Source organism: Actinoplanes sp. NPDC051388, from assembly GCF_055586225.1.
This window is the reverse complement of record NZ_JBVJIP010000006.1, coordinates 112,976-155,189: the sequence shown is the minus strand read 5'-3', so window position 1 is coordinate 155,189 and position 42,214 is coordinate 112,976. Positions and strand designations below refer to the sequence as shown.

Below are 42,214 nucleotides of genomic sequence, written 5' to 3'. Positions count from 1 at the left end.
GGGGAGAGAAAGGAAGCAAGGGGACAAACCTCTACCAGAAGACGGGTGGCTTTGTTGTTTTTGTTTCTCTTCCCCGTGGGCGGGCTGGCGTTCGCCCCCCCCGCACCGGCCGCCGCCGCACCGAACCCACTGGCCGCGCCGGGCGACAACGGCGACGACGGCGAGGGTGGCTCGAAGTCACTGATCGAGCAGCTGGAGGCGGCGTCCAAGGGCTTCGTCGAGGCCAAGGAGGCGCTGGACGCCTCCAAGAAGCGCCAGCTGCAGCTGACCAAGCTGCTCAAGCAGATCGAGGGCGAGCTCGGGCCGCGGCAGGCCGCGCTCGACGACATCGCCGGGCAGACCTATCGCACCGGCCGGCTCGGACCGATGACGGCGCTGCTCAACGCGTCGTCCACCGGCAGCATGCTGGACCGCGCGGAGACCCTGCAGACCGTCGCGATCAAGCAGGACACCGCGCTGCGTGAGCTCAAGGACTCGCGGGATCGGCAGCTGCGTGCCAAGGCGGCGGTCGACAACGAGATCCGCGACCAGCAGAAACAGCTGACCGTGATGGCCAAGCGCAAGGCCCAGGCGGAAAACGCGCTGAAGGCGGCCAACCAGGGCCGGGACACCGGTTCCCCGGGCGGCGGAGGCAGCGGCTCCAGCCAGAAGGCCAGTCCCGGCGGCAACCTGAGCGGCGGCTGCTCGGTCAACGACCCGACCAGCGGCGGCTGCATCACGCCGCGGCTCCTGCATGCGATGAAGGAAGCCCAGCAGGCGGGCTTCAAGCGTTACGTGCACTGCTTCCGCCAGCAGAACAGCGGTGAGCATCCCAAGGGGCGGGCGTGCGACTTCGCCGCCGACAAGAGCGGCTTCGGCGGCGCCGCCACCGGCAGCAGCAGGACCTACGGCAACAACCTGGCGAATTACTTCATCAACAACTCGGGGACGCTGGGCGTTCTCTACGTGATCTGGTTCCGCCGGATCTGGCTGCCCAGCAGTGGCTGGAAGTCGTATTCGGGAGCGGGCGGCGACCCGTCCAGCGATCACACGAACCACGTGCACCTGTCGGTGAAGTGACCTGACGAGGCAGTGCGGGGCCTACTTACGCATGTAGGTCTCGTACTGCTTCATCACATCCTCGGTCGGACCGTCCGCGCGGATCACGCCCGACTCCAGCCAGATGCTGCGCTCGCAGGTGTCCTTGATGGTCTGCTCGCTGTGGCTGACCAGGAACACCGTGCCGGCGTCCGCCCGCAGGTCGCGGATCCGCTGCTCGCTGCGCCGGCGGAACTTGGCGTCACCGGTGGCCAGCGCCTCGTCGATCAGCAGCACGTCGTGCTTCTTCGCCGCCGAGATCGAGAACCGCAGCCGGGCCGCCATGCCGGACGAATAGGTGCGCATCGGCAGCGAGCTGAAGTCGCCGCGCTCGTTGATGCCGGAGAACTCGATGATCTCCGGCGTCTTGGCCCGCACCTCGGCCGGCGACATGCCCATCGCGAGGCAGCCGAGCATCACGTTGCGCTCGCCGGGCAGGTCGTTCATCAGCGCCGCGTTCACGCCCAGCAGCGACGGCTGGCCGGCCGCATAGATCGCGCCGCGCTCGGCCGGCATCAGCCCGGCGATCGCCCGCAGCAAAGTGGACTTGCCCGACCCGTTGCTGCCCACCACGCCGATCGCCTCGCCGCGGTAGGCGACGAAGGTGACGCCCTTGATCGCGTGCACCTCGCGGATCTGGGCCGCCTTGGTGCGGGTGACGAGCCGCTTGAAGCTGGCCACCGGGCTGCCGCTGCCCGGGCTGGCCGAACCGTGCACCCGGTAGACGATGTGCGCGTCGTCCACGATGACCGTGGGCACCCGCTCGTCGGTGAGGTCAACCACGGCCGTAGCCCTTCTCTCCGCGCCAGAAGTAGACGAAGCCGATGCCGAACATGACCACGGCCCAGGCGATCGCCTCGAGCCACAGCACCCAGACGTCGTTGGCCAGCGGGATGTCCTCCATCAGCGCGTGCCGCATCAGCTCGATGTAGACCAGCAGCGGGTTCGCCTCGACGATGGCGAGCAGGGTGGGGTGGTCCTTCAGCGCGGTGGTGAAGTGGGTCACCGGGTAGAGCACCGCGGATCCGTACATCCAGAAGCGCATGAAGAACGGCACGATCTGCCGGATGTCGGTGAGCTTGGAGCCGAGCCGGCCGCCGAGCATCGCCAAGCCGAGATTGAAGATCGCCTGAACCAGCAGGACCAGCGGCACCAGCAGCCATTCCACGGTGATCGGCTCGCCGGTGATCAGCACGATCAGGATCAGCACGCCCATCGAGGCCGTCATGTTGCGCAACTCGGTCAGCACGATCGAGATGGGCAACGCGGCCCGCGGGAAGTGCAGTGCGCGGATCAGCCCCAGGTTGCCGGTGATCGAGCCCACGCCGGCCTGGGTCACCGTCTGGGTGAAGCCGAAGAGGAACACCCCGGCGCACAGATAGACGATGAAGTTGTCGATGTCGCGCTTGGTGTTGAGCAGCACGCCGAAGATCACGTAGTACACCGCGGCGTTGAGTATCGGCGTCAGGACCTGCCACAGCATGCCCAGCCGCGTGGTGCCGAGCGACGACGTGATCTTCGCGTTCGCGTACGCCGTGATGAAGTGCCGGTAGGCCCAGATCTCCCGGACATACGCCGGAAGGCTCGGCAGGGCGGAGGCCGCGTGCAGGCCGTTCCGCTCGGCCAGCTCCTTGAGGGAGACGCTGGTGCCGGAATCGGCGACCGCCGTCTGGGGCATGGGAGGGCGCTCCGATCTGGTCGGTCCCTGGGATCGAGGGGACCTGGGAGACTTGCGCGACAACACACTAACCAGTATCCACCGACGAAACGCAAGCGTATCGACGTCCGAATGACGGTATCCGACCTAACGGCGGAACGCAACCGTTACGTCGTAGCGCTATAGTCACCGGGTGGCGACAAGCAAGCGTGCACCGGCCGGAGCCGCCGTCCTCCGCGGGGACATCACGGTGGCGATCCGCAACGCGGTGATGAACGAGCTGGCCGAGGTTGGTTACGGCCGGCTGTCCATCGAGGCGGTGGCTCGTCGCGCCGGTGTGGGCAAGACCGCAATCTACCGCCGCTGGTCCAACAAACTCGAGATGGTCCTCGAGATCGTGTCCGATGTCGCCGGCCGCTCGGTGCCGTTGCCCGACACCGGCACGTTCGCCGGCGATCTGCAGCTGCTCATGATGATCGTGAGCAAGGCGCTGCAGCACCGGATCGCGTCCCAGATCATCCCCGACCTGATGGCCGAGGCCTCCCGCAACCCGCAGATCGCCGAGACGCTGCATCAAGCGCTGCGCACCCACCAGCACTCGGTGGGGGACAAGCTGGTCGGCCAGGCGGTGGCCCGGGGCGAGCTGCCGCCGACCGCCGACCCGGAGCTGGCCGTCGACCTGATCCTCGGGCCGCTCTACTGGCGGCTCGCGGTGGCCCGCATCCCGATCGGCGACGACTACCTGGAAAAGCTGACCGAGGCGGTCACCGCGGCACTGAAAGCCGGTCCGCCCGCAGTGCGGTGAGCTCGCCGGCCGGCATCGGCCGGGCGAAGTGATAGCCCAGCGCCCGGGGATAACCCACGGCGGTCAGGTGCGCGGCCTGCTCGGCGGTCTCCACACCCTCCGCCACCGCCTCCATGCCGAAGGCCGCCACCGACGGCGGTCGACTCGGTGATCTCCAGCGTCAGGCGCCGGGCCGGCAGGCCGCTGTCGGCGAGCGCGTCGGCCACCTCCGCGGCGAAGTGCGGGTCGCGAAGCTGGCGGGCGGACACGTTCACCGAGACCGAGATCTGGTCGTCGTCGTCCCAGAGCAGCGCGTCGCCGACCGCGTGACCGAGGGTGTCGTTGACCGTCTTGAAGTCGTCCAGGTCGACCAGCACGATGCTGAACCGGGCCCGCCGGTCGGTGTGCCCGACCGCCGCCGACAGCCGGTCGGCGAAGAGCACACGGTTGGCCAGGCCGGTCAGCGAGTCGTGGGTGGCCTCGTGACTGAGCCGCTCCTGGATCAGCGGGGTCTCGGTGATGTCCCGTGAGTTGCTGACGATCCCGTTGCTGCCGGGCTCGTCATTGAGGTGCTCAGGGTGTGGCGTTGAGCAGGTCGAGAACGCTGTGCTGGCAGCTGTGGTTGGTGGCGACGAACGGGCCGGCCCAGTGGCTGCCGTACTCGTCGAGCGTGTTCCGGTTGTTCGCGGAGTTGCTGTCCGCCTGCCGCCGCAGATAGGTCGTGTACGCGCCACCCGCCGCCGAGTTCAGCACGCCCAGCCCTCGGATCGCGGCGCCCTTGAAGGAGGCGCCGTCACCGCCGCACCCGACCTCGTTCGGCTCCCGCAGGATCCCGCCCGGGCTCAGATAGGAGCTCGTGGTCATCGCGTCGCCCACCCGGCGCGCGGTGGCCAGCGCGTTCGCGTCCCCGGTCAGCCGGTTGAGCTGCACCAGCGCGTTCATCAGCACGCCCTGGTTGTAGGTCCAGGTCACGTCGCCGTTGTTGCGGCAGGTGCTGAGATTGATGCCGTCGTTCACCAGGTTCGAGCCGTTGATCATGCCGGTGCTCTGGAACCAGGACCAGCCGGCCTGGGCCCGCTGGCGATAGACGCTGTCGCCCGCGATCCGCTGGGACAGCTGAGCGTTGAGCTGGATGTAGAGGCTGTTGGAAATGGCGTTCTTGTAGGTGCGGGCGGTGCTCCACCAGACGCCGCCGCCACATCGGGTGTCCCAGTAGGCGTGCATGTGGTCGGCGTCCGCGCGGGCGGTGTTCAGATAGCGGCTGTCGCCGGTCAGGTCGTAGGCCGCCACCCAGGCCAGGCCCCACCAGCCGGTGTCGTCCAGATATTCGTTGCGGAACTGGCCCTGACGCGAGTTGATGTTGCGGTTGTAGGTCTCCGCGATCGCGTACTCGTAGCTGTGCATCCCGCTCACCCGGATGCTCTCGATCAGCGCGGACATCCCGTTCGCGCCGGTCCACCAGCCGTTGCCGTCGAAGAGGCCGGTGCCGCGGTCCCAGCGCATCATCAGCGCGGTGGCGGCGGCGGTGCGCCGGTCCCAGGCGTTCCAGGTGGTTCTGGCCCAGGCCGTGCACGAGATCTCCGGCCGATCGCCGGCCTTGCCGCAGGTGCGGATGGCGCCCACGCCGCGCGCGGCCCAGTCGTCGACGTTGAACTGCCCGGTGCGCCAGCCGGTCGAACCGGCCGGGACGACGGTGTTGCCGAGGCGGCCGTTGTCCGGCCAGGAGCGGCCGCCGTCGAAGGACCGGTCCAGCCAGACCTCGTCGCCCGCCCGGCCGCCGTCGACCGTGCCCCACGCCATCGCGTCGGTGTCGTTGACGTGCAGCCGGAACGTGCGGCCGTAGAGCGAGCTGCTCACCGGCACGCGGTCGGCGGGTGCGAGCCCCGCGTCCCGGCCGTCGCAATATCTGTTACAGACGACCTGGGCGGCCTGTGCGGGGGAAGCGGCGAGGGGGGCGGCGACCAGGGTCGCAGCGGTGGTGACGATCGCGAAACCGGCAAGCCTACGCATCGACATACTTGTAACAAACCGTAAAGATAGCCAGGCGTCAATGCCTGCTGATAAGAAAAGCAACCGGCGTTCCCCTTCATCCGAGCCCGGTGCGACCGAAGGATGCACCATGCGCGACACCACCATCCTCGGCTCGGCCTCCCTGCTCGCCCTCGCGATGAGCGGCGAGGGCGCCGCGCTCGCGCCGGCCCCGGTCCGGATCGACCCCGCGATCCCGGCCGTGGCTGGGGTCTGGTGCAGCGCCGACGGCTTCGTGCGGCTCACCCTCACCGCCGATTTCCGGTACGAGGTGAGCGTCCGTGGCCGCGCCCGGCCGGCACACGGCTCCTACTTGCTGGACCGCACCGGACTCCGGCTGCGCGACGACAGTGGACTGTGGACACCCGCGCGGTTCCGCGGCGAGCTGATCGAGATGGCCGGGCACGAGCTGCACCCCGCCTGAAAACTTTCAATGCGATGCTGGCCCGGTGATCGACTGGCTGAACAGCACCGCACTCACCGCCCTCGGCGCCGGCACCAGCTGGGCGGAGGTGCTCGGCTTCGCCACCGGCCTGATCAACGTCTGGCTGCTGGTGGTGCGGCACATCGCCAACTGGCCGGTGGGCATCCTCAACGTCCTGCTGCTGATGCTGGTCTTCTGGTCGGTCGGGCTCTATGCCGACGCGGGCCTGCAGATCGTCTATGTGGTGCTGGGCTTCTACGGCTGGTGGGCATGGCTCTACGGCGGCGCCCAGCACACCTCTCTGCGGGTGCGGAACACGACGGCGCCCGAATGGCGCGGGCTGGCGGTGGCGGGCGTGCTGCTGACCGGCGGGCTGTATTTCTTCCTCGACCGGTTCACGGGTTCCACGGTGCCGCTGGCCGACGCGTCGACCACCGCGCTGTCGTTGCTGGCCACCTATGGCCAGACCCGCAAGCTGGTGCAGAGCTGGTGGCTGTGGATCGCCGCCGACCTGATCTACATCCCTCTCTACGGTTACAAGGGCCTGTGGCTGACCGCCCTGCTCTACATCGCGTTCCTCACCCTGTGCGTCTTCGGCCTGCGCTCCTGGCGGGCCGCGGTGCCGGTCAAGGCGGCCGCGTGAAGAGGTTCGGGCTCGGCTTGGTGGTCGGCAAGTTCTATCCGCCGCACGCCGGGCACCACCTGCTCATCGACGCCGCGGCGGCGGCCTGCGACAAGGTGATCGTGGTGGTGGCGCCGTCGTCCGCCGAGTCGGTGCCGCTCGAGCTGCGCCTGCGATGGCTGCGGGAAGCGCATCCGGCGCACGTCGAGGTGGTCGGCCGGCACGACGACTTCCCGGTCGACTACGACGACCCGCTGGCCTGGGAACGGCACGTCGGCGTGTTCCGGGGCGCGGCCGGCACCGACCGGGTCGACGCGGTGTTCTCCTCCGAGCCCTACGGCGCCGAACTCGCCGAGCGGTTCGGGGCCGAGGCGGTGACCGTCGATCTCGGCCGGCAGCGGGTGCCGGTGTCCGGGACGGCGATCCGGGCCGACCCGATCGCGCACTGGGATCTGATCGGGCCCGGCGTGCGCGGCTGGCTCGCCCGCCGGGTGATCGTGGTCGGGGCCGAGTCGACCGGCACCACCACGATGGCCCGGGCGCTGGCGCGGCACTTCCGGCTGCGCGGCGGGGTGTGGCGGGCGACGCGGTGGGTGCCCGAGTTCGGGCGGGAGCTGACCGCCCGCAAGCTCGAGGCCCTGCGCAGGGTGCGGCCGTCGGCGGTGGTCGAGGACGTGACCTGGGATCGCGCCGATTTCGTCGCGGTGGCGACGGAACAGAACGCCGCCGAGGACCGGGCCGCGCGGGACGGGTCGCCGGTGCTGTTCGGCGACACCGACGCCCTGGCCACCACGATCTGGGAGGAACGCTATCTGGGCAGTGCCTCGGTCCAGGTTGCTTCTCTGGTACGCCGGCCCGACCTGTATCTGCTCACCGACCACGTGGGGGTGCCGTTCGAGGACGACGGGTTGCGGGACGGGGAGGCGATCCGGGGCTGGATGACCGGGCGGTTCCGGGGCGAGTTGGGTGCGGTGGGCGTACCCCACGTGGTGTTGAGCGGAAGCTTCGCCGACCGACTCCGCGCCGCGGTGCGCGCGACCGACGACCTGATCGCGCGGGGGTGGTCTTTCGTCGACCCGCTAAGCGCCGGGGGATCCGCGCCGATTGGAAAGTGACTTCGACGGGGAGGCCGCATGCGGCGGAAGACTGCTCTGAGCGTGGTGGCGCTGGTGGTGCCGCTGATGCTGGCGGGGTGTGGAGCGCTCGGACTGGACAGCACGATGGTGCCGGCCCCGTCCGAGTCGGCCGCGCCCGGTCCGGTCAGCGACGCCGGCTGGATCGTCAGCGCGACCGGCAGTCCGACGCCGAGCCCGTCCGCGTCGCGCGGCAGCGGAACCACCGCTCCGGCCCTGCCCCCGGTGAGTTTCCTGCCGGTCGACCCGGACTGCGCGAAGAGCTGGACGGTCGACCCGGTGCTGATCCCGATGACGGTCGAGCCGGCCGCCGGCTCGCTCAAGGTGACCTGGCCGCGGCAGCACAACTCGGACTACCGCATCACCGCGGTCCCGCAGCCGCTGATCTCCGGCAACCAGCCGGCCTACACCTGGCAGGACGTCGCCGCGGGCAGCGGTTGCACGGTCACCGGCACGATCACCGGCCTCGAGAAGGGCCAGCCCTACGTCGTCTGGCTGGACGCCCCCAACACCGGCTACGAACGAGACGGCACCCGCCACCCGTACAGCGGCAAGTCCGGCGTCGTCTACCCCCTCTGACCCGGCCGGGTCAGGCGGCTATGGCGTTTCGGCCGCTCCACTTTGCGGCGTAGAGGCGCTCGTCGACCGCTCGGAAGAGGGCCTCTCCCGTTACGCCCTCGGTCAGCTCGGCCAGGCCTACGCTCACCGTCAGGCGGACGCCCGGGAGCAGGTCGAGCCGGGCCACCTCCTGGCGGATCCGCTCGGCCAGGTCTCGGGCCGCGGTCGTGTCGCCGCGCAGGAACAGCACGAACTCGTCGCCGGCGTAGCGGACCGCCTCGTCGCCCGGCCGGCAGTGGCCGCGCAGCAACGCGGCCACCTCGCGCAACACCCGGTCGCCGGTGGTGTGGGAGAAGGCGTCGTTGACCGCCTTGAAGTGGTCCAGGTCGACCAGCAGCAGGGTGAGCGGCCGGCCCAGCGCGCCCTCGTCCACCTTCTCCATCAGCTGGTCGAAGTGGCGCCGGTTGCCCAGGCCGGTGAGCGCGTCGCGGCGGCTCTCCTGCTCGGCTTGCGCTCGCGCCGCCTCCAGCTCCTCGCGCTGGCGGGCCTGGCGCAGCATGCCGACCCGCTGCAGGCGCAGCAGCCACAGCTCGCGCACCTGATTTTCCACCGCGGCGAACAGGTCCCGGCTGGGCTGGCCGCCGTCCAGGGCGAGCGCGGTCAGGCCCATCTCGTAACGGATGATCGGACGCTCGTCCGGATGCGCGGTGAAGCTGCACAGCTGGTGTGCGGCGAGCAGTTCGCGGCGGGACTCGGCGAGCTCGCCCGCCTCGCGCAGGCTGATCCCCAGGGCCAGGTGGGCCATCCGGGCGAACTCCCAGCTCGCGTTGGCCCGCAGCGGCATCACCGCGGTGCTCGCCAGCTTCTCCGCGGTCGCGGTGTCGCCGAGCTTGGCCAGCGCCAGCGCCTGGACCGCGGTCATGCACGGGTCGCCGGGGTGCTGGTCGAGCCAGCGCCGGGTGATCGCGGCGCTGCGGCGCAGCCGGGTGGCCGACTCGTCGGCGCGGCCCACGTGTGCCAGGCGCACGCCCCAATAGAGCAGCGTGCGCGAGTAGATCAGGTCGAACGACGTGGTCCGGCCGGGGCGCTCGTCCAGCAGCACCAGCCCCTCGTATGCCTCGGCGGCCGTCTCGTACATCTGCGCCACCGCGGCCGCCTGGGCGAACGAGCACGTCGCCGAGCGGTGCCGGTCGGTGCGCGGACTCGCGTCCAGCAGCATCCCGGCCCGCGCCAGATAGCGCATGCCGTCCACGTATCGCGTCTGCAGCACCCGCATCTGGGCCAGGTCGCACAGCACCTTCGCCTCGGCGAGCACGTTGCCGGTCCGGCGGTGGGTGCGGAGCAGCTCCTCGCCGATCGCGGTCGCCTCGTCGATCCGGCCCATGTCCAGATATGCGTACATCCGGCCTTGATGCAGGAAGTTGACCGATTTCTCGTCACCGAGCATCTGCGCGATGACCAGGAAGGCGTTCGCGGCCTCGAGCGCCTCGGGAGCACGGCCGGTGGTGGCGAGTTGATGCACTTTAAACGCAAATAGCTGGAGATTCCCGTAAGCGGTTACAGGCACGGGCAAGCGCCGGTCGCCCTCGATCCACTCCGCCATGCCCTCAGTATCGAGGCTTTGCTGCCCATGCCAAGACCGGAGACTGATACGACGGAGTTTTTCCCTTTTGCGTTTTTCTCCAAAGCTGATCCTCGCCGTCGCTCAAGGTAACACTGAGCGACGGCGAGGGGGCCGTCGGTTACTCAGGACGCCGTCCAACCGCCTCGGCTCCGAGCCGGTGACGCCGGCAAGCTCCTGACCTCATTGCCGGACGAGTTCCCGCCGCGGTTCGGCGGCCGGGGCCGGGCGGCCCTCGACGTTCGGCAGCAGGCGGTCCAGCCAGCCCGGCAGCCACCAGTTGGCCCGGCCGATCAGCGCCATCGTGGCCGGCACCAGCACCATCCGGACGATGGTCGCGTCGATCAGCACGGCGACCGCCATGCCGACGCCGAGCGTCTTCACGGTGACGTCCGGGTCGAGCGCGAAACCGGCGAACACCGCGATCATGATCGCCGCCGCGCCGGTGATGACCCGTCCGGTGGCGGCCAGCCCGCGCACCACGCTGCCGTTCGCGTCCCCGGTGGCCAGATAGTCCTCGCGCACCCGGGAGAGCAGGAACACCTCGTAGTCCATGGAGAGTCCGAACAGGACGGTGAACATCAGGATCGGCACCCAGCTGGACACCGGGTTCCCGTGCGGCAGACCGATCAGGCGCGCGCCGGTGTCGGTCTGGAACAGCGCGGTGACCACGCCGAACGCGGCCGCCACCGAGAGCAGGTTCATCGCCGCCGCCTTGAGCGCGACCACCGGCGCGCGCAGCAGCACGGTCAGCAACAGCACGGAGAGCGCCACCACGAAGCCGATCACCACCCAGAGCCGGCTCGCCAGCCGATCGGAGATGTCCGCATAGGTGGCCACCGCGCCGGTCACGTGCACGCCGTCCGGCACCGCCGCGCGCACCCGCCGCACCAGCTCCGCGGTGTCCTCGTCGGACGGTGCGGTGGCCGGCTCGACCACCAGCACGCCGGGCGCGGCCGCGCTGACCAGCGCCACTCCGGGCAGAGCCCGCAGGGTCGCGGTGACCGCGCCGGCGTCGGCATCGCCCACCGCCACGATCATCGTGCCGTTCGCGCCCGGGCCGTACTCGGCGGCCACCAGGTCATAGGCCCGCCGGACCGTGTTCGACTCGGGCTGGGTGCCCGCGTCCTGCGGCCAGGTGCGCATGCCGAGCAGCGGCGCGGCCAGCGCGGCGAGAGCGATCAGGGACAGCACGGCGGCCAGCACCGGCCGGGCCGCCACCCGGCGCGCCCAGTTCGCGATGGCGCCGGGTCCGGTCGCGACGCGGCCACGGCGGGCCCGGCGCGGCATCACCCGGCGGCCGGCCAGCGCGCAGAGCGCCGGGACCAGCGTCAGCGCGGCGACCATCACCGCGCCGACCGTGGCGAAGGTGGCGTACCCGAAGGACGAGTAGACCGGCAGCGTCGACAGCTTCAGGCCGAAGAGCGACACGAGCACGGTGAGCCCGGCGATCACCACGGACCGGCCGGCCGTCGCGGTCGACTCGGCCGCGGCGTCGCGCGGGCTCAGGCCGTCGCGCAGGCCGTCGAGGTGCCGGGCGACCAGCAGCAGCGCGTAGTCGATGCCGACGCCGAGGCCGACCATCACGGCCACGGTCGGGGCCGTGCCGCTGATGTCGGTGACCGCCGAGAGCAGGCCGATCACCGCCATGCCCACGCCCAGCCCGAACATCGCGACCAGCAGCGGCAGCCCGGCGGCCACCACCGAGCCGAGCGCGAACAGCAGGATCAGCAGCGCCGCCACGATGCCGATGCCCTCGGCGACGCCGTTCGGCGCCGAGAAGTTCTCCGGCACCGATCCGCCGAGCTCGACCTGCAGGCCGGCGTCGCGGGCCGGGTTCACCGCCGAGTCCAGCGCGTCCACGCCCTCGGTGCCGCGGAAGTCGGTCACCGGCACGTCGTAGCTCACCGCGAGCAGGGCGGTGTCACCGTCGGCGGACATCCGCGGCGGCGCCACGGCGGCGACCCCGGGCAGACCGGTCAGTCTGGTGCTGACCTCGGTGAGCAGGGCGGGGTCCACCGAGTGGCCGGCGGTCGTGCACGATCACCCGGGCGTCGGCCCCGGCCGCGGCGGGCACGGTCGCCCGCAGGAACTCCGTGCCGGCCTGCGACGGCGTGCCGGGAATGTTGTAGTTGTCGCGCGGCTCGCCGCCGAAGAACGAGTTGAGCAGCGTGGCCGCGACCACGATCAAGAGCCAGGCACTGAGCGTACGCACGGGATGTGCGGCCGTGGCACCGCCGATGCGGCGCAGAAGGGCAGACACGGTGGGTCCTCCGATACGGGATTCGTCGTCCCGTGCACTCTCGGACCCGGCACTTGGCGCGCACTTGAGCGTGACTAAAGAGCCCTGCGTGCGGCCTCGGCCCAGTGCGGCGCATCCCAGTGCAGGGCGACCCTCTCGGCCTGCCGGAAGTATTCGCGCGCCTCGTCCTCGCACCCGGCCAGCCGGCACAGCTCGCCCAGCGTCTGCGCGACCGGCTGCAGGGCGAGCGTGCAGCTCAGCGCGCCGGGAATCTGGTCCGCGACCGGCCGCAGCAGCTCGATCAGCCCAGGGGCCCGGTCCCGCTCGCCCAGCGCGACCACGGCCAGCGCCCGCAACGTCGCGAAGATGGTGAAGAAGAAGTCCGGCCGGACCGGGCCGAGGTCGACGTGGATCGCCCGGGCCTCCTCCGTCCGGCCCTGCGCGATCATCGCCAGCACGAGCGGATCCAGGGCGTCGCGGTAGTGCTTCGCCGTCTCCCGCATGGCCGGCTCCATCTCGGCCATCCGGCCCTGGCTCAGCCGCAGCGTGGTCACCGCCATGACACCGAAGCCGGCGGCGTGCACCGACCCGGCCCGGCCGAGCCGGTCGGCCGCCGCCAGGTAGACCTGTTCGGACTCCTCGAAGCGCCCGGCCACGTGCAGCAGCCGGGCCTCGCTGAAGCGGTGGATCGCCTCCGCCTCGGTCATCCGGAAGCGGCGGGCGAGCTCGTCCGCCTGGGTGAGTCGGCGGCGCAGCTCGGCCCGGTCGCCACCGAGGCCGGCCGCCGCGGCGAGGGCGTAGACCGCGTACCAGTGGAAGGCCGGCAGGCCAAGGCTCTCGGCGAGGCCCTCGAGCTCGGCGGCCAGCTCGCGCCGCCGGTCGGTGTGGTGGTCCATCTGGGTCGCCTTGATTCCGGTGGCCAGCGCGAAGGCCAGGATCTGCTTCTCGCCGGTCTGCCGGGCCAGCGCGATCGCCTCCTCGCCGGCGGCGAGCACTCGCGGGTCGTCTTCGCCGGCCAGCTCGCTGACCAGGGTGTCGAGCAGTCGGATCCGGGTTTCCGGATCGAGGTCCGCCCGGTCGAGCAGGGCCGCCACGGTGTCCACCACCGGCCGGTCCACCACGCCGTACTGCCGGGCCTGCCACGGGATCGGCTCGGACCACGCGGTGAAGGCGGCGATCAGCAGGTCGTCGCGGCCGGCCGCGCGGGCCGCGTCGAGCGCTCGCTGCCGGGTCTGCCGGGCGGCCGTCAGCGCGCCGGCCCGCAGCTGCGCGCGGAGCAGCCGGCCGAGCAGGTCGCTGCGCCGATCCTCGTCACGGGGCAGCCGATCGAGCGCGACCAGCGCCCGGTCGAGCAGGCGGACCGCGGCGTCGTGGGCATAGCGCAGCTCGGCCTCCTCGGCGGCCCGCACGCCGTAGTCGACGGCCAGATCGTCGGCGCCGGCGGTGTGCGCGTAGTGGTGGGCCAGCGCGGCCAGGTCGTCCGGATGCAGGTCACGGATCACCGCGGCGACCCGGCCGTGCATCCGGGAGCGGCGCAGGTGGGTCAGGTCGGCATAGAGCGTGTCGCGGACCAGCGCGTGGGCGAACCGGACCCGGCCCGGCGCCGGCTCACCGAGCAGTCCGGCCACCACGCCGGTCTCCAGTGCGTCGTAGACCGTGTCCTCGTCCGTCTCGGCGGCGGCGACCAGCACGTCCACTTCGGACTCCCGGCCGAGGACGGCGGCCAGGCGCAGCACCGACACCGCCGCCTGGGGCAGGCGGGCGAGGCGGCGGCGGAGCACGTCGCGTACCCCCTCGGGGACCTCCGCCAGCGCGACCAGCGCGCCCTCGCTGCGCAACAACCGGGCGCTTTCCCTGACGTAGAAGGGGTTTCCGCCGGTGCGCTCGGCCAGTGCCCGCACGGTGTCGCCGTCCACCGGGTGCCCGTGCACGGCGGCGACCAACGAACCCACCTCGACCGGGGCCAGGCCGGTCAGCGCCACCCGTTCCGGCTCGCGCCGGGCCAGCTGCGCGAGCGCCTCCTCCAGCCGTTCGCCGCCCTCGGCCGGCCGATAGGCGACCAGCAACAGCACCCGCACCCCGGCCAGCTCACGGGCCGCCGCCTCCAGCAGGGCGAGGGTTTCGCCGTCGGCGCGATGCAGGTCGTCCAGCAGCACCGCCAGTGGCTCGCGCGCGGCGGCCAGCCGCAGCCAGTCGAGCACCGCCCGATGCAGCCGGAACCGCCCGGCCGACGCGTCGTCCGCCATCGGGGCGGACGCCTTCGTCAGCGCCGCGACCGCCGCCGCGTCGGGCGGCGGATGCCGCTCGGCCAGTTGTCCCAGCGCCTCCACCCAGGCCCAGGCCGAGGGTGCGCCGTCGGTCTCCGGGCAGCGACCGACCGCGACCGTCCAGCCGTCCGCCAGCAGCCGGCCGCGGATCCGGACGAGCAGGCTCGACTTGCCCAGCCCGGCCTCCCCGGTGATCAGGCCGACGCCGCCCGCCGCGCGGGCCCGCCCGGTCAGCGCCCACAGCCGGTCCAGTTCCGGGACGCGGCCGACGAAGACGCCGTCCACCTGCTCCTCGACGGCCACGGCGGTCCGGGCCGGCGCGACCGTTTCGATGATCTCGGTGCGCTGGTGCAGGATCGCGTCCTCCAGGGCGGCGAGCGCCGGACCCGGGTCCAGGCCCAGCTCCTCGCTGAGCGTGCGCCGGGCGGTCCGCAGTGCGGCCAGCGCGTCCGCCTGGCGCCCGGTCGCCCACAGCGCGAGCGCCAGCAACCGCCAGGCCTCCTCGCGCAGCGGGTGCTCGCGGGCCAGCAGCTCGGCGGTCGGCACCGCCTCGGCGGCGCGGCCCAGCCGTACCGTCAGATCCACCGCCAGCTCGCGCCCGGCCAGCCGCAGCTCGCCCAGGCGGGCCGCCTCCGCGGCGGCCCATTCCTCGTCCGCCACCTCGGCATAGGCCGGGCCCTGCCAGAGCGCCAGGCCCTCGCCGATCAGGTCCAGCGCGCGGGCGGGCGCGTCGGCCGCCTGCCGCTGCGCCTCGCGCAGCAGGTCCTCGAACCGCCAGGCGTCCACCGCGTCGGCCGGCAGTCGCAGCGCATAGCCCGGCGCGCGACTGACCAGCAGCGTTGCCGCAGTGCGCTGGGCCCGGCCGGGCTCCAGCAGTTTGCGCAGGTTGGACACATAGGCCTGCAGGGACGCGATGGCCCGCGGCGGCGGCTCGCCGCGCCACAGCTGCTCGATCATCCGGTCCACCGAGACCACCTCGCCGCGGCCCACCAGCAGCAGCGCGAGGACGGCACGCTGACGCGGGCCGCCCGGGTCGACCGGACGGCCGCCGACTTCGGCCTCGATCGGGCCGAGCACGCGCAGGCGCACCACGAGTGTTGAGGATACGGCGCTCCAAGCGCACGCCAAGTGAGCTGCAAAGCAGGTGACAGAAGGTTTGTGCCATGACCGACCAGACCGTTCGGGACCGCCCGGACACCCATGACATGCACGTCGTCCACCGCGTCTTCCGCCGGGAGAGCGCCCTGATGCCGCGGCTGGTCCGCAACGTCCGGGCCGGGGACATCGACCGCGCCCGGTACGTCGCCGCGCACTACCGCGACTACGCCCTCGGCCTGCACCACCATCACACCGCCGAGGACGACCTGATCTGGCCGTTGCTGCTGGCCCGGGTCGACCTCGAGGCCGAGCTGGTGCTGCGGATGGAGAAGCAGCACGAGGGGGTGGCGGCCGGCCTGGAGGCGGTGGCCGCGTTGCTGCCGCAGTGGGAGCGGACCGCGTCGCCGGCCGACGGTGAGCTCATCGCGGTGGCGCTGGAGCAGCACACCGCGGCCCTGCACGAGCACCTCGCCGACGAGGAGAACCACCTGCTCGCGCTGATCGAGGAGCACCTGACCGTCGCCGAGTACGCCGCCCTGAACGAGCGCTTCGCGGCCGAGACGCCCAAGGACAAGCTGCTGTTCTTCCTGGGCGCGCTGCTCGAGGAGGCCACCCCGGCCGAGGCCGCGGATCTGATGCGCAACCTGCCGGTGCCCGCCAAGGTCATCTGGCGGCTGGTCGGGAAGCGCCGATACGCCAAGCGCATCCGGCGGCTCCGCGCGCCACTCAACCGCGGTGCTTGGTGAGCCCGTCGATCAACATGTCCAGCCCGAACTCGAACCGTGCCTCGCCGTCGCCGCCGACCAGCGAGCGCGCGTGCTGCCGCAGAAGGGGGAAGCGGTCGGCGGGCAGCGCCTCGTAGTACGTCACGAGCTGCTCGCCGAACCCCTCCCAGTACTCCCGCACGTCCTGCTCCGAGGCGAGGGAGTGGCGGGAGCCGAGGATCGCGCCCTCGTAGGCGTCCGCGGTGATGTAGAGGAAGAGCCGGTCCAGCGCCCACCCCGCCGTCTCGGGGGTGAGGCCGCCGGCCACCATCATGGCGAGCATCGCCTCGGAGATCCGCAACGCGTTCGGGCCCACCGGGATGGTGCCGAGCGCGGCGCGGGCGATGTCGCCGTGCCGGACCATCGCGTGGTAGCCGTCCCGCGCGAGCTGCTTGATCTGCTCCTGCCAGCGCGCCGGATCGATCTCCGGCACCGGCACCTCGGCGCACATCTCGTCGAACATCAGCTGCAGCAGCTCGTCCTTGTTCGCCACGTGCGCATAGAGGCTGGACGGGCCGGTGTCGAACTCGGCCGCCAGCCTGCGCATGCTCACCGCGTCGACGCCCTCGGCGGTGACGATCTTCAGGGCGGTGCGGACGATCTGATCACGGGTCAGCGGCGCGCGGTCGGCGCGGTGGGGACGCGCGGCGACGGTCTTGCGCCACGGCGGCGGGGGGAGGTCTGTAGCGGCCATCACGAACAATGTACTTGACGCGAACGGTGTTCGTCCGTAGAACGGTGTTCGTACACAACGAACACTGTTCTGAAGACGGGGTGGTCGCATGCAAGCGTTGGTCGAGGAGACCCGGACGCCGTACCGGTGGCGCTGGGTCGGGCTCTTCGTGATCCTGGCCGTCGAGGTGATGGATCTGCTGGACTCGCTGGTCACCACGATCGCCGGGCCGGTGATCCGGGCGGAGATCGGCGGGTCCTACAGCCTGATCCAGTGGCTCGGCGCGGCGTATACGCTGGCCATGGCGATCGGCCTGCTGACCGGCGGGCGGCTCGGCGACATCTTCGGGCGCCGCCGGATGTTCCTGCTGGGCGCGGCCGGGTTCACCCTGGCGTCGCTGCTCTGCGCGGTGTCCTGGAGTCCCGGGGTGCTGATCGGCGCCCGCGCGGTGCAGGGCCTGTTCGGTGCCATCATGCTGCCCCAGGGTCTCGGCATGATCCGGCAGATGTTCTCCCAGGAGGAGCAGGCCAAGGCGTTCGGCGCGTTCGGCCCGGTGATGGGCCTGGGCGCGGTGGGCGGGCCGATCCTGGCCGGCTGGCTGGTCGACGCGGACTACTTCGGGCTCGGCTGGCGGATGATCTTCTTCGTCAACCTGCCGCTCGGCGTCTTCGCGATCATCGGCGCGCTGCGCTTCCTGCCCGAGTTCAAGTCCGAGCGCCGGGTGCGCCTCGACCTGGCCGGCGTGCTGCTCGCCGGGGTCGCCGCGTTCCTGCTGCTCTATCCGCTGGTGCAGGGCCGCGAGCTGGGCTGGCCGGTCTGGATCTTCGTGATGCTGGCGGCCGGCGTGGTGGCGTTCGGCCTGTTCGGGGTCTTCGAGGGCCGCCGTCAGCGGGCCGGCCTCGACCCGCTGGTCACGCCCAGCCTGTTCCGCAAGCGGGCGTTCACCGGCGGGCTGACGCTCGGCCTGGTGTTCTTCGCCGCGCTGATCGGCATCGGCCTGGTCTGCACGCTCTATCTGCAGGTGGGGCTCGGCTATTCGCCGCTCAAGGCGGGTCTGACCACGCTCCCGCAGGCGATCGGCACTGTCGTCGGCTTCATCGCGGCCGGTTCCGGGCTGACCGAGAAGTTCGGGCGCAAGCTGCTGATGCTGGGCACGCTCATCATGATCGTGGCGACCGCCGGGCTGGCGCTGACGGTGGCGTCGGCCGGCTCGGACATCACGCCGTGGCTGCTGATTCCGGCGCTCTTCCCGCTGGGCGCCGGGATGGGCCTGGCGATGGCGCCGTTCTTCAGCATCGTGCTGGCCGGGGTGGACGACGAGGAGACCGGCTCGGCGTCCGGCGCGCTGACCTCGGTGCAGCAGCTGGGCGGCGCGTTCGGCATCGCGGTGCTGGGCACGATGTTCTTCGGGCTGCTGCCCGGCGCGGTCACCCAGCACGTCGACTCGTCCGTCGCGGAACTGCGGCCGGCCCTCACCGCCGCGGGCGTGCCGGCCGGTCGGCAGCCCCAGGTGATCGCCGGGATCCGCGCCTGCCTGCACGACCGGGTGGCCGAGGACGACCCCGACGTGCAGCCGGCTTCCTGCGAAGGGTCCGGCTCTGATCAAACCATCTCGGCGTACGCCCGGAGCGTCGTGCGCGACGGCTTCCGGGACGCCACCGTCTCCGCGCTAGGCGTGGCTTTCCTGATGCTGCTGCTGTCCTTCGCGGCCGCGTTCCTGCTGCCGCGACAGGGCCGGCCCGACGCGCATTAGCCGCCCGGCGGGCCGGTCCGACTCCTTCGGTGGGGCGGTCCGGTCCGCTGTGGACCTGCGCAGCCGCCGGTTGGAGCGGCGGGTCAGACGCCACGCCATCAGGCCGGCCGCGATCACGCCGAGTCCACAGTGCACGAGCAGCACGCCGGCGAGACTCGGGCCGCCCCAGTCGTTCTGATAGGTGGCCGGGTCGTTCAGGTCGATCACGAACGGTTCGACGACGGCCCGGGCCACGAAGTAGATCCCGGCAAACCAGAGGAGGAAAACACCGATTCGCTTCATAGGTCTGACGCTAGGGAGGCGCACACCGCGCCGAAGTGGTGTTAGCACCACCAACCCACCCAAGTGTTTCCCCTTAGTGATCTCCGGGTTGAATGAGCCCGGATTCGTAGATAGGCCGACAGGTCCAGGGTGGCGGGCAGGTCCACCGGCTCCCCGACCACGGTCAGGCGCACGTCCAGCCCGGCGCCGCGCACCTGCGCCGCCAGGTCGTCCAGCCGCTTGAGCGACGGCGGCGGACCGAGCCCGTCGGCGTCGTCCGGGCGCAGCAACTCGACCACCCGCCGGATCTCCTCGACGCTGCGCCGGCCAGCTCCTCGACCTGAGCCAGCGCGTCCCGCTCGGCTGGCGATTGGACCCGACGGTGGTCGGCTCGGGTGGTGGTTGGTTCAGATGGTGGGCAGGCCGGCCGCTTGCCAGGCGGCGAAGCCGCCGGCCAGGTCGGTGGCCCGGGAGAGCCCGAGGTCCTGCAGCGCCGCCGCGGCCAGCGAGCTGGTGTAGCCCTCCTGGCAGGTGACGATGATCTCCAGGTCGTAGCGGGTGGCGAAGCTCAGCCGGGCGTCGCTGCGCGGGTCGAGCCGCCACTCCAGCACGTTGCGTTCGATGATCAGCGCCCCGGGGATCTCGCCGTGCTCGGCGCGCTGGGCGGCCGGGCGGATGTCCACCAGGATCGCGCCGCGCTCGACCGCCGCGAAGGTCTCCTCGGCGGACAGCCGGCGCAGCCGGGTCCGGGCCATCGTGAGCAGGTCGTCGATCCCGGTGGAGCCGGGCGGCGGCGCGGTGAAGGCGGGTGCGGTGCGCAGCGCGGGGGCGGTCACCACTGCACCCCGGCCTTCTCCACCGTGACCACGTCGAGGGCGCCGTCGGTGATCCGGTAGCGGGTCATCGTGGTCAGCGCCGGGCCGTAGACGTGGATGCTGATGGCCGGCCGGGACGACCGGTTGACGATGCGGTGGATGTGCCGGGTGCCGAATCGCCGGCTCGCGCTCTCGCCCAGGTCTCGCGCCACGATCCGGGCCGGCGCCTCGCTGGTCACGGAGTCCTCGGTCAGCGTGCCCGCATAGACGTGGAACGCGCCCGCCGAGCCGCCGTGGTCGTGCAGGTCGGTGCCCTGGCCGGGGAGCCAGGTGAGCAGCCACACCTCGTGGTCTGGCTCGGACGCCAGCCGGTGATACCACCGTTCGCGTGGATTGAAGCGTGGCGCGACCGGCCACTGCTCGGGCTCGGTCGCGTACCGCTCGGCCAGCGCGAGGTGATCGAGCCGCCCGGCGTCGGCGCGTTCGACACGGCTGCCGGGCGCGGCGAGCGGAACGGCGCAACCGTCGGGGGTGGCGAGCAGGGCGGGGCGGATGTCGACCGCGGTCACGGGAGCTCCTCGCTTTGCATATATTGCCTATCAGTTCTATAGGTTTACCGCTAGATGGCGGTCAAGCGCACGCAGACGCGCGCGAACGCGGCCGGAAATCCGGCGGATGCGGGAATCAGGAATGCAAGAAGCGCTGGTCAGCGCGGACAGCGCGCGCTGGCGCACCGCGCCAGGTCGATCGCCAGGCGGGCGGTGAGGAGGACACTCTGCCGCTGCATGGGCCCATCGTCGTCGGGACGGAGAGTCATGGTCAATTCGGTACCACGATGTGAGATCAGCTCAAACTGGCGATCATCAGGCCCAGCAGCGGCTCGTCCGTCCCGATCCAGCGCAGCGCGTACGCGCGATCCGGCGCCATCCGCAACAGCACCCGCCGCTCCTGCCGTGGCGGCCCGGAGGCCGGCTGCCAGGTGTACTCCCAGTCGGCCCCGCCGAGCTTGAGGTCCAGTGCGGCCATGCTGATCAACTGATACCCGGGCAGCGTGCCGGCGGCGAGCGCGGCGCTCTCCTCGGCACGCCACACGGTGATCGGATCGGCGGTCACCGGGCCGTCCGTGCGTACCCGTAAGGATCTGTTGCTCCCGGGGTCGCGGAAGCAGGTCGCCGTGCCGTCGGTCGCGCTGGTCCAGCCCATCGGCACGGCCATCGCGAAGCCGAGCGGATCGGTGTGCCGGACCCAGCCGGGCGGCAGGTAGCCGCGGACGGCGCCGGTGGCGACCACCACATCGCCCGCGGTCAGCTGGTCGTCGCAGATGGCCGGCTCGGGCGGCGCGACCGCGGAGGCCATCGCCGCGGGCCGGTCCGACACCGCGTCCCGGGCCAGTGCCGTGCCGGTGGTGGCGGCCAGCAGCAGCGCCGCCACCGCGACGGTGATCCGGGTGCTGCGGGTCAGCCGGCGCCGGCCGTCCATGATCGGCACCGGGAAGATGCCCATCGTGCGGTCGGCCACCCGGCGCAGCAGCGGCTCGGTCTCCGCGGCGGTCAGCCGCTCGGCGGGCTCCTTGGCCAGCAGGCGCTCGATGATCGGGGTGAGCGGACCGCGCCTGGCCGGCTCGTCCGGTGGCCCGGTGAGCACCGCGTGCATCGAGCCGAGCGCGGTGTCCCGGGCGAACGGCGACCTGCCTTCGACCGCCGCGTGCAGCGTCACGCCCAGCGACCACAGGTCGGCGGCCGGCCCGGACTCCTCGCCACGGATCCGCTCCGGCGCCAGGTATTGCGGCGAGCCGAGCGTCGGGTCCGGCCCGGCACTGTCCACGGTCGCCAGCCCGAAGTCGGTGAGCATCACCCGGCCGTCGTCGGCGAGCAGCACGTTGTGCGGCTTCACGTCGCGGTGCAGCACCCCGGCCGCGTGTGCCGCCCGCAGCGCTTCGAGGATGCCGAGGCCGATCCGGGCGGCTTCGCGATGGCTGACCGGCGGGGCCTGGTGCAGCGAGCGGGACGGCACGTACTCCATCACGATCCAGCAGCTCGCGGCCTGCCAGATGACGTCGTAGACGCGGACCACGCCGGGGTGGTCGAGGCGGGCCGCGGCCCGGGCCTCGGTCATCGCGCCCGGCGAGCCGGCGAGGGTGATCTCCTTGATCGCCACCTGCCGGTGCAGCAGCTCGTCGTCGGCCAGGAAGACACGACCCATGCCGCCCACGCCGATGAGTTCCAGCAGGCGGTAGCGATCGTTGACGAGGTCGTCCACATGACGTGGTTCGTCGCGGGCACCGAGGTAGATGGGTCCGGCCTTCCGATTATCTGATCGAGTTCGATGTAGTGGACATGTCCGGAAGGCCCGCGTTCCGCGTCGTGGAATATCAAAAATTGCTGATGTGGGCAATTGTGGACGCGCGGCACTTGTTCCGTTGTAGACATTCGCGAACTGCAAGTGGATGACATTTAAGAACGTTAGTAAGTGCACTCTGGAACGTTCGCCCAGATCACCACATCATCGCGCAAAAGGAGCATCTCGCCACTGTTGATCTAGTTCGGCTCGGCGCCGCCCACGCTCAGCCGAGAACATGCACGCCGGGCACGGTTGCCACGCTAGACACGAAAGAGTCACTTGGCAGTTTGCCTCTTTCTGAACACCCGCCGAAATCGGCGCACCGCAACCATGTGACCACGCTCCGTCCATCACAATGGTCCTGCCATCACCAGATCGGTCCACAGCCTCAACCGTTAAGGCGGAAAAGGAGTTCAGACCGCGACTGCGCAATCGAGAGCGCTATATGGTGAGCGTCGCCGCCGAGAGCCGGTGCCGGAGGTTTCCCTCGCCCATAACCTCCGATCCCCCGATGAACTAGGACGGACACGTGTCGATTCCCCGCCGCGGCTTATTAGCCGCCGGCTTAGCCACCGCCTTAGCCGGTTCCCTGGGTGTCTTCTCGACCTTGAACGCCGGCGCCGACGAGGTGCCGGAACCGCCCGCTGCTGTCGCCGAAGTCGCCGCCGCCGGCATCGAACCGCCGCCCGAGGTTCTCCCCTGGGGCGAGGAACCCGAACAGGTGAAGTCCGGCGCTCCCGGCGCCACGAGCGCCGCCCTCGCCGCCACCGGCGCGGACATCGCACCCGCCACCAAGGCCGCCTCGGACATCCCCGTGCCCGAGTTCGGTCCGAAGGGTTACACCTCCCGGTCGCGCACGCTGCGCCACAGCAAGACCACGATCGCGCCCCAGCCGCCGTTGACCGGCGTGCTGACGGAGCCGGTCCCCGGCATTTCCCGCGAGGTCAAATACCACTACGCGTCCGGCTTCCAGTACGCGAAGACCGAGGGCAGCTACGCGAACATCGTGATCGGCAAGCCCTTCCTCGACCGATCCGACTACCACACCCTTGCCGAGATCGCAGTGCAGTCCGCGGACGGCAAGCAGATCGTGGAGGTGGGCTGGACGGTCGACCGCAACGTGAACGGTGACGAGGACCCGCACCTGTTCGTCTATCACTGGGTGGACGGCAAGGAGTCCTGCTACAACGCCTGTGGCTGGGTGCAATACAGCAAGACCGTGATCGCCGGCGACACCCTGCCGACCGGCGTCGCGAAGCGCTTCGGCATCCAATACTCGGGCGGCGCCTGGTGGATCGCGTACGACTCGGAGTGGATCGGCTACTTCCCGGACCGGCTCTGGGGCGGCACGTTCACCTCGTCCGGCCTGATCCAGTGGTTCGGTGAGGTGGCCTCGACCACCCTCAAGCCCTGCTCCGACATGGGCACCGGATCCGACGCCAACACCGACTCGGCGGCCCGGTTCGGCACGATCTCGCTGATCAACGGCCCCGAACCGGTGGTCACCGTCAAAGCGACCAGCCCGGAGACCGACACGCCGGTCTTCGCGGTGAACCGGCTCTCCGATCGCACGTTCCGATACGGCGGCGACGGCTACAACTGCAAGACGTAGAGCTCGCGGCTGAAGGCGGTGCCCGGTCCCCGGCGAGGGGGGACCGGGCATCTTTTCGTGCGCTTCCGAGCGAACACGGCACCCCCGGGTCGAACCGAAACGTCCGGGACGGTGTAGAAGAAGGTGGCCGTGCGGAACGCCGAGCAGAGACCGGGGCGGGCGATGAAGAGACGGGTTAGTCCCGACGAGGAGTTGATGACCGCGCTCTACACAGAGCACTACGCGGTTCTACTCAGCTTCATCTCGCGTTATGTCCGTGATCGGCACAAAGCGGAGGACCTGGTTCAGGAGACTCTGCTGCGGGCCTGGAAACACATCGATCACCTGGACACCGATCCCGGCCGGACCAGGTCCTACCTGCTCACCATCGCCCGCAACGTGGTCACCAACGCCTGGCGGGCCGAGCAGCGCCGGCCGCACCTGGTCGCCGACGAGACCGCGGTGAACGCGGTGCCGTCCGCCGACAACGTGGACCAACTCGTCGAGGGCTGGCTGGTGGCCGAGGCCCTGGAGCGCCTGTCGGCCGAGCACCAGGCGGTCGTCCGGGCGATGTATTACGAGGGGCAGAGCGTCGCGGACGCCGCCCGCAAACTCGCCGTTCCCGAGGGCACGATCAAGTCACGGGCCTACTACGCAGTCCGAGCTCTGCGAACCGCGTTCGAGGAGATGGGGGTGCTGCGATGAGCCTGGGCGATCACGACGAACTGCGCCGACTGCTCGGCGGCTACCTGCTGGGCGGCCTCGACGAGACCGACACCGACCGGCTGGACGCGCATCTGCGCGACTGCGACGAGTGCCGAGCCGAGCTGGACATCCTGGCGCCGGTGCCGGAGCTGCTCAAGAGCGCGCCGGAGGCGGTGCGGGCGAACGGCGGCCCGACCGAGTCCGGGCCGGCCCTGGCGATCGGCACCCGGCCCAGCCCGGAGCGCATCGAGGGCCTGCTGCGCCGGATGCGGGCCGAAAAGTCCCGGGACACCCGGATCGCCCGGGTGCGCTGGCTGGCCGCCGCGGCCGTGGTGCTGGTCGCGGTGGCGATCGGCTTCGGCGTGCTGACCGCCGACCGGTCCAACCTGCAACCTCAGGTGCTGCCCAGCCCCGAGCTGGTCACCGCGCAGTTCGAGTCGGCGGCCGGCAGCGGTCTCTCCGGCGAGGCGGTGCTGACCCCGAAGACCTGGGGTGTCTCGGTGTCGCTGGACGTCTCCCGGCTGGAGGGCGACGGCCCCTTCGTCTGCCAGGTGCGCAACTACGGCGGCCAGACCGAGCAGGCCGCGGTCTGGGGACCGACGCCGACCGGCAACGCCAAGGTGATCGGCGCCAGCTCGATCCAGTTGCGGAACGTCAGCGCGATCGCGATCGCCGACCGGCAGGGACACGTGCTGGGCACCGCGCACCTGAATTAGGCGCGTTTGGCCCGCAGGACGTCCCAGCCGGCGCCCAGCTCGCGGTAGATCTCCACGGCCGACGGGTCGCCCGCGTCCTCGAGCGCGGCGGCCATCTCCGGGATGCGGCCGACCGAGCGGTAGTGCTCGGCGGCCCGCATCGCGTGCGACTTCTCGCCGGTGAGCAGGGTGCGGATCCGCGCGGCGGCCGCGAACGCCCTCGCCGGGACGGTCTCCGCCGCCGCCTCCTCCGCGCAGATCGCCTCCGCGGTGCGCACCACCTCGTCGTTGCCCACCGCCAGAGCCAGCCGCACGATGTCCGGCAGCCACTGGTGGCGCAACATCATCGGGGCATAGGACGTGTCCCAGAGCGGCGTCAGCACGGCCAGCGCCTCCTCGGCCCGGCCCTGTTGCTCCAGCATCAGGGCGCGCGCCACCAGCAGGAAGTCGCAGCTCTCCCGCTCGGCGCTGGTGGTCGGCAGCTGCGCCTCGGCCGCGTCCAGGTGCAGGGTCGCGGCATTGCGGTCGCCGCGGCGGCCGGAGATCAGAGCCGCCACCCCGTGCAGCAGCATCGCGACCGCGGGTGGTTCGCGGGTGCCGTGGAAGGTGATGCCCGGGTCGTCGTCGGTGACCATGCTGATCTCGGCCATCGCCTCGTCCCAGCGGCCCAGCCAGTAGCCCTGGATCGCGGACGCCACCTGCAGGCTGGCCGGCAGGTCGTTGCGCTGGGCCACGTCGGCGGCCGAGCGGATGGTGGCGCCGGCCTCGGTCAGCCGGTCCAGGTTCTGCAGCGAGAACACCCGGTTGTCCAGCAGGTCGTAGAGCAGCGCGCCGTCGTCGTCGCCGATGGTGGCGATGGCCGCGTCGATGTGGCTGAGGGCGGCCAGGTGGTCGCGGCGGATGGAGTCGATCAGCCAGCGGGTCTGCAGCGCGAACGCGGCCTCGTATGCCGACTCGGCCTCGTCGTGCACCTCGATCGCGGTGTGCTCGGCCTTGTCCAGATCGGTCAGGTCGCCGCGGCGGAAGTTGGCCAGCAGGATGCGATGCCGGGTGCGCCAGATCGGCGGCACCGACTCGTCGTCCACGGCGTCGCTGAGCAGCGCGATGGCGCCGATCGCGTCGCCCCGGCGGAAGCGCATCGCGGCGAGCAGCTGGCGCATCTCGGCCCGGTCCGCCGGGTCGGCCGCCACCGCGAGCGCCTCGCGGGCCTCCACCTCGGGGTATTCGTCGAGGCGGAAGAGCAGTTTGACGGCTGCCACGAGCAGCAGCGCGCGCTGGTCGGGAGTGGGCACGTCGGTGGCGATCGCCTGGCGCAGCAGGTCGCCCGCGATCCGGGCGGCGCGCTTGGTGAGCCGGGTCAGGTTGGCGGTCAGCCAGCCGACCACCCAGGTGTCGATCACCGTGGACTCGGCGGCGAGCTGCTCGGCGATCCGGGTCACCGGGCTGCCGGCCCGGGCCAGCGCCTCGGCCGCGTGCCGGCGCAGCGTCGACCGCAGCGGCACCGGGATCGCGTCGTGCAGGGCCTGCCGCAGGAACGGGTGCCGGAAGGTGAGGAACTGGCCGGACTCGACGATCACGTGCGCGTTGACCGCCTCGTCGAAGGTGCGGACGAGCAGCACGGGGGAGCGGCCGGTCAGGGCCACCACGTCGGCCGCGGCGAACTCCATGCCCAGCAGCGCGGCCAGGCGCAGCACCTCCTGGGTGTCCGGGGACAGCGACTCGAGGGTGCGCTGGACCGCCGCGATCAGTGATTCCGGGAGGCGGTCGGCGACCGTACCGTCGATCTCGGCGATGCCGTCGACCACCGTGACCGACCGTTGCCGGACCAGGTCGGCAGCCAGCTCGCGGGTGTAAAGGGGGTTGCCCGCGGTGCGGGTGGCCAGCGCCCGCAAGGTCGCGCCCGGCGCGCCCCCCACGATGCCGCCGATCAGCGTCTCGACGTCCGGAACGCTCAGCGGCTCGAGCTCGACCATCCGGGCCTCCCGGGCGATCAGCGCGCGGCGCAGCTGACTCAGCCGCCCGGTGTCCGGCCGGGCGGCCGCCACCAGCAGCAACGGCAGCCGGCGCACCGCGGTGGCGAGCCGGCCCCAGACCAGCAGGCTGGCCTCGTCGGCCCAGTGCATGTCGTCGACCACCAGGATCAGCGGCGCACGCAGGCAGGCCTCGCGGATGAAGGTGAGCAGCCCGGAGTCGCCCTCACCCTGCATGCGCTCGGCCGCGGCGGCCAACCGGGTGTCGCTCGAGGTGGTCTCCAGGCCGAGGGCTTCCATCAAGACCTGCAGGGGTACGCGCTGCCCGAGCTCATCGGCCACCGCCCAGGCCAGCTGGCACCCGGACCCGGTGGCTCGAGCGAACGCGCAGGTCAGCAGCTCGGACTTGCCGATGCCGGGTTCGCCCTCGATCCACACCGTGCCGCCCTGCCCGGCGGCCAGGTCGTTCACCAGGCCGGCCAGCAGCTCCAGCTGATCGGCGCGCCCGACGAACGGCAGCTCCGACCGCGAGCGGGTCACGTGCGCCGGGACCACCTGCAGCCACGGCACGTCGTCCGGCTTCCGCTCCGGGGCGGCCTCGCCGGCCAGCAGGTCACGCTGGATCTGGCGGAGCGCCGGACCCGGCTCGATGCCCAGTTCGTCGACCAGGATCTGCCGGGCGTTCTGATAGACCTCCAGCGCCTCGGCGGTGCGCCCGGCCCCGGCCAGCGCGCGCATCAACAGCTCGTAGAGGGCCTCGTGCAGCGGGTGGTCGCGGACCAGGGCCTGCAGGTCGGTGACCTCGCCGGCGCCGCCGCCCAGTTCCAGGACGGTGCGCGCACGCTGCTCGAGCATGCCCAGCCGCAGCTCGCCGAGCCGCCGCCGCTCCTGCTCCACATATGGTCCCGAAACGCCCGCGAAGGGCTCGCCGTGCCACAGCGCGAGGCCTTCCTCCAGGGCCGCGATGGCGCCCCGCCGGTCACCCTCGCGCAGCCGCCGGACGGATTCGTTGCGGCAGCCGGTGAACCGTTCCACGTCCACCGAGGTCGCCGAGAGCTGGTAGCCGCCGGCCACTGTGGAGAGACGATCCGCGGCCGCGCCCAGGCTGCGGCGCAGGCCGGACACGTACGTGTGCAGGCTGCCGCCCGCGCTGGCCGGCGCGCTGTCCCCCCAGACCGCGCTGACCAGCTCGTCACGTGAGATCGCCCGGCCGGCCTGCGAGGCCAGCACCGCGAAGACGGCCCGCTGCCGGGACGGCCCGAGGGCAACCTCGACACCGTCGACGACAGCCCGTAACTGCCCGAGCACCTCCGCGTGTAGATCGCCCCCCACTGTCACTCCTCGCCGTAGTTGCCCTATTTCTCCCCCGGCTCGGGACATTGTCGTGCATCACTGCAAGGAGTGTTGATCGGGATGGAGGATCTGTGAAGAATCCGTGGAGCGGCCCTCCCCACACTGCGAAGCCTTGACAGGTTATGAGGGGATAGAGCACGTGAAGATCGTTCTGCAGGCATCCGACCCGCTGAGTCGCGCGGGGCTGACCGGGCTGCTCGAGGCCGACCCCGCAAACGAGCTCGTCACGGATTGGGCCGAGGCCGAGGTGGCCGTGGTCGCGGCCGAGCGGCTGCGGCACGACATCGTGTCCACGCTGCGCCGCGCGGCCGAGGACACCGGCAAGCCGGTCGTGCTCATCTGCACCGAGCTCAACGAGGGTGATCTGCTCACCGCGGTGGAGTGCCGGGTGGTCGCGGTGCTGCCGCGGCAGGCGCTGACCGAGGAGCGGCTGCGGCACTGCGTGCGCACGGCCGCGGCCGGCGGCGGGGTGATCCCGCCCAGCCTGGTCGGTGAGCTGCTCAAACACGTCGACCGGCTGCAGCGCGAGGTGCTCGCGCCCAACGGGCTGAACGCCTCCGGCCTGACCGCCCGCGAGATCGACGTGCTGCGGCTGATGGCGGACGGCATGGAGACGCCGGAGATCGCCGCTCAGCTGTGTTACTCCGAGCGGACGGTGAAGAACGTCCTCTACGGCGTCACCCACCGCCTCAAACTGAAGTCCCGCTCGCACGCCATCGCCTATGCCATGCGAGCGGGCGTCTTCTAGGCCTCTTTCCCGAGCTACCAGTGGTTCAGACCGTCACCGGCGCGCCGGCGGTTCGCACCGACACCCCGAGGAATCCGGTGTCCAGCGAGCCGTCGGCGTGTGCCGTGAAGCGCCAGCGTGCCTCGCGGGCGCCGCCGATCATCACCACCGACCAGTCGCAGCCCGGGGTGCCGAGGAACGCCTGCAGCTCGGCGGCATCCCGCCCGGACGCCGGGCTGGCCAGGAACAGCACGCCACCACGGTCCTCCAGCGCGGCCAGCGCCTCGCGCAGGTTCGCCGCCGTCGTGGTGCCGGCCAGCGGCACGCCGAAGCCGCAGCGGACCACGCGCACGTCCCGCGACCACGGGTTGGAGACCAGCTCGGCGGTCCAGCTCTCGACCACGGCCCGCTGGGCGCGCTTGTCGCCGTCCAGCCCGATCAGACCGTTGGCCTGACCCAGGTCGAGCAGCACCCGGTCGCTGCCGGCCACGCCGAGCGTGACCAGCCGCGGGTACGGGTCGGCCAGGTTCGGGTCCACCGGCGCCGCCTGCAGGTCACGCAGCGAGGCGGTCCAGGTGCGGCCGGAGCTGTCCGAGGTCCACGGCGCCGGGGTGTGGTCGTCCGGCACGGACAGGCTGAGTCGCGCCTCGCCGGGCGCGAGGGTGACCGCGTACACGTCGGGCAGTGACCGGCCGCTCTGCGCGCACGCCGTGGCCAACGCCCGCAGCGCGCGGTCCGCGGTCCAGGACGCGGTGTTGTCCCGCGGGTCGATCAGCGCGGGCTGGACGGCCGGGCGGCGGCCCCGGCGGCGGTAGAGCCAGAAGCCGGCGCCACCGGCGGCGAGCAGCACGACCAGGCCGACCGCGACGATCCACCAAGGGAAACTGCTTTCCTCAGCCGCGGCCGGAGAGGGAACCGGCGCTTCGGCAGAGGGGGCTTCTGCGACCGACGGCAGCGGCCCGATCTGCACCCCGTCACCCTCGGCGTCCGGCGGCAGCTGCAGGATCCAGCCCGGCTCGATCACCGCGGCGGTGGTGAAGACCAGGCCGCCCGGCTGCTTGCGCCCCTTGTTCAGCTCGAAGATCTCCGGGTTGCGGTTGCCGTCGCCGAGGAAACGCTCGGCGATCTCGTAGAGGAACTCCGGCTCACCGTTGTACTCGGGCTGCACGACGTAGTACTTCACGTCCTCCAGCGCACGCCGTGACACCCCGGCCTGCGCGGGCGCGGCGAGCATCGCCAGCAGCGCGACGAGCACGGCGACGGGCAACAGGACAGTGGGCAGGGGGCGCTTGGACATTCGTCAACCTCGACATGGTCGGGATGGGACGGCAGAAACGTAACTTCGGCTGACCAGAACCGTCAGACCTGCCGCCGGACCTTTGTCCAGGTGCGCACGCAAGCTTTCCCGGAGGCACCGTGCAGCTGTTCCTCACCGTCGCCGACCCGCTCGGCGGAGACCGGATCGACGTGGTCGCCGATGTGGACGGCCGCACTCCGGTGGGTGCTTTCGGCGCGCAAGTGCAGACCCTGCTGCGGGATGCGGCGGACCGCACGGCGGCCACCCTCTATGTGGACGGTCGCCCGATCGACCCGCAGGCGGAGATCGCCGACTCGCCGATCCGCGACGGTGTGGTGGTCAGCATCGACGACCCGGCCGGCTGCCCGCCGCCGGAGCGCCGCGGCATCATCGAGGTGCGCGTGGTCAGCGGCCCGGACACCGGCGCGGTGCACCGCCTCGGGGTGGGCGACGGCGACCTCGGCCGGGCCCAGCACTGCTGGGTCGGTGTGGCCGATCCGGCGATGCCGCCGATCGCCGGCGTGCTCACCGTGGACGCCGCCGCGCGCTGCTGGTTCGAGCCGGCCCCGGGCGCCGGCGCCACCATCGAGGGCGCCGACGTCACCGGGCGCACCGAGTGGAAGGCCGGCGACTACCTGGCGGTCGGCCGCAGCATGCTGACCGTGGCCGAGTACACCCGGCCGGACGCCGCGCTGGCGCCCAGCGCGGACGGCGCCGGGCTGGACTACAACCGCCCGCCGCGCATCCTGCCGTCCCGCCGGCAGACCGTCTTCAAGCTGCCCAACCGACCCAAGGAGCCGACCCGCCAGCCGCTGCCGTGGCTGATGGCGTTGCTGCCGCTCGGCGCCGCGGTCACCCTGGCGCTGGTCACCGGGCGGGCCTCGATGCTGCTGATCGCGCTGTTCAGCCCGATCTCGGTGATCGCCAACTACCTGACCAACCGGCGCAACGGGCGTCGCTCGCACACCGAGCTGATGCGCGAGTACAAGGCTCGGAAGATCACCATCCGGGCGGACGCGCAGCAGGCGGTGGACGCGGAACGCGCGGAGCGCCGCAGCAACGCGCCCGACCCGGCGGCCGCGCTGACCATCGCCACCGGCCCGCGCAGCCGGCTCTGGGAGCGCCGCCGCCGCGACGACGACCACCTGTGGTTGCGGGTGGGCACCGCCGAGGTGCCGTCCGAGGTGGTGGTCGACGATCCGGAGCAGGAACTGCACCGCCGCACCGGGGCCTGGACCATCGGCGACGCGCCGGTCACCGTGCCGCTGCGCGAATGCGGCGTGATCGGGTTCGCCGGGCCGGGGGACACCGCCCGGTCGCTGGGCCGCTGGGCGCTGATCCAGCTGGCCGTGCTGCACAGCCCGATGGACGTGCAGGTCGTGGTGCTCACCTCGCCGGACGGCAAGGAGAGCTGGGACTGGGTGCGCTGGCTGCCGCACGCCCGGCAGGCGAACGGCCCGCTGGTCTCGATCGGCGCTAACGCGGAGACCATCGGCCGGCGCATCGCCTGGCTGCTCGACGTGGTCACGCAGCGCGCGTCGGTGCGGGACAGCACCGGCGCCGCCGGGTTCCGCGAGGCGGATATCGTGGTCGTGCTGGACGGCTCGCGCCAGTTGCGGGCGCTGCCGGGCGTGGTGCAGGTCCTGCGCGACGGCCCCGCGGTCGGCGTCTATGCGGTCTGCCTGGACGCCGGCGAGCGGCTGCTGCCCGGCGAGTGCCAGGCGGTCGTGGTGGTCGAGGGCGACACGCTGCGCGCGGCCCGGTCCAACGCCGACGAGGTGAGCGGCGTACGCCCCGATTACGTGACGCCGCAATGGTGTGCCACGGTGGCCCGGACGCTGGCGCCACTGCGCGACGTCAGCGGCGACGATGACGACGCCGCCCTGCCGGCCGGCAGCCGTCTGCTCGACGTGCTGGCCCTGGACCCGCCGACCGGCGACGCGATCGCTTCGCGCTGGTCGATGGGCGGCCGCACCACCGCGGCGGTGATCGGCGAGTCGTTCGACGGACCGTTCACAGTGGACCTGCGACGGGACGGGCCGCACGGCCTGATCGCCGGCACCACCGGCTCCGGCAAGTCGGAGCTGCTGCAGACCGTGGTCGCGTCGCTGGCGGTGGCCAACCGGCCGGACGAGATGACCTTCGTGCTGGTCGACTACAAGGGCGGCAGCGCGTTCGGTGACTGCGTGGCGCTGCCGCACACCGTCGGCATGGTCACCGACCTGGACGAGCACCTGGTGCGCCGGGCGCTCGAATCGCTCACCGCCGAGCTGCGCCGCCGCGAGCACCTGCTGGCCGACGCCGAGGCCAAGGACATCGAGGACTATCAGCGCAAGCCCGGGGTCGCGTCGCTGCCGCGGCTGCTGATCGTGATCGACGAGTTCGCCTCGATGGTCCGCGACCTGCCGGACTTCGTGAAGGGCCTGGTCAACATCGCGCAGCGCGGTCGCTCGCTGGGCATCCACCTGCTGCTCGCCACCCAGCGGCCGAGCGGCGTCGTGTCGCCGGAGATCCGGGCCAACACCAACCTGCGCATCGCCTTGCGGGTCACCGACGCGTTGGAGAGCACCGACGTGCTCAACGCGCCGGACGCCGCCCGGATCGCGAAGAGCACGCCCGGTCGCGCGTTCGTCCGATTTGGACACGCGTCGCTGGTGCCGTTCCAGGCGTCCCGGGTCGGCGGTCGCAGCCCGGCAGCGTCGCAGCAGGGTTTGCCGGCGCCGCGGCTGCGTACCGTTGGATGGGCCGACCTGGGCCACCCGCTCAGCCTGCCGCCGGGTCCGGCCGCGACCCAGCAGGAGGTCACCGATCTCCAGGTTCTGGTGCACGCGATCCGCGAAGCGGCCGCGGCCGCGCGGGTGCCCCCGCAGCCGAGCCCGTGGTTGCCCGCTCTGCCGGCGGCACTCACGGTTTACGACCTTTCTTCGGTACGCGGCGCGGGACCGCTCCCCACCCTGCCCTTCGGCGTCGAGGACCTGCCCGCCCGCCAGGCGCAACGCACCGCGGCGATCGACCTCGCCACCTTCGGACATCTGCTGGTCGCCGGGGCGCCGCGGTCCGGGCGCTCGCAACTGCTGCGCACGCTGGCCGGCGCGGTGGCCGCCACCCAGTCCTGTGCCGACGTGCACCTCTACGGCCTGGACTGCGGCAACGGCGCCCTGCTGCCGCTGACCTCGTTGCCGCACACCGGCGCGGTGGTGGCACGCTCCGAAGTGGAGCGTGCGATCCGGCTGATCCGCAAGCTCAGCGAGGAGATCCGGCGCCGCCAGGGGGTGCTGGCGAGCGGCGGCTACGCCGACATCACCGAGCAGCGCGCCGCTCAGCCGCAGCAGCGCCTGCCGCACATCCTGCTGATGCTGGACCGCTGGGAGGGCTTCACCGCCACCATCGGCAACATGGACGCGGGCGCGCTGACCGACGAGATCTTCGGCTTCCTGCGCGAGGGCGCCAGCGTCGGCGTGCACCTGATCATCACCGGCGACCGGTCGGTGGCGTCCGGCCGGATCGCCGCGCTGACCGAGGACAAGATGGCCTTCCGGCTGCCCGACCGTGGCGACTGGTCGCTGCTCGGCCTGGTGCCGCGCAACATGCCCGAGCAGATCGAGCCGGGCCGGGCGTTCCGCTCGGAGTCGGGCGTCGAGCTGCAGGTGGCGCTGCTCGACGAGGACCCGGCCGGCGCGGCTCAGGCGGCCGCGCTCACCCGGCTGGGCGCGCACGCCTCGGGCCGGGACGCCGGGGTGGACGCGGTGCGACGGCCGTTCCGGCTGGGCGATCTGCCGGCCGAGATCTCGTACGCCGACGCGGCCGCCGTCTCCGGCCCGGACCACCTGCTCGTCGGCGTGGGCGGCGACCAGCTCACCGGTCACGGCCCGGATCTGTCGGCCGGCATCCCGGCGTTCACCATCGCCGGGCCGGCCAAGTCCGGTCGCAGCACGGCGCTGGTGACCGTGGTGCGGTCGGCGCTCGATGCCGGGCAGGAGGCGATCCTGCTCGCGCCGCGCAGCTCCCCGCTGCGGGATCTGGGCACCGGGCCCGGCGTGCTGGCTGTCTTCACCGGCACCGACGTGCAGCCGGACGAGCTGCTCGCCGCGGTGGAGAAGGCGCAGGGCAAGCTGCTGATCGCGGCGGACGACGCGGGCGCGTTGAAGGACTGCGCGGCGGCGACGCAGCTGCGCGACATCATCCGCACCGGCGAGGCGCGCGGCTGGGCGGTGGTGGTCGCGGGCGACGCCGAGGACCTGGGCGCCGGGTTCAGCGGCTGGCTGGTGGACGCCCGCAAGGCCAAGCGCGGGCTGCTGCTGTCGCCGCAGAGCCGCAATGACGGCGAGCTGGTCGGCATCCGGCTCGAGCGCACCGCAGTGGGCCAGCCGATCCGCCCGGGCCGCGGCCTGCTCTGCCTGGGTTCTGGCGACCCGATACCGGTGCAGGTGCCGCTGTCGACGTAGGGCTAGCACCACCCGGGTCGGCGGCGTATCACCCCTGACTCGGGCGCCGGGCGCGCGCAGGCTCAGTCCCATGACGACTTCAAGGGTGCTGCAGAGCTCGACCTCCCGGCGGACGCTGCTGGCGGTCGGCGGCGCCGTGGCGGGCCTGGCCGCGACCGGCGCCGGCAAGAACACCAGTGGTAGCTCAGCCGGGTATCCGGCTGCCGGACACACGCGTGAGCTACCAGTCGGGGGTTGGCTCGCGATCACGGGAGCCACGGTGATCGACGCCACCGGGGCGCCGCCGCGCAAGGATGCGACAGTGCTGATCCGGCACGGTCGCATCGTTGCGGTCGGCCCGTCCCGGCGGGTGCCGGTGCCGGCCGGCGCCACGGTGGTCGACGGCCGCGGGCGCTTCCTGATTCCCGGCCTGGCCGACATGCACTCGCACAGCACGCAACTGGAGCGCACCTATCCGCCGCTCTACCTCGCGAACGGCGTGACCACGGTGCGGGAGATGGCCGCGAACCCGGAGATCAGCGCCTTCCGGGACCGGGTCGAGGCGGGCACCCTGCTCGGTCCACGGTGGACGATCGGCAGCAAGATCCTGGACGGGTCGCCGTCTTTGTGGGACGGGCTGGGCGCGGACATCTACCGGGCGATCGGCACGCCCGCTGAGGCTCGGGCGGCGGTGCGCGAGGAGCAGGCGGCGGGTGCGGCGTTCATCAAGACCTACACTCGGCTGACCCGCGATTCGTTCCACGCGCTGGCCGGCGAGGCGCGCCGGCGCGGCATTCCGTTCGCCGGTCACTGCCCCGACTTCGTGCCGGTCGGCGAGGCGAGCGACGCCGGCCTGCGGACGCTCGAGCACTCCTGGCAGATGTGGTACGACATGTCGTCCCAGGAGGATCGGCTGCGTGCGGCGATCGCCCGGGTGCCGATCGGGCCCGGGGAGTACAGCGGCTGGTTCACCAAGATGCACCCGATCGAATACGCGGCGGCGCGCAGCATCGACCGCCGCAAGGCCGAGCGGCTCTTCGCCCGGCTGGCACACAACGGCACCGCCGTCACGCCGACGCTGTCCGTGCACCGGGTCGCGGACCTGCCGCAGGACGTCGACCTGCACGACCCGCGCTACCGCTACTTCCCGGCCGAGATCATCGCGGTGTGGGAGTGGTCGATGAACGAGATCTATCTCAAGAACCGCCCACCCGAGCAGGACGGCGAGAAGCGCGAGCTCTTCTATCGCCGGATGCGCCTGACCAGGGCGCTGTACGACGCCGGGGTGCCACTGCTGGCCGGCACCGACACCGGCACGTCCTATCTGATGCCGGGTTTCAGCCTGCACGACGAGCTCGCGCTGATGGTGTCGGCCGGGCTGCCCGCGATGGCCGTGCTGCAGGCCGCGACCCGCACGCCGGCTCGGGTGCTCGGCAGCAACGGCGGCACGATCGAGCGTGGCCGGGACGCCGATCTGGTGCTGCTGGACGCGGATCCGCTGCGGGACATCGGCAACACCACCCGGATCCACTCGCTGGTCTACCGAGGCCGCTACATCGGCCCGGCCGAGCGGCAGGCGATCCTCGACGACGTCCTGGCCGCCGCCCAGGAATCGCCGGCCGCACCGATCGCCACGCGCACCTGCCCTTGTTGAGGGGTGATTTTTGAAAGGACGCGGCCCGGCGAGAGATCGCCGGGCCGCACGTCGCTACTACTTGGAAATGGCGTTCGCCAGCTCCTGGTCGGTCTGCTCCAGCGCCTCGGCGGCCTTCGTCAGATACTCCGACATGCCCTGCAGCCCCTCGGCGGCCTGGGTGATGCCCTGGTTGAACTCCTGGTACGAGTCGTCGAACTGCTTGCTCGACTTGTCCGTCACGTAACCGTCGCTGGTCAGCGCCCGGACCATCTCCCGCAGCTGCTGGAGCTTGTCGAGGATCTCCTCCTTGCCGGAGTTGAGCCGGTTCGAGGCGTCCCGCATCTCCTGGTAGGTCACGTTCATGTTCGGCATTGCGGGGTGTCCTTTCAGGTCAGACGAATCGGAAGGTCGCCGTGATGGCGTCGAACAGGTCATGCATCTCCGCGGTGAGCGGAAGGATCGGGGTGCTGCCGGTGATCAGGGCGATCCGGGCCTGACCCGGGCCGGGGAACGGCACGAAGGTCTGCAGCAGCGCGCTGCGGATCCAGCCGGTGCCCTCCGGCATGGTGATGTCCTCGACGCCACGGGTCCGGGTGACCCGGCCGGCGTGCGGTAGGTCCACCGTCTCGACCACCCGCCACGGCTTGTCGTCGCCGCGCTTCTCGATCGGGCGCAGGTGCTCGCCGATCGATTGCACGTCGCCGGGCGCGGCCACCACCGAGACGGTCATGGTCGCGGTGAGCAGTGCGGTGTCGAAGCCCTGCACCATCACGCCGCAGTACGCGGCGCCGCTGGTCTGTGCCGTCCGCGCGGCGCTGCGCAGCGCCCGGACCAGGGCGGTCCGGTGTGCGAACAGCTCGGGCACGTCCTTGACGCGCTCGCGCACCAGGCTGTTGATGCTGCCGTTGCGGGTGCTCGGGTGCAGGTCCACTTCGAACCAGCCGTGCGGCACCGCGAGGGCGAAGCCGGTCGGCGCGGCCACCTGTGCCGTCGTCACTTCTTCTCCCTCGACTCACGCAACGTCTTGTCCAGCTCCTCGTCGGCCTCGGTGAACCGCTGAGCCGCGTCGTCGGCGATGTCGCCGAGCTTCTTGCAGTTCTCCTGCACCTTGACGCGCCCGTCGGACCAGTCCGACTCGAAGTGCTCGATGGCCTTGTCCACCTGCGGCTCGCCGATGTCCCCGTTGAGCCAGCCGGGTGCGGCCCACATGGCTTCCGAGATCTCGTTGAGTGTGGTGGAGAACTTCCGCAGCCCGTCGATATCGACCACTAGTTGATCCACGGATCGAACAATGACACCGCCGGTCGGCGGGCTGTAGCGATTGGTGCAAACGGCTCGGAGTTCAGGGGTGTTCGTCCCAACGGCTCGGTGGGCGGCGGTCGCCGAGCCACCATCTGTCGGACAGATGTCACGAGGAGGCACGCGGATGAGTCGGCCGACGGACTGGTGGGTCCTGGACCTGGAGTCGGACCCCACGCCGGGTTCGGTGGAGGAGGCCGAGCAACTGGCCCGGCGCCTGCACGAGTTCGCCGACAAGGCCGAGTACGCCCACCAGGCGATCAACTCGATGCAGGGCGACGACGCCGTGCTGGCCTGGGTCGGCATGTCCGGCGACAAGTTCCGCGAGCAGTTCGGCGAGTTCCCCGCGCAGATCGACAAGGTGCACCGGTCGCACCGGATGGCCGCGGACGCCCTGGTCGCCTTTGTTCCCAAGCTGCTGGACGCGCAGTCCGACGCCGACCGCGCGCTGGCCGACGGGCGAGACGCGCGCAGCAGCCTGGACGCGGCGAACGCGGCGCTGACCGGCGCGCAGAACGAGGCGAGCAGCAAGAAGCAGGCCACCGAGACGATCACCGATCCGGAGCAGTTGAAGCAGGCCACCCGCGATGCGCAGAGCGCCGACCAGCAGTTGACCAACGCGCGGGGCGAGGTGTCGTCCGCGCAGAACGCGCTGGACGCGGCCAAGGCGCTGGCCGAGCAGGCCCGGCAGATGCGCACCGACGCGGCCGGCGTCTGCGCCAAGGCGATCAACGACGCCTCCGACGCGGGCATCCAGCCGCGGTCGTTCTGGCAGAAGCTGGCCGACGGCTTCAAGATGCTGTGGGACGCGATCTGCGAGATCGCCAAGTGGGTGGCGCTGGTGGCCGGGGTGATCGCGATGATCATCGGTGGTCCGCTCGCCTGGGTGGCGCTGGCCGCGGGGGCGATCCTGCTGATCAAGGCGGTGGTCGACTTCGCCAACGGCAAGGGCAGCGTCATGGATCTGGTGTTCGGGATCCTCGGCGTGATCCCGGGCGTGAAGGGCCTGACCACGCTCGGCAAGCTCAAGGACCTGTACAAGGCCGGCGGCGTCCTGGCGATCGGGAAGAACACGCTGAACTCGATGAAGGAGTTCGCGCTCGGGGCGATGAACACGCTGAAGAACATCGTCAAGAACGGGGTCGGCGCGATCGGAGCCAAGTTCAACGACCTGCCGTTCTTCACCTCCAAGACGGGCAAGCAGACACCGGCCTGCGGCGACCCGATCGACATCAGCACCGGGCGGATGTTCCACTCGGAGACGGATCTCGAGATGGCCGGCGCTCTGGCGATCACGCTGACCCGCACGCATCGCTCGGATCTGCGGCACGGCCGCTTCTTCGGGCAGAGTTGGGCGTCCACACTGGACCAGCGGGTGCAGGTCGAGGACGGCGGCGTGCACCTGGTGCTCGAGGACGGCTCGCTGCTCAGTTATCCGGAGCCGGATTCGGTCGGGCCGGTGCATCCGCAGCACGGCACGGATCGTCCACTGCGGCGCACCGGCGACGGGGGGTTCGTGGCCTCGGACCCGGAGTCCGGGCGCCGGCTGTGGTTCGCCAAGCCCGACGACGAGGGCGCCGCGCTGCTGTCCGCGATCACCGAGGGCGAGCACCGGATCGACGTGCTGCGCAACGGTCTCGGGGTGCCGGTCGAGGTGCGGCACTCCGGCGGCGCGCGGGTCACGGTCGGCTCGATCGACGGGCTGATCACCGCCTACAACGTGCTCGCCGCGGACGGGCAGCCGGTGCTGGTGCGCGAGTTCGACTACGACGACGGGCAGCAGTTGGTCGGCACGGTGAACGGCTCCGGGCTGGCGATGGCCTACGGCTACGACGAGGCCGGCCGGATCGTGCGCTGGCAGGACCGCGTCGGCATGTGGTACGCGTACGACTACGACGCCGCCGGCCGCTGCGTCCGGACCACCGGCAAGGACGGCTTCCTCAACTACACCTTCGACTACCAGCCCGGCCGCACCCGCGCGACCGACTCGCTGGGCCACGTCACCACGTTCACGCTCAACGACCAGTTGCAGGTCACCTCGGTCACTGACCCGCTGGGCCGGACCACCACGTCGCAGTGGGACGCCAAGCACCGGTTGCTCTCCCGCACCGACCCGCTGGGCCGCACCACCACCTGGACCTATGACACCACCGGCGCGGTCACCCAGGTCACCCTGCCGGACGGCCGGGCGATCACGCTCGGGTACGACCGCGGCGGCCGCCCGACCGAGGTGGTCGGCCCGGACGGCGCCCGCTGGAGCTTCGAGCACGACCGGGACGGGGTGTTGCTGGCCCGCACCGACCCGGGCGGCACGGTCTTCCGTTTCGGCGGGGACTTGCCGGTCGGCGCGTCGTCCATCGGCGCCCCGCCCTCGGTGGCGCCGCCACAGCTCGACGACTTCGGCCGGATCGTCGCGGACGACGCCAACCGCTACGAATGGACCGCCGAAGGCAACCTCCAGCGTTGGAGTGTGGCCGACGGCGGCACCGAGACGCGCAGCTATGACGCGGAGGGAAATCTGGTCGCCGTGGTCGACGCGCGCGGAGCTCGGACCAGCTTCGAGTACGGCCCGTTCGACCTGACCACCGCGCGGATCGACGCCACCGGCGCCCGGATGACCTACACCTGGGACACCGAGATGCGGCTGACCGTGGTCACCAACGAGCTCGGCCAGACCTGGCGCTACGACTACGATCCGGTCGGCCGGCTCAGCCGCGAGGTGGACTTCGCCGGTCGTGAGCACCGCTACGAGTGGGACGCGGCCGGTCAGCTGGTCCGGTTCGACGACCGGCACTACCGCTACGACCTGCTGGGCAACCTGGTCGAGGAGCGGGCCGGCGACTACACGGTCGCCTACGCCTGGAACAAGGGCGGCCTGCTGATCGCCGCCGACGCGCTGGAGCTCCGCCGGGACGCGCTGGGCCGGGTGGTGGCCGAGGCGATCGACGGCGAGATCACCAGCAGCGCCTTCGACGGCGCCGGGCGACGGGTCCGCACCACCACACCGTCCGGTGTGGACGTCGCCTGGGCCTGGGACGAGCAGGGCCGCGCGGCCACCGCGACGGTCGCCGGGCACGTGCTCGACTTCACCTACGACGCGGCCGGCCACGAGTGCGGCCGCCAGCTCGACGGCGCGTTCTATCTGGCCACCGAGCGCGACGCGGCACACCGCCCGATCACCCGGATCCTGGTCGGCGGCGACCTGTTCAACAACCCGGTGCTGATCGACCGCCGGGTGCTCGCCCGGGCGAACGGCGACCTGGTCGCCATCGAGGACCGCGCCGATCGGCGCGAGATCACCCGCGACGCGCTGGGCCGGGTGGTCGGTTTCGGCGCCGAGCGGTACGCGTTCGACCCGGTCGGCAACCTGACCTCACCGGCGACCGGCGACCTGCAGGCGCATGACGTGCACGGCCGGCTCACCGCGCGGACCGCCACGGACGGCCGGCAGTGGCTGCACGAGTGGGACCCGTTCGGCCGGATGAGCGCGGTCACCACCCCGGACGGCGAGCACTGGACCTACCGCTACGACGGGCTGGGCCGCCGTATCGCCAAGGAGTCGGCCCGCGAGCGGGTCGAGTTCAGCTGGCTCGGCTATCAGCTGGTCGAGCAGCGGTCCTTCCTCGGCGGCATCAGCCAGGTGATCACCTGGGTGCACCACCCGGTCACCGGCGAGGTGATCGCGCAGGTCGAGGACGGCCGGGTGTTCGCCGTGGTCACCGATGAGGCGGGCACGGCGACCGACCTGATCGACACCGACGGGAACCGGGTCTGGCAGCGCTCCGCGACGCTCTGGGGGCTGGACATGTCGACCGAGACGCCGCTGCGCTTCGCCGGGCACTATCACGACACCGAGACCGGGCTGCACTACAACGTGCATCGCTACTACGACCCGGGCACCGCGCGTTACGTCAGCCCCGACCCGCTCGGACTGCTGCCCGGGCCGAACCCGTACGCCTATGTGCCGGACCCGTTCGCGGCGAGCGACCCCGTCGGCCTCTATCACTGCAGCGAGTACTTCGGCATGTTCCCGAAGAACGACTACGTGCTGCACGTGGGCCGGCACGCGGACACCCAGGGCTGGTCGCAGCGCGGCGTGCGGGAGAGCGAGCACGTGATGCCGACGCAGGCCGTGCAGTCCTCGGGCATCTGGTCGCCGGGCATCCGCAACGAGATCAGCATCAGCATCCCGTACTCGGCGCACCGCGCGGGCGTGGACGGCATGGGGGTCGGTGTCTCGTCCACCGGCCGCTCGACGACGGCCACGAACTGGCGGGCCGACCTGGCCAACCAACTGGCCAACGGGCAGGGATTCGACGCGTACAAGCGGGTGATCGCGGACGAGCTGAACGTGGACATCCGGGCGGCCGGCGGCCTGTGCCACTTCGTCGACCAGGTGG

34 protein-coding genes and 1 pseudogene (1 of these 35 only partly in view) are annotated in these 42,214 nt (G+C 71.5%); 15 read left to right on the top strand and 20 right to left on the bottom strand.

Translation table 11 applies throughout. From position 1 onward, the window contains the following. Nucleotides 1-45 precede the first annotated feature (45 nt). Nucleotides 46-1,059, top strand: a complete 1,014-nt coding sequence (locus ACZ6TI_RS17260; RefSeq protein ID WP_465346049.1) for a coiled-coil domain-containing protein — start codon at nucleotides 46-48, stop codon at nucleotides 1,057-1,059. 21 nt (nucleotides 1,060-1,080) lie between these two features. Here ACZ6TI_RS17260 and ACZ6TI_RS17255 read toward each other — a convergent pair whose 3' ends face one another. Then, on the bottom strand, nucleotides 1,081-1,860 hold the full coding sequence (locus ACZ6TI_RS17255; protein ID WP_465346048.1) for an ABC transporter ATP-binding protein: 780 nt from the start codon (nucleotides 1,858-1,860) through the stop codon (nucleotides 1,081-1,083). Beyond that, entirely contained in the window at nucleotides 1,853-2,755 is a 903-nt protein-coding gene (locus ACZ6TI_RS17250; protein WP_465346047.1) for an ABC transporter permease, read from the bottom strand. The genes ACZ6TI_RS17255 and ACZ6TI_RS17250 overlap by 8 nt, the downstream gene beginning before the upstream one ends. A 172-nt stretch (nucleotides 2,756-2,927) precedes the next feature. On the opposite strand from ACZ6TI_RS17250, the gene ACZ6TI_RS17245 reads away from it, so the two are divergent. Further along, nucleotides 2,928-3,539, top strand: a complete 612-nt coding sequence (locus tag ACZ6TI_RS17245) for a TetR/AcrR family transcriptional regulator (RefSeq protein WP_465346046.1) — start codon at nucleotides 2,928-2,930, stop codon at nucleotides 3,537-3,539. Here ACZ6TI_RS17245 and ACZ6TI_RS17240 read toward each other — a convergent pair. The 3 genes and pseudogenes from ACZ6TI_RS17240 to ACZ6TI_RS17230 form a co-directional block, all read right to left on the bottom strand. After that, entirely contained in the window at nucleotides 3,499-3,654 is a 156-nt protein-coding gene (locus ACZ6TI_RS17240; RefSeq protein ID WP_465346337.1) for a hypothetical protein, read from the bottom strand. The two genes, ACZ6TI_RS17245 and ACZ6TI_RS17240, sit on opposite strands and share 41 nt — an antisense overlap. A gap of 79 nt (nucleotides 3,655-3,733) precedes the next feature. After that, nucleotides 3,734-3,961, bottom strand: a pseudogene (locus tag ACZ6TI_RS17235) (diguanylate cyclase domain-containing protein); the annotation flags it as partial. A gap of 130 nt (nucleotides 3,962-4,091) precedes the next feature. Continuing rightward, a complete protein-coding gene (locus ACZ6TI_RS17230; protein ID WP_465346045.1) occupies nucleotides 4,092-5,528 on the bottom strand; it encodes a glycoside hydrolase family 76 protein in 1,437 nt (478 codons plus the stop codon). A gap of 109 nt (nucleotides 5,529-5,637) precedes the next feature. Between ACZ6TI_RS17230 and ACZ6TI_RS17225 the strand changes: the two genes are divergently transcribed. Genes ACZ6TI_RS17225 through ACZ6TI_RS17210 form a run of 4 tightly spaced genes read left to right on the top strand, consistent with a single transcriptional unit; the run spans nucleotide 5,638 to nucleotide 8,304 of the window. Next, on the top strand, nucleotides 5,638-5,970 hold the full coding sequence (locus ACZ6TI_RS17225; RefSeq protein WP_465346044.1) for an Atu4866 domain-containing protein: 333 nt from the start codon (nucleotides 5,638-5,640) through the stop codon (nucleotides 5,968-5,970). Nucleotides 5,971-5,995: 25 nt separating this feature from the next. Next, nucleotides 5,996-6,613, top strand: a complete 618-nt coding sequence (pnuC, locus tag ACZ6TI_RS17220; protein WP_465346043.1) for a nicotinamide riboside transporter PnuC — start codon at nucleotides 5,996-5,998, stop codon at nucleotides 6,611-6,613. Next, nucleotides 6,610-7,707 carry an AAA family ATPase gene (locus ACZ6TI_RS17215; protein ID WP_465346042.1) on the top strand — a complete coding sequence of 366 codons (1,098 nt, stop codon included), beginning with the start codon at nucleotides 6,610-6,612 and terminating at the stop codon, nucleotides 7,705-7,707. Before pnuC ends, ACZ6TI_RS17215 begins: the two co-directional genes overlap by 4 nt. Nucleotides 7,708-7,725: 18 nt before the next feature. Further along, nucleotides 7,726-8,304, top strand: a complete 579-nt coding sequence (locus ACZ6TI_RS17210) for a hypothetical protein (protein ID WP_465346041.1) — start codon at nucleotides 7,726-7,728, stop codon at nucleotides 8,302-8,304. 10 nt (nucleotides 8,305-8,314) lie between these two features. Here the strand turns inward: ACZ6TI_RS17210 and ACZ6TI_RS17205 are convergent, their stop codons facing one another. From ACZ6TI_RS17205 to ACZ6TI_RS17190, 4 genes are all read right to left on the bottom strand, one after another. Then, nucleotides 8,315-9,805, bottom strand: a complete 1,491-nt coding sequence (locus ACZ6TI_RS17205; protein WP_465346040.1) for a GGDEF domain-containing protein — start codon at nucleotides 9,803-9,805, stop codon at nucleotides 8,315-8,317. A gap of 282 nt (nucleotides 9,806-10,087) precedes the next feature. Further along, nucleotides 10,088-11,923: an MMPL family transporter gene (locus ACZ6TI_RS17200; protein ID WP_465346039.1), complete on the bottom strand. Its 1,836-nt coding sequence runs from the start codon at nucleotides 11,921-11,923 to the stop codon at nucleotides 10,088-10,090. Continuing rightward, nucleotides 11,829-12,167 carry a hypothetical protein gene (locus tag ACZ6TI_RS17195; protein ID WP_465346038.1) on the bottom strand — a complete coding sequence of 113 codons (339 nt, stop codon included), beginning with the start codon at nucleotides 12,165-12,167 and terminating at the stop codon, nucleotides 11,829-11,831. The genes ACZ6TI_RS17200 and ACZ6TI_RS17195 overlap by 95 nt, the downstream gene beginning before the upstream one ends. A 74-nt stretch (nucleotides 12,168-12,241) precedes the next feature. Then, entirely contained in the window at nucleotides 12,242-15,505 is a 3,264-nt protein-coding gene (locus ACZ6TI_RS17190; protein WP_465346037.1) for a BTAD domain-containing putative transcriptional regulator, read from the bottom strand. Between the two features lie 71 nt (nucleotides 15,506-15,576). On the opposite strand from ACZ6TI_RS17190, the gene ACZ6TI_RS17185 reads away from it, so the two are divergent. Further along, the gene (locus ACZ6TI_RS17185; RefSeq protein WP_465346036.1) at nucleotides 15,577-16,257 is read left to right on the top strand and encodes a hemerythrin domain-containing protein; all 681 of its coding nucleotides are present in this window, start codon (nucleotides 15,577-15,579) and stop codon (nucleotides 16,255-16,257) included. Here ACZ6TI_RS17185 and ACZ6TI_RS17180 read toward each other — a convergent pair. Next, complete coding sequence (locus ACZ6TI_RS17180; RefSeq protein WP_465346035.1) at nucleotides 16,238-16,969, bottom strand: TetR/AcrR family transcriptional regulator; 732 nt, start codon at nucleotides 16,967-16,969, stop codon at nucleotides 16,238-16,240. The two genes, ACZ6TI_RS17185 and ACZ6TI_RS17180, sit on opposite strands and share 20 nt — an antisense overlap. A gap of 88 nt (nucleotides 16,970-17,057) precedes the next feature. Between ACZ6TI_RS17180 and ACZ6TI_RS17175 the strand changes: the two genes are divergently transcribed. After that, nucleotides 17,058-18,701, top strand: coding sequence for an MFS transporter (locus ACZ6TI_RS17175; RefSeq protein WP_465346034.1), 1,644 nt, complete (start codon nucleotides 17,058-17,060; stop codon nucleotides 18,699-18,701). Here the strand turns inward: ACZ6TI_RS17175 and ACZ6TI_RS17170 are convergent. From ACZ6TI_RS17170 to ACZ6TI_RS17150, 5 genes are all read right to left on the bottom strand, one after another. Next, complete coding sequence (locus ACZ6TI_RS17170; RefSeq protein WP_465346033.1) at nucleotides 18,618-18,983, bottom strand: hypothetical protein; 366 nt, start codon at nucleotides 18,981-18,983, stop codon at nucleotides 18,618-18,620. The genes ACZ6TI_RS17175 and ACZ6TI_RS17170 overlap by 84 nt on opposite strands. 41 nt (nucleotides 18,984-19,024) lie before the next feature. Next, nucleotides 19,025-19,261 carry a hypothetical protein gene (locus ACZ6TI_RS17165; RefSeq protein WP_465346032.1) on the bottom strand — a complete coding sequence of 79 codons (237 nt, stop codon included), beginning with the start codon at nucleotides 19,259-19,261 and terminating at the stop codon, nucleotides 19,025-19,027. 108 nt (nucleotides 19,262-19,369) lie between these two features. Further along, complete coding sequence (locus ACZ6TI_RS17160) at nucleotides 19,370-19,717, bottom strand: rhodanese-like domain-containing protein (RefSeq protein ID WP_465346318.1); 348 nt, start codon at nucleotides 19,715-19,717, stop codon at nucleotides 19,370-19,372. A 77-nt stretch (nucleotides 19,718-19,794) separates the two neighbouring features. Next, the gene (locus ACZ6TI_RS17155) at nucleotides 19,795-20,346 is read right to left on the bottom strand and encodes a cysteine dioxygenase (RefSeq protein WP_465346031.1); all 552 of its coding nucleotides are present in this window, start codon (nucleotides 20,344-20,346) and stop codon (nucleotides 19,795-19,797) included. A gap of 274 nt (nucleotides 20,347-20,620) precedes the next feature. After that, nucleotides 20,621-22,036 (bottom strand): serine/threonine-protein kinase, encoded by a 1,416-nt coding sequence (locus ACZ6TI_RS17150; protein WP_465346030.1) that lies wholly within the window; start codon nucleotides 22,034-22,036, stop codon nucleotides 20,621-20,623. Nucleotides 22,037-22,724: 688 nt separating this feature from the next. On the opposite strand from ACZ6TI_RS17150, the gene ACZ6TI_RS17145 reads away from it, so the two are divergent. The 3 genes from ACZ6TI_RS17145 to ACZ6TI_RS17135 all read left to right on the top strand — a co-directional run bounded on the left by ACZ6TI_RS17145 (nucleotide 22,725) and on the right by ACZ6TI_RS17135 (nucleotide 25,129). Then, entirely contained in the window at nucleotides 22,725-23,729 is a 1,005-nt protein-coding gene (locus tag ACZ6TI_RS17145) for a neprosin family prolyl endopeptidase (RefSeq protein ID WP_465346029.1), read from the top strand. A 162-nt stretch (nucleotides 23,730-23,891) separates the two neighbouring features. Next, a complete protein-coding gene (locus ACZ6TI_RS17140) occupies nucleotides 23,892-24,413 on the top strand; it encodes a sigma-70 family RNA polymerase sigma factor (RefSeq protein ID WP_465346028.1) in 522 nt (173 codons plus the stop codon). Further along, the gene (locus ACZ6TI_RS17135) at nucleotides 24,410-25,129 is read left to right on the top strand and encodes a zf-HC2 domain-containing protein (protein ID WP_465346027.1); all 720 of its coding nucleotides are present in this window, start codon (nucleotides 24,410-24,412) and stop codon (nucleotides 25,127-25,129) included. The genes ACZ6TI_RS17140 and ACZ6TI_RS17135 overlap by 4 nt, the downstream gene beginning before the upstream one ends. Here the strand turns inward: ACZ6TI_RS17135 and ACZ6TI_RS17130 are convergent. Next, nucleotides 25,126-28,410 carry a BTAD domain-containing putative transcriptional regulator gene (locus ACZ6TI_RS17130; RefSeq protein ID WP_465346026.1) on the bottom strand — a complete coding sequence of 1,095 codons (3,285 nt, stop codon included), beginning with the start codon at nucleotides 28,408-28,410 and terminating at the stop codon, nucleotides 25,126-25,128. The two genes, ACZ6TI_RS17135 and ACZ6TI_RS17130, sit on opposite strands and share 4 nt — an antisense overlap. Nucleotides 28,411-28,561: 151 nt before the next feature. On the opposite strand from ACZ6TI_RS17130, the gene ACZ6TI_RS17125 reads away from it, so the two are divergent. After that, a complete protein-coding gene (locus tag ACZ6TI_RS17125; RefSeq protein WP_465346317.1) occupies nucleotides 28,562-29,179 on the top strand; it encodes a helix-turn-helix transcriptional regulator in 618 nt (205 codons plus the stop codon). Nucleotides 29,180-29,204: 25 nt separating this feature from the next. On the opposite strand, the gene ACZ6TI_RS17120 is transcribed toward ACZ6TI_RS17125, so the two are convergent. Continuing rightward, nucleotides 29,205-30,455, bottom strand: coding sequence for a hypothetical protein (locus ACZ6TI_RS17120; RefSeq protein WP_465346025.1), 1,251 nt, complete (start codon nucleotides 30,453-30,455; stop codon nucleotides 29,205-29,207). A gap of 119 nt (nucleotides 30,456-30,574) precedes the next feature. Between ACZ6TI_RS17120 and ACZ6TI_RS17115 the strand changes: the two genes are divergently transcribed. Beyond that, nucleotides 30,575-34,900 carry an FtsK/SpoIIIE domain-containing protein gene (locus tag ACZ6TI_RS17115; RefSeq protein ID WP_465346024.1) on the top strand — a complete coding sequence of 1,442 codons (4,326 nt, stop codon included), beginning with the start codon at nucleotides 30,575-30,577 and terminating at the stop codon, nucleotides 34,898-34,900. Between the two features lie 70 nt (nucleotides 34,901-34,970). Further along, nucleotides 34,971-36,533, top strand: a complete 1,563-nt coding sequence (locus tag ACZ6TI_RS17110; RefSeq protein ID WP_465346023.1) for an amidohydrolase family protein — start codon at nucleotides 34,971-34,973, stop codon at nucleotides 36,531-36,533. Between the two features lie 57 nt (nucleotides 36,534-36,590). Here the strand turns inward: ACZ6TI_RS17110 and ACZ6TI_RS17105 are convergent, their stop codons facing one another. The 3 genes from ACZ6TI_RS17105 to ACZ6TI_RS17095 are packed head-to-tail and all read right to left on the bottom strand — an operon-like array spanning nucleotide 36,591 to nucleotide 37,796. After that, nucleotides 36,591-36,887 carry a WXG100 family type VII secretion target gene (locus tag ACZ6TI_RS17105; protein WP_465346022.1) on the bottom strand — a complete coding sequence of 99 codons (297 nt, stop codon included), beginning with the start codon at nucleotides 36,885-36,887 and terminating at the stop codon, nucleotides 36,591-36,593. A gap of 19 nt (nucleotides 36,888-36,906) precedes the next feature. Continuing rightward, on the bottom strand, nucleotides 36,907-37,512 hold the full coding sequence (locus tag ACZ6TI_RS17100) for a hypothetical protein (RefSeq protein ID WP_465346021.1): 606 nt from the start codon (nucleotides 37,510-37,512) through the stop codon (nucleotides 36,907-36,909). Beyond that, on the bottom strand, nucleotides 37,509-37,796 hold the full coding sequence (locus tag ACZ6TI_RS17095; RefSeq protein WP_465346020.1) for a hypothetical protein: 288 nt from the start codon (nucleotides 37,794-37,796) through the stop codon (nucleotides 37,509-37,511). The genes ACZ6TI_RS17100 and ACZ6TI_RS17095 overlap by 4 nt, the downstream gene beginning before the upstream one ends. 145 nt (nucleotides 37,797-37,941) lie before the next feature. Between ACZ6TI_RS17095 and ACZ6TI_RS17090 the strand changes: the two genes are divergently transcribed. Beyond that, nucleotides 37,942-42,214, top strand: the 5' portion of a protein-coding gene (locus ACZ6TI_RS17090) for an RHS repeat-associated core domain-containing protein (protein ID WP_465346019.1). Its footprint extends 101 nt past the window's final position; 4,273 of the gene's 4,374 nt are visible here — the first part of the coding sequence; its start codon is at nucleotides 37,942-37,944; its stop codon lies off the right edge, out of view.

What these genes read in the sequence shown, in the direction of transcription:
- ACZ6TI_RS17230 (WP_465346045.1), bottom strand. Translation starts at nt 5,528, where the DNA reads ATGCGTAGGCTTGCCGGTTTCGCGATCGTCACCACCGCTGCGACCCTG.
- ACZ6TI_RS17140 (WP_465346028.1), top strand. Translation starts at nt 23,892, where the DNA reads ATGAAGAGACGGGTTAGTCCCGACGAGGAGTTGATGACCGCGCTCTAC.
- ACZ6TI_RS17180 (WP_465346035.1), bottom strand. Translation starts at nt 16,969, where the DNA reads ATGGCCGCTACAGACCTCCCCCCGCCGCCGTGGCGCAAGACCGTCGCC.
- ACZ6TI_RS17160 (WP_465346318.1), bottom strand. Translation starts at nt 19,717, where the DNA reads ATGGCCCGGACCCGGCTGCGCCGGCTGTCCGCCGAGGAGACCTTCGCG.
- ACZ6TI_RS17110 (WP_465346023.1), top strand. Translation starts at nt 34,971, where the DNA reads ATGACGACTTCAAGGGTGCTGCAGAGCTCGACCTCCCGGCGGACGCTG.
- ACZ6TI_RS17250 (WP_465346047.1), bottom strand. Translation starts at nt 2,755, where the DNA reads ATGCCCCAGACGGCGGTCGCCGATTCCGGCACCAGCGTCTCCCTCAAG.
- ACZ6TI_RS17105 (WP_465346022.1), bottom strand. Translation starts at nt 36,887, where the DNA reads ATGCCGAACATGAACGTGACCTACCAGGAGATGCGGGACGCCTCGAAC.
- ACZ6TI_RS17170 (WP_465346033.1), bottom strand. Translation starts at nt 18,983, where the DNA reads ATGAAGCGAATCGGTGTTTTCCTCCTCTGGTTTGCCGGGATCTACTTC.
- ACZ6TI_RS17175 (WP_465346034.1), top strand. Translation starts at nt 17,058, where the DNA reads ATGCAAGCGTTGGTCGAGGAGACCCGGACGCCGTACCGGTGGCGCTGG.
- ACZ6TI_RS17135 (WP_465346027.1), top strand. Translation starts at nt 24,410, where the DNA reads ATGAGCCTGGGCGATCACGACGAACTGCGCCGACTGCTCGGCGGCTAC.
- ACZ6TI_RS17185 (WP_465346036.1), top strand. Translation starts at nt 15,577, where the DNA reads ATGACCGACCAGACCGTTCGGGACCGCCCGGACACCCATGACATGCAC.
- ACZ6TI_RS17210 (WP_465346041.1), top strand. Translation starts at nt 7,726, where the DNA reads ATGCGGCGGAAGACTGCTCTGAGCGTGGTGGCGCTGGTGGTGCCGCTG.
- ACZ6TI_RS17240 (WP_465346337.1), bottom strand. Translation starts at nt 3,654, where the DNA reads ATGGAGGCGGTGGCGGAGGGTGTGGAGACCGCCGAGCAGGCCGCGCAC.
- ACZ6TI_RS17120 (WP_465346025.1), bottom strand. Translation starts at nt 30,455, where the DNA reads ATGTCCAAGCGCCCCCTGCCCACTGTCCTGTTGCCCGTCGCCGTGCTC.
- ACZ6TI_RS17225 (WP_465346044.1), top strand. Translation starts at nt 5,638, where the DNA reads ATGCGCGACACCACCATCCTCGGCTCGGCCTCCCTGCTCGCCCTCGCG.